Raw genomic sequence first — 57,671 nt, 5'->3', positions numbered from 1 at the left:
GCCCGAACCGGTCGTCGAGGTGCACGAGTTCCGGGCGCCGTCCATGCCGGTCGAGGAGATCGTCGCGTCGGTGTTCGGCGAGCTGCTCGGCGTCGATCGGGTCGGTCGCGACGACGACTTCTTCGCCCTCGGCGGCAACTCGTTGATCGCCACTCGCGCGGTCGCGCGGCTCGGCAAGGCCCTCGACACCACGGTGACCGTGCGGACGCTGTTCGAGGCGCCGTCGGTGTCGGCCCTGGCGGCACGGGTGCAGTTCGAGTCCGGAGTCCCACCGCGGCCACCCCTGGTCCGCCGCACGGCCGCCGACTCGGACGCGCTCGAGGACGCGCCGCCGTTGTCGTACGCGCAGCGCCGCATGTGGTTCCTCAACCGGTTCGATCCGACGTCGGCCGCCTACAACATCCCGTTCGCCGTCCGGTTGGTCGGCGATCTCGACGTGCCGGCGCTGCAGGTGGCGATGCTCGACGTGATCGATCGACACGAGTCGCTCCGCACGATGTATCCGGACACCCCGACAGGCCCCGTGCAGCTCGCGATGACGGCGGAGACGATCGTTCCGGACCTCACCCCTGTCGACGTCCACGAGAACGCGCTGCCGTCCGCGGTGGCCGCGCTCGCCGGTCGCGCGTTCGACGTGACGGAGGAGGTTCCCGTCGCGGCGACCCTGTTCCGGACCTCGTACGACACGCACGTGCTCGCCGTCGTCGTGCACCACATCTCTGCGGACGGCGCCTCGATGGCTCCGCTCGCCCGCGATCTCATGGCGGCCTACAGCGCCCGGGTGTCGTGGTTCGCACCGACCTGGGCGCCGCTTCCCGTCCAGTACGCCGACTTCTCGGTGTGGCAGCGCGACGCCCTGGGTGACGAGAACGATCCCGAGTCGGTCATCGCGCAGCAGGAGCGGTACTGGCTCACCGCGCTCGCCGACCTGCCGGACGAGCTGCCCTTCCCGGTCGACCGGTCGCGGCCCACCGAACCGACGTATGCCGGTGCGTCGCACACCTTCTCGATCGATCCGGAACTTCATGCGGCGCTCGTCGACGTGGCGCGCGCCAACAGTTCCACGCTGTTCATGGTCGTGCACTCGATCCTGGCAGTCGTGCTCGCACGCCACTCGGGCACGGACGACGTGACGGTGGGGACACCGGTCGCCGGCCGCGGCGACGCCGCCGTCGACGACATGATCGGCATGTTCGTCAACACCCTCGCGCTGCGTACCCGCGTCGACGCCGGCGCCGGATACCGCGACCTGCTCGCGCACATCCGCGAGCAGGATCTCGGTGCGTTCGCCCACGCCGACGTCCCGTTCGAGCGGCTCGTGGAGGTCATCGATCCGCCGCGCTCGCGTGCGCGGCACCCCATCTTCCAGGTGCTCCTGTCGTTCCAGAATCTCGGTCAGGCGCACTTCGAGCTGACCGACCTGCGCCTCGAGACCGTCGAGTTCGACCTGGGCGTGGCCAAGTTCGACCTCCAGTTCACCCTGGTGGACTCTCTGACACCGCTCGGAACTCCGGACGGTCTCGCCGCGACCATCGCGTACGCGACGGACCTGTTCGACCGGGAGACCATCGGGTCCCTCGCAGAGCGCTTCGTGGCCGTCGCCCGCGCGGTGGCGGCGGATCCCGATGTCGTCCTCGACGAGATCGACCTTCTCGGCGGAAGGGAACGCGAGCGCATCACGACGCCCGTACTGCCGGAGGGGACCACGGAGGCGGTCTCGCTGACCTCGCGGTTCCGTCGGCGTGCGGCCGAGAACCCCGACGCGACGGCACTCGTCGACGCCGCGGGTTCGCACACGTACGGAGACGTCGCAGCGCGCGTGAATCGCGTCGCCCGCTCCCTGGTCGAGCGTGGCGTCGGCCCGGAGGTCGCCGTCGTCGTCGCTCTCCCGCGCTCGGTCGACGCACTCGTCGCGGTGTACGCCGTGCTCGAGGCCGGTGGCGCGTACGTCCCCGTGGATCCGGAGCAGCCTGCGGCCCGCATCGATCAGATCGTCGCCGCCACCGCGGCGCGCTGCGTCGTCGTGGCCGAGCCCGACGCACTCCCGGTCGCGGGCGAGCGCGCCGTGTCACTGGCGGCGCTCGACGATCCGTCCGTCTCGTCCGCTCCGCTGACCGACGCCGACCGGACGGGCTCCGTGCGCGCCGGCACCACCGCCTACGTCATCTTCACGTCCGGCTCCACGGGTGTGCCGAAGGGTGTGTCCGTCCCGCACGGTGCCGTCACGCACCAGGTGGACTGGTTCGCACGCACCTACGCGCTCACCGAGAACGACGTGGTGCTCGCCAAGACCCCGATGACCTTCGACGTCTCGGTGTGGGAGATGTTCGCGACACTGGCGGTCGGGGGAACGCTCGCCGTCGCCGATCCCGACGGTCACCGTGATCCCGAGTACCTGATGCGGGCCATCTCGCGGTACGGCGTGACGGCCGTGTCGTTCGTCCCGTCGATGTTCGCCGTCTTCACCGAGGCCGCGGACGACTACGCCTGCCGGTCACTGCGTCTGGTGTTCCTGGCGGGAGAGGCCCTCGGTCGTGCCGCGGTGGACACGTTCCGCGAGAAGTGCGACATCGACGTGCACAACCTGTACGGGCCCACCGAGTTCGCGGTCCACGCGACGGCGCATCCGGTCGGGCGGGGCGAACCGCCGTCCGTGCCGATCGGTATCCCGGTCGACGGCACCGCCGCGCTCGTGCTCGACGGTCGCTTCCGGCCCGTGCCCGACGGTGTCGTGGGCGAGCTGTATCTGTGCGGTGTCCAGGCTGCGCGGGGGTATCACGGGCGTCCGGACCTGACGGCGGACCGGTTCGTCGCACTGCCCGGTCACGACGGTGCGCGCATGTACCGCACCGGTGACCTGGCCCGGTGGAACCACCACGGCCATCTGGAGTTCGCGGGGCGCGTCGACCATCAGGTCAAATTGCGCGGACTGCGCATCGAACTCGGCGAGGTGGAGGCAGCGGTCTCCGCGTCGTCGCGCGTCGCCCGTTCGGTCGCCATCGTCCGCGACGACACGCTCGTCGCCTACGTCGTGCCCGCGCCGGGAGCGACGGTCGACACCGACCTGCTCCGAGCGGACGCGGCGCGCATTCTGCCGGCGTACATGGTGCCGGTCGTGGTGGTCCTCGACGCGCTGCCCGTCAGCGCGAGCGGCAAGCTCGATCGCTCGGCGCTGCCCGACCCGGTGGTGGACGTGCAGCGATACCGCGCGCCGCACACGCAGGAGCAACGCGTCGTGGCCGAGGTCCTCGCCGAACTCCTGGACGTGGAGCGCGTCGGGCTCAACGACAACTTCTTCGCTCTCGGCGGGAACTCGCTGGTGGCGACCCGCGTCGCGGCCCGCATCGGAGACGAGCTGGGTGTGCGGGTGCCGCTGCGCGCCGTCTTCGACGCGGCCACGGTGGCCGACCTCGCGGACAGCCTCGACGCCGTCGTCACCACGAGCCGACACCTGACGTCGGCTCCGCGTCCCGAGGTGGTTCCTCTCGCTCCGGCGCAGCAACGGCTCTGGCTCGCCAACCGTGTCGATCCGACTGCGGCGACGTACAACCTGCCGATGGGCCTGCGGCTCACGGGACCACTCGATGTGGATGCCCTGCGCGTCGCGGTCGACGACGTCGTCGCCCGACACGAGACGTTGCGCACCGTCTACCCCGATGTCGACGGTCACGGGCGTCAGTCCGTGCTCGCAGCGGTCGCCCGACCTCTGACCCCGATCCCGGTGACGGAGGCCGAGCTCGCGGCGCGTGTGGTGGCGGTGGCGACCACGCCGTTCGACGTGACGACACAGGTACCGCTGCGCATCGAGTTGTTCCGCCTCGGCGACGAGGAGCACGTGCTCGTCGTGGTCGTGCACCACATCGCGGCCGACGGCTTCTCGATCGCGCCCCTCACCGTCGACGTCGTGACGGCATTCGCGTCGCGCACGGCGGGCGTGCTGCCGGCGTGGACGCCGCTCGAGGTCCAGTACGCGGACTACGCCCTGTGGCACCGCACGCTGCTCGGCGACCCGGCCGATCCCGAGTCGGTCTCGGCACGTCAGCTCGCCTACTGGCGCGAGACCCTGGCAGGGCTGCCCGGTGAGCTCTCCTTGCCGCAGGACCGTTCGCGTCCTCCGGCACCGTCCGGTGTCGGTGCCTCCGTGCGCTTCGAGATTCCGGCGCAGACGTACGAGCTGGTCCGCGATCTGGCGCGCGAGCGGCGCGCGACTCCGTTCATGGTCGTGCACGCGGCCCTGTCCGTCGCCCTGTCGCGCATCAGCGGGTCCCCCGACATCTGCGTCGGTACCGCGGTGGCGGGTCGAGGCAGCGCCGAACTCGATCCTCTCGTCGGCATGCTCGTGAACACCCTGGTGCTGCGCCTGGTGGTCGACGAGGATGCGTCCGTCGTCGATCTCGTCGACGATGCGCGGGGTGTCGCCCTCTCGGCGTTCGCCCACGCCGACGTGCCGTTCGACACCGTGGTCGAGGCGGTGGCGCCCGCGCGGTCGTCGTCGCTGTTCCGCGTGGCTCTGGCGTACCAGAACACCGAGCGTTCGGAGATCGATCTCGCGGGTCTGCACGTCGAGCAGTTGCAGAACCCGTTCGATCCCGCCCAGTTCGACCTCACGCTGACCATCGAGGACTCGCCTCACCGCGAGCACTCGGAGCCGGTGACGGGCATCGTCACCTATGCCACCGATCTGTTCGACGAGGCCACCGCGGCCACCTTCGCCACCGTCTTCTCGTCCGCGCTCGATGCGGTGGTGGCGGATCCGGGCCGTGCCGTCTCCTCGATCGCCCTGGCCTCGGGCACGCCGACCGACTCCGACGAGCCGGTGGCTGCGGCCGCGCCGACGAGTCGGCCGGAGTCCGTCAACCTGCCCGCGATGATCACCGCGTCCGTCGAAGCGGATCCGGGAGCTCCCGCGTACGCACGGGGCGAGTTCGAGATCAGCTGGGCCGAGATGGACGCCCGGTCCAATCGCATCGCCCGGGTCCTGCTGGCCGAGGGTGGCGGCCCCGGCCGAACGGTGACCCCGCTGGTCGAGGCACCCGAGGACAGGATCGCGGCGACCTGGGCCGCGGCGAAGATCGGCGCGACGCTGACGGACGCGGACACCGCGATCCGGGTGACGTCCGACGACCGTTTCACGCAGGGCCCGGTCGGACCGCTGTCCGCCGTGGACGGCATCGTGCCCGCCGGGCCGGGTGATCCGCTGGTCGCCCTGGGCGATGCCACGCTGACGCACGCGGCGCTCGCCTCGTGCATCACCGCGGACAGTCTGCAGGTGACGTACGAATCGCGGGTGGCGGTGGCCGCCGGGGCGCCGCTGGACCTCGAGGTGCTCGCCGTGGTGGTCGCTGCCGCGGCCGGGGCGACGACCGTGAGTCTCGACGCCTCCGACGATCTCGCCGACGCGCTCGCCGACGAGTGGGTCACCCATGTCGTGCTGTCCGAGTCCCAGCTCGCGTCCCTCGACACGCAGGCACTGGACGACCTCGAGGTCATCGTCGTGAGCGATGCCGATCAGGCACCCGCGGCGCCGCCGGACGTCACGGTGCTCACCGGGTCGGCGCTGCGGGGCTAGTCGGTGTCGACGCTCGCGGGAACCGCTGCACGTGCGGCGACGTCGTCGAACGTGGCCGCCGCGAGCGCGTCCACGGCGTCCCGGATCATCTCGCAGTAGCGGTCCGGCTCCGCCATCATGGTCGACTCGACCGTCACGGTGAGTGCCAGACGGTCGCCGAGCGACGTGACGTGGTGGATCAGGCCCATGCCGTCGACCGTGGGCATCGGCATGAACGCGGCCACGGCGCGGGCGCCCAGGAACCACAGGTCGTCGCGTCCGTGCGGCATGTTCGACACCACGGTGGTGGACGGCACAGTCGGACGGTCGTGAGGAGCCAGTGAGGACAGGGCGCCGATCGCTCGTAGGAGGAGGGGCGGGGCGATGTCGAAAGGACCGACCTCGTGCCGCGCCGTCAGATCCTGCACCCGCCTCTTGGCGTCAGCAGCCGAGGCGTGCACAGCCCGGAGACGCAGGAGCGGGTCGACGACAGTGGTGTGCAGGTCGACGTCCGCGAACGTGGTCTGATTCGCCGCCGCGGTGTCGTGGGTCGCGTGGATGTCGAGAGGCATGGTCGTGCTCAACGTGGCTCCGGGGTGTTCCCCTGCCTCGTCGAGGAACCGGCCGAGTGCCAGGGAGACGGCCGTGAGCAGCACGTCGTTCACGGTGATTCCGGGAACGGCTCGCGAGATCGCCCGGACGTGTGCGAGGTCCAGCCAGACGACCCGGACGCGGTGGTCGAGTGCGATCCGGGCGTTGAATCGGGTCGCGGGCCGCGGTGGCCGCGGCGTCGCGGGGGCGGTCCGGCGCACGGCCGCCATCGTCCGGACGAACAACGCCGCCCGGCGGGGCATCGTGGCGGCGTCCTTCCACAGCGGCGGAATCGGGCCCGGAACCGCGGTTCCGCGGCGCTCCGCGACACGTCCGTCGTGCGAGAGGTCGGGAGACGCGAACAGGGCCCGGACCACCGCCACCAGCCCCAACCCGTCCATCGACGCGTGATGGACCTTGATCACCACCGCGGTCGCGCCGTCCGGAAGGTGGGGCACGCCGTGAATGCCCGTCAGGACGTGCAGTTCCCACCCCGAGGACGCCAGTGTCATCGGAGCCACCATGACCCGAGCGATGTGGCGCTCGACGGGGTCCCATCCCGCTCGATCCATCGACGTGACGACCACATGGTCCTCGAGGTGCACGTCGCCGGTCACCCAGAACGGGTCACCGAGATCTCCGGCGCGCCGTCGGAGACGCCGGCGGAACACGGGGGACACGTCGAGACGTCCACGCATCCACGCGCACACCGTCGCGTGGGTCGGGGACGCTCCCATCGTGTCGGCGGCGTCGAACACCATCACGTCGACGAGGTTGGCGATCACCCGCTCGCTCTCCGCGAGGACGTTGATCGCGTCCCGGGGTGATACTCGAACGCCGATGAAGGGCTGTCGGAATCGTGTCACGTCGTCGGTCCTCGCGTTCGGCCACTGCGCCGACCAGCATCCGCGGGCCGCGCCTACAGCGACTACATTGCCGGAACCGAGCGTTCTGTTACGCCCTTTTCGTGCCGATCGGACGGCCATTGTGACCGGCCGGTCGCGGCAGCGTCAGAACGTCTCGGCGGCGCGACGGTACCCACGCACCGCAGGCCCCACGAACACCAGGAACAACCCGAACGACCAGGCCAGCGACTGCAGTAGCGGGGAGGTGACCGGGCCACCGAGCGTGAGGCCCTTCATCGAATCGACGGCACAGGAAATGGGGTTGTGCTCGACGAACGGTTGCAACCACGTCGGATAGGCCCGCGTCGGGACGAAACCGGAATTGAAGAACATGAGAATGGTGAACACCATTCCGACGGCCTCGACCAGAGGGAAGGTGGTGGTCACGATCGCGGCCGAGGTGACGAACACCGCGAACCCGAGGCCGAACGCCAGCGGCACGAGCATCGCCAGCACGCCGGGAACGGGCCCCTGCTCGAACCGGAATCCGAGCGTGAACCCGACGACGACGATGAGCAACGTCGTGGTGACGATGCGGGCGGTCTCGGCCAGGAGTCGACCCACCAGACCCGCGGCGCGGTGCACCGGCAGGGTCTGGAAGCGGGACACCAGACCGGCCGCACGCTCTCGGCGCAGACCCACCGCGCTCGCGAGCGACCCGGACATCGCGGCGACCATGGCGATCAGTGGGACGGTACCGAAGATGCTGTTCTCCCCGGTGGCCGCCGACACGGAGTTGCCGAGCACCGTGCGGAGCATGAGAAGGAAGACCACCGGGTACACGACGGCCTGGATGATGGTGAGCGGATCGCGAGCCCAGCGACGGAGCAGGCGGCCGCAGTGCAGCACGCTCTGCGACGCCAGCCCGGCGAGGCTGCGTTCGCTCACGAGGCGTTCCGGTTCGGGGAGCGCGCGCAGATCGAAGCGGGATTCGGACGTGGTGTCGGTCATGATCGCCTCGTGCTGGCCCAGACCGCGAGCGGCACGAGGACCACGATGAGGCCCACCGCCCAGGCGATCGCCGGCCACAGTGTCGCGGAGTTGACGCCCCCTTCGGCCATGTCACGCATGGCCTTGGAGAAGAGGGAGATGGGTTGGTTGCGGACGAACGGACGGATCCATTCGGGGAAACCTGTCTCGGGAACGAAGCCCGACGACAACATGCCGAGGATCAGCTGGGGAAGGGTCAGTGCCTGGCTGGTGGCCTCGGGGGACCGGGACAACGACCCGATCGCGTCGCCGCCCGTGGTCAGCGCCGCGCCGACGAGAAGTGCGAACAGCATGAAGATGACGGCGTCGTCGAGTCCTGCCTGGAATCTGAACCCGATGAGGGAGCCGTAGACCAGCGCGGCTATCAGGGAGAGGCTCGCGTGCACCAGATTGGCCGTCGCTCTCGACAGCAGCGGGACCCACGGGGTGACCGGCATCGTCTGCAGTCGGGTGGTCATCCCCGACTGACCCTCGATGGCCGCGCGCTGCGCTGCGGAGATGGCGGTGAACGCCATGGCCTGCAGGCAGATGATCGGCATGAGGAACTGGGCGTAGTCCAGACCCTGGAACTGCATGACGAGCCGGAGCGGCAGGTAGAAGCCGACCGTGTAGACGGCCGGTGCCACCACGGCGACCACGAGGCTGCCGGACCTGGCCATCGATCCCAGAGACCGTCCGGACAGGCTCGCCCACTGCTTGAACGCTGTGGGTTCCGGCGCTCGGTGCGAGACGCGTCCTGCGTCTCGAGTGGCCGTCACGAGGGTGCGCCCGAGCCGATGGCGGAATCGGCCGGAGCCGCATCACCCTGCGACTGACCGGTGAGGCTCAGGAACACGTCGTCGAGGGACGGGCGGCGCAGACCGATGTCGGACAGCTCGATGCCCGCGGCGTCGAGCCTCTTCAGAGCCTCGGCCAGCGTGCCGGGGCCGTCCGGTGCGGGAATGATGATGCTGTCGCCCTGCAGGTCGGCGGCACTGAAGGTCGGCGGCAGCAGACCGGCGAGAGCATCCGCGGCGCGGCGCAGTTCAGTGGGATCCAGCGGGCTGATGTGGCAGTAGTTGCCGCCCGTCATCGACTTCAACTCGTCGGCCGTGCCCTGCGCGATGACGCGACCGCGATCGATGACGATGATGCTGTCGCTGAGAACGTCGGCTTCCTCGAGGTACTGCGTGGTCAGCAGCGTCGTGATGCCCTGATCTCGCAGCGACGACACGAGTGACCACACCGCCTTACGGCTGCGCGGGTCGAGTCCGGTGGTCGGCTCGTCGAGGAACACGACCTTCGGACGCACCACGAGACCGCACGCGATGTCGATGCGTCGCCGCATACCGCCGGAGTAGCCGCGGACCTGTCGATCCCCGGCCTCGAGCAGATCGAAGTCGTGGAGAAGGTTCTCGGCGCGCACACGGGCAGACTTCTTCGTCAGCCCCATGAGACGACCGAAGAGGACGAGGTTCTCCCGGCCGGTCAGGGCGTCGTCGAGAGCGGCGTACTGGCCCGTCATGAGGATGGAACGCCGGACGGCCGCAGGATCCTGTGCCACGTCGTGGCCGGACACCACGGCGCGTCCGCGATCCGGTCGGACCAGCGTCGCGAGCACCTTGACGGTGGTGGTCTTACCGGCGCCGTTGGGCCCGAGAACACCGAGGATGGAGCCGGTGGGGACGCTGAAATCGATGCCGCGCAGTGCGTCAACCGTTCCGAAGGACTTGTGAACGTCCTCTACGAGTACGGCTGTGTCGTCTGATGGCATTGGTCTCCACTGTCGTCGGGTGCGGTGTCGTCAGTGCTCGTCGCTCGAGAGCGATCATGCCCGACCGAGTCGGTCGCGGAGCGACGTGTCGAGCGTGCGGCACTGTCGAAGTCATCCCGCGAACCCCGACCGATGTTACTTCTTCCACGTGGGAGCCGTGGTGGTGGATCGAGTCCCACCACGTCCGAGGACGCGGACCGACTCGTTCGACCGTGTGGTGGCACCAGAGTCAGGAGGCGACGTTCGCATGCTCCCGTGTGTGGCGAGAGAGTGTTCCGAGGCGTGAGAACTGGGCGGCGGCGGAGTTCTCCAGGCTTCGCAGCCCGTCCTCCACGTGGTGCAGAACAGTGGCGAGGTCGAGTGCGGGCACCGACGAGGAGAGCGTCACCACGGTGGCTGCCCCGACACGGCACACGGTGGCGGTGATGGAACGCGCGTCCTCCGCGATGTGCGGTCCGAAGGAAAGGAGGTCGGGCGTGTCGACCCCGGACGGCGGGACCGGCATGTCCGCGACGTGCAGAGCGGTGACGGGCACCGTCCCGGCCGGAACCGCGCGCTGCACGGCGGTCGAGACGACCGTCGACACCACGTCCGCGACGGTGGTCTGACCGAGTCCCGCGGAGATCTGCTCGAGCCGGACGGTGGAGAACTGCGCGACGAGCGAACGGGCGTCACCCAGTGGTGCCGGGCACGCCGGTGCGTCGGCGCCGTCGAACGGTCGGTACGCGTGGCGTGCCACGGGCCCTCCCGGACGAGCGGGACGGCCGGGAGCGAGGACGGTCTCGACGATGCGGGTGATCGTGCGCGACTCGACGGGCCCGCCTACGGCGCGGAACACCGCGACCGCCGAGCCGCTCGGCACCGCGTCGAAGCCCGCGACCTCGGTGAAGACGTCGAGGCACCACAGTGCGTCGGTCGACGGGTGCGCGGCGTCGAGAAGCGCGACGACGGAGCCGGCCGCGGTGCCCGGCGCATGGACGGTCACCCGGGCGTGCTCGTCGGTTCCGAGCAGACCTGCTTCGGTAGCGAGGTCGGTCAGGTGCCTCGACATCCGGTCCGGCGTGGAACTCTCGGCTCCCGGACGCACGACGAACACGTGACGGCGGAGAGACGTGGGGGCATACGTCCAGACGCCGACGGATGCGCGAGGGGTGTCCGTCGTGGTGACGGGAGTACGGCTGTGTCGGGGCGCCATGGCGTGTCCTTCGGTGTGCGTGTTCGGGCTGCGGAACGAGCGAGAGGACGTCACGGCGAGACCGTGATCGCCGTGGGGGTGACGGCGGCCCGCGCGGCCGGCGGACGGGCGTCGCTCGGAGTGACCGCCGCCTCCAGTCGGTCGAATGCGGTGCGGATGTGGCGGATGTATCGAGCGGTGTCCGGCATCACGTCCTCCACGGACGTGACCGACACGAACATCGACGCGCCGAAGGTGGCGACGGCGTGCGCCAGAGCCACCCCGGTGACGGTGGGGAGGGGCCCGAAGACGCCCACCATGGGTGATCCGGCGATCGTGACTCCGCCCACGCCGTAGGGCACGTTGGTGATCATCGTGTTGGTGGCGACCCGTGCCGGTGCAGCCGGTGACCTCATCGTCTTCGCCAGCAGCGCCATCAGCGGCGCAGGCATCACGGTGAGTGGATGCGCCGGCAGCCGGGTGGCGATGACGGTGGCGTCGTCCTTGGCCCGCGACGCCGACGCGTGCACGGCCCGCAGACGCACCACCGGATCGATCACGTCGGTGTGCAGCGACAGCTTCGCGATCGTGATCCGGTTGGCGTTGGTGCTCTCCCCCATGGCGCGCGTGCTCACCGGGATGGTGGTGCCCAACGAGTCCGTGGGCAGCTCACCGTCCTCCGCGAGGTACGCGGAGAGCGCGAGCGAGACGACCGTGACCATGACGTCGTTGAGGGTGACGCCTCCGGCCCTGTTCTTCAGTGCGCGGACGCGGCTCATCTCGAAGAACGTCATGTCGAAGACCATCGACGGGCGTACCCGACGGTTGAAGCGCGTGGCGGGGAAAGACCCGTGCGCTGCGGTGCCGGAGTCGGACGAGGCCGTCAGCGCTCGGGCCGCCGTTCGCCGCCGGAGCGCCGCTCCGGTGAGGGTGACGATGTCGCGCGGGAGTGCGCGTGCCGCTCGGACGGGACCCGGGACGTCCACCGCGGTGTCCGTGTCCACGCGAGGTGTCGGGTTCGCACCGAAGACGCGGTTCACCAGTTCGACCGACCCCATACCGTCGATCGCGCTGTGGTGGCTCCGGAAGATCACCACGGTGGCGCCCTCGGCCACTCCGTCGATGCCGGTGACGTCGAGGACGAAGTGGAACTCCCACGGCGGGCGTTCACGCGGCAGCGGTGTGGTCGTGAAGTCGGTGATCATCGACACGAGCAGGTCGCGGCTCCGCCCCGCCGGCGGTGTGTGCACGTACACGTGCTCGGTGACGTCGACCCGGGTCGGTACCCAGTGAGGGAACGCCAGGTCGGCGGGGACCGACACCAGCCGCCGGGTGAAGAGCGGGTCGAGCGCGAGGATGCCCCGCCCGAACTCGGCGGCATCGGCGACGGAGCGCACCGCCGCGCCGTCGGCCAGGACGTAGCAGTGCACCACGGCCGCGGACGTCAGCGGTGACTCGAAGAAGAGATTGAGCGCGTCGCGTGCGTGCATGGCGGTACCGCGTTCGGCCGTGCCCCGACGTGCCATGGTCATGTCTCGGCCCTTCAGCGATGTGATGAAGGGGAAAGTTACTCCGACCGACCGTTCTGTACAAGCTTCACGATTGTTTCCGCGCTGTAACGAGACTGTAGGCATGCTAAGCAACGGTGACGACGGACGCGCGCTCGCTGGTACCGGTCGCGACCGCGAGCATGTCGACCGCCGAGGCGAGCAGTGCCGTGTAGTGGTCGACGTCCGGCATCAGGGCGCGGTGGGACACCGCGGTCAGGCACATCCGACGGCCGGCCGACACGACGACGTGTGCGAGTTGGACCCCCTCCACCACGGGGAGGGGCGCGAACACCCCCGTCACGGGCGCGCCCGCCAACTCCATCCGGTCGTCGCCGTAGGCGATGTTGGAGATCATCGTGTTCGTGCCGGTCGTCGTCGGGGCAGCGGGGCGGCGTGGCACGAGTCGAGCGATCGCCGCGAGGAGCGGCGCCGGCGCGGAGTTCATGGGATGGGAGGGGAGGCTGCGGAGCCGCGTCGCGAGGTCGGACTTGCGCTCGCGTGCTGCCGCGGAGACCGCGCGCAGACGGTCGACCGGATCCGCGACGTCGGTGAACAGATCGACCACGGCGATCGCGAGCTGGTTCGCGGTCTCGCCCGTCGTGTCGACGGTGCGCACGTTGACGGGGAAGGACGCCCCGAGGCTCGTGGCGGGAAGTTCGCCGGCCAGGTAGTCCGACAGGGCGATCGACACCACTGTCATGACGACGTCGTTCACGGTCGTGCCAGGGACGGCGGACTTGATCGCGCGAACACGATCGAGGTCGAACCATGCCATTCCGAACGTCATGTCCGGCGCGAGATTTCGATTGAAACGCGTGGCCGGGTAGCGATGAGCGGTGGGTCGCTGCGCAGGCTCGAGCTGCCGGACCGCACGCCACCGGCGGAAGCCGCGGCCGGCGAAACCGGCGAACTCCCGGGGGAGCGAACGAAGAGCGGCGAACGGGGTCGGCACGGCGACGCTCTCGCGGTCGAAGACGTCGTTGCGGTGCGCCGAGACGTCCGCGGACGGCGGCGCCAGCATCCGGTGGACGAGCGACGTCGTGCCCATCCCGTCGATGGCGCTGTGGTGCACCTTGAGGAGGAGCACGCTGCCGCCCTCGGGAACGCCCGGTACCCCGCGCAGGCCTGTCACGAGATGGATCTGCCACGCGGGGACGTCGAAGTCGAACGGTGTGCTCGAGGCGTCCATCACCAGTCGACGCAGGAAGTGGTCCGGGTGCTCGTCGGCATCGGTTGCATCGTGGACGAACACGTGTGCGGGGACGTCGACGTCGCACTCGACCCACACGGGAAAGGCGAGGTGGGCGATCGTCGTCCGCAGACGACGCCGGAACAGGGGGTGCAGGTCGAGCACGCTCCGCGCGAAGCGCTCGACATCCGCGCGCGTGCGCAGCGATCCGTTCGACCGCGCGGCGTCCACGACGATGCCGTGCACGATGGTGCCCGGCGTGCGCTCACTCTCGAAGTAGTAGTTCAGCGCGTCCCGCGGTGCCATCGGCTCACCCACCGCGGAGGTATGTCGTCGTGTCGCCATCGGAAGTACCGCCTTCGTCTCGGTCGGGGCCGGAACACTGTCACCGGGCCGCAGCCTCGTTCGGCCGCCTGTAACCGATGATCGCCCCGTTTTCGGCCGGCGTTACCGGAATGACGAATCTTCTTCCTCGTGCACGGTCGCACGCCCGTCTGTGAGGTCGCCTAGAGTGCGAGGCAATGGGGCGCATGACACTGCTGTGACGGCAGTGCACTGTCGCCGGGAGTGCAGTGCGAGAGGGATACGACGATGACGTGGACACGACGGCCGATCACCGCTCTGGTCGCCGCTGCGGTGGTCGGTGCGCTCATGACGGCCACGCCCTCTGTCGCTCGTGCGGACGACGCACCGATCGCCGCGGTCGAGACCGCCTCGGGTGCGCGGGTGGAGAGTGTGGAGTTCGTCGGCGGGCAGCAGTACCTCGTCACCGTGTACTCGCCGTCGATGGATCGGTCGGTTCCGCTGCAGGTGTTCCGGCCGGCCGACACCTCGGCCCCGCGCCCGACGTACTACCTGCTCAACGGGGCGAGTGGCGGCGAGGATCCGTCGAGCAACTGGCCCGATCAGGCGGATGTCTCCACGTTCTTCGCGGACAAGAATGTCAACGTGGTCGTGCCGAAGGCCGGCGCGTTCAGTTACTACACCGACTGGGTCGCGGACGACCCGGAGCTCGGCCGCAACAAGTGGGAGACCTTCCTGCTCGACGAGCTGCCCCCGCTCATGAACCAGTCTCTCGTCACCACGGGTACACAGGCCGTCGGCGGCATCTCGATGGCGGCGAGCGCGGTCCTGATGTTGGCCGCCGATCGACCCGGCTTCTACTCGTCGGTCGCGTCCTTCAGCGGCTGTGCCGGTACGTCGGACGACCTGGGTCGTGCCTTCGTCAAGCTCGTGGTCGAGGCGCGCGGCGGGGGCGACACGGAGAACATGTGGGGACCCGACGACGGTCCGGAGTGGGCGGCCAACGACGCGTTGCTCAACGCGGACAAGCTGCGCGGCACTCCTCTGTACGTCACCACGGGAAGTGGGCTCCCGGGCTTCGACGAGACTCTGCAGAGTGCCCGTATCGCAGGGGACGTCCCCGCACTGATCAATCGGGTCGTCGTGGGCGGCGGCATCGAGTCGATCACCAACACCTGCACGCGGACGTTCGCGGAGCGACTGGCGCAACTCGGCATTCCGGCCACGGTCAAGTTCCGCGACAATGGAACGCATTCCTGGGCCTACTGGCAGGAGGACCTGCACGAATCCTGGCCCATGGTGGCGGCGTCGCTCGGAGTGTGATTCCGCCGCTGTGCGCCACGGCCGCGGCCGTGTCGAATTTCGCGGCGCGTCCCCTTATTGTCGACGGTGGAAAGGGGGTCGCCGATCATGACAATGCAGGGAACTGTCACTAGTCTCGTCATTCCTGTCCTCGACGAGGAGGACTACATCGCAGCGTGTCTCGATCACGTGTTGCCGCAGATCGACGAGTTGTCCGAGGTCATCGTCGTGGACAACGGGTCGATGGACGACACGGTGCAGATCGTGAAGGAGTACGCGGCACGCGAGCCGAAGATTCGTCTCGTCCACGAACCGCGAAAAGGATTGTTCTTCTCCCGTAACACGGGTTTCCGGGAAGCGAAGTCGGACATCGTCGGACGCATCGACGCGGACACCCGAATTGGTGCCGGATGGGTGTCCGCCGTGAAGCGGACATTCCGGGACGCGGATTCCGATCTCAATCTCGGTGGTATCACGGGATTGAGCGCGCCGTACGATTCGCCGTTCAGCAGGTCGAAGAAGTGGCTCGTCGACGCCCTCGTCCGGGCGAAGGTCCTGGGCAACGGAATGAAGATCGACAACATGCACGGCGCCAACATGGCGGTGCGGCTGGAGGCATGGGACGCAGTTCAGGACAAGCTGACGTCCCGATCCGACGTGCACGAGGACATCGACTTCGCGCTGTGCCTCATCGAGGCCGGATACTCCATCGTCCAGCCCACCGAGATGTGGGCCGACATCTCGCCGCGGCGAGCGTTGACACCGCCGCTGCAGTACACGTCGTTCGTCAAGGCCGGCATCACCAGTTTCGAGATCCACGGTCGCTCGAACTGGTCGCTGCGGTGGCTCGTCGCTCCGGTCACCTGGTTGTCGCACGCGGTGTTCTGGTTCCCGTACCGCGCCTACGACCCCGTTCGCCGATCCTTCTCGCCGAGACGACTGCTCACCGAGCGCACCTTCCGGCCGGCAGCGCTGTCGGAAGCACCCCCCGGGAGCTGACCGACAGCAGAGCACCGGACATCACCGCGGGTAGGCCGGCGGCCGGTCGGATGTCACCGCGGGTAGGCCGGAGGCCGGTCGGATGTCACCGCGGGTAGGCCGGAGGCCGGTCGGATGTCACCGCGGGCTGACCCACACGGTGATGTCGGCGTGGACGACCTCGGTGCCGCCGGTGTCGCGCAAGCCGACCGGGATCACGAGTTCCACGCCGCTGGTCACCGAGTCCCAGTCCGGCCGGTCCTCGAGCAGCGCGGTGGCGGTGAGCCCGGATCTGCCCGGGGCCAGGTACTGGACGTTCATGCCTTTCGGGATCCACCGGTGGGTGGTGGGGATCGTCGCCTCGGCGAGCATCCCCATCGCCACCTCGGCCAGATTGCAGGCCGCGATGGCGTGGAAGGTGCCCAGGTGGTTGTGCACTCCGAACCACGTCGGCCCGGAGACCACGCACCGTCCGGGGGCGAGCTCCCGCACGCGGGGGAGGACTGTGGCGAAGAAGGGCACGCGGACACACATCCCCGCGGAGAACGCCAGGGAGCGGGTGATCCCGCCGGGAAGTCGCTGCCAGAGCGCGTACGTTCTGGTGACCGTGGCCATGGCTGCACCTTACTCGGCGGTAAGTTGTCGGGCGAGTGGCCCGATCGAGCGGGTGCTGCTCGTCCCGCAGTCGGTGCGCACCGGCGGCGGTACCGCCTCGATTTGAACTCGACCCCCGGCGTGGGTCATACTGTTCGGGTTGCCTTGACCGAGGTGGTTGTTGTCGTGCGTGTTGCGACATGATCTCACGGTCGAGGTATGCGACGAGAACGACATGCAGTGATTGCGCCGGCACGATGGGCGCATCCGGTCCGCGTTCTCCCGCCGGTCGAGTTCGGGCCGAGGGGAGAATCATGTGCGGGAATGCGACACGCCCGACCGCGTGGACCGGAGAACCATGACAGATGAACAGCGGCAACGGATTCCTCCTGGCCACGCGTGTGCGTGGATGCGAGAGTCCGCCACGTTCGTCCTCATGGATGCGCCTCGCGCTCGGCTTCATGCCGGCGTCGGGTCAGCACACTGCCGGGTTCTCCGGATCGACATCCGGAGACGAGAGACCTGACCAACGGTTAACCAGGGCAAGGAAGAGGACATAAGCGTGGCGGGACAAAAGATCCGCATCAGGCTCAAGGCCTACGACCACGAGGCGATCGACGCGTCCGCGCGCAAGATCGTCGAGACCGTGACCCGCACCGGGGCACGTGTGGTCGGACCTGTGCCGTTGCCCACCGAGAAGAACGTGTACTGCGTCATCCGTTCGCCGCACAAGTACAAGGACTCTCGCGAGCACTTCGAGATGCGCACGCACAAGCGACTCATCGACATTCTCGACCCGACGCCGAAGACGGTCGACGCGCTCATGCGCATCGACCTGCCGGCAAGCGTCGACGTCAACATTCAGTGAGCGCGGAGACAACCATGACTGACAACATCAAGCGTCCGGCCAAGGGCATTCTGGGCACCAAGCTCGGCATGACCCAGGTCTTCGACGAGAACAACCGCGTCGTTCCGGTCACCGTCATCAAGGCCGACCCGAACGTCGTGACCGCGATCCGTACCGAGGAGCGCGACGGCTACAGCGCCGTCCAGGTCGCCTTCGGTGCCATCGATCCCCGCAAGGTGAACAAGCCGGTCACCGGCCAGTTCACCAAGGCAGGCGTCACGCCTCGCCGTCATCTCGCGGAGCTGCGCGTCGCCGACGCCGCGGGCTACGAGATCGGCCAGGAGCTCACCGCTGCCGAGTTCGAGGACGGCGCCTTCGTCGACGTCACCGGAGTCAGCAAGGGCAAGGGCTTCGCGGGAACGATGAAGCGCCACGGCTTCAAGGGCCAGGGCGCGAGCCACGGTGCGCAGGCTGTCCACCGCCGCCCCGGTTCCATCGGTGGCTGCGCGACCCCCGGCCGTGTCTTCAAGGGCATGCGCATGTCGGGCCGCATGGGTAGCGACCGCATCACCACGCAGAACCTCTCGGTGCACAAGGTCGATGCCGAGAACGGTCTGCTGCTGATCAAGGGTGCGATCCCGGGCCGCAAGGGCGGCGTCGTGATCGTCAAGAGCGCAGTGAAGGGTGGTGCGCGAGCATGACCAGTCTCGAGAAGAAGACCGAAGCCAACCTGACGCTCGACGTCAAGGAGCTCGGTGGCAAGACCAACGGCACCGTCGATCTCCCCGCCGAGATCTTCGACCGCACCGCGAACATCGCGCTGATGCACCAGGTCGTCGTCGCGCAGCTCGCTGCGGCACGTCAGGGAACGCACTCGACGAAGACGCGTGGCGAGGTCCGCGGTGGCGGCAAGAAGCCGTACCGCCAGAAGGGCACCGGCCGCGCCCGTCAGGGCTCGACCCGTGCACCGCAGTTCGTCGGCGGTGGCACCGTCCACGGCCCGCAGCCGCGCGACTACAGCCAGCGCACCCCCAAGAAGATGATCGCCGCAGCTCTGCGCGGTGCTCTCTCCGACCGGGCGCGCAGCGAGCGCATCCACGTGATCACCGAGCTCGTCGCGGGACAGGTGCCCTCCACCAAGGGTGCTCGCACGTTCCTCGCGGAGCTCACCGATCGCAAGAAGGTCCTGCTGGTCATCGGCCGCGCAGACCTGGCCGCATGGAAGTCCGTCCAGAACCTCGACGGCGTTCACCCCATCGCGCCCGATCAGCTCAACACCTACGACGTCCTCGAGGCAGACGACGTGATCTTCAGTGTCGAGGCACTGAACACGTTCATCGCAGGACCGGCCAAGGCAGCAACGGATTCACAGGAGGAGGACAAGTGAGCACCATTGCCGATCCCCGCGACATCCTGCTGGCCCCGGTCATCTCGGAGAAGTCGTACGGGCTCATCGAGCAGGGGACCTACACGTTCATCGTGCACCCCGACTCGAACAAGACGCAGATCAAGATCGCTGTCGAGAAGGTTTTCGGCGTGACTGTGACCAGCGTGAACACCGCCAACCGGCAGGGCAAGCGCAAGCGGACCCGATTCGGCTACGGCACGCGTAAGAGCACCAAGCGCGCGCTCGTGACCCTCTCGGCCGACAGCAAGCCCATCGAGATCTTCGGAGGCCCGGTCGCGTAAGCGGCCGGAGCTCAGAGGGTCCTCGAGGATCAAGGGACGAGACAAACATGGCAATTCGTAAGTACAAGCCGACCACTCCCGGTCGTCGTGGCGCGAGTGTCTCCGATTTCGCGGAGATCACGCGCTCGACACCGGAGAAGTCGCTCATCCGCCCGCTGCACGGCCGCGGTGGCCGCAACGCACACGGCCGCATCACCACCCGTCACAAGGGTGGCGGTCACAAGCGCGCCTACCGGCTCATCGACTTCCGCCGCAACGACAAGGACGGCGTGCCGGCCAAGGTCGCTCACATCGAGTACGACCCCAACCGCACCGCCAACATCGCGCTGCTGCACTTCGCAGACGGTGAGAAGCGCTACATCATCGCGCCGAAGGGCATCTCGCAGGGTTCGCCCATCGAGTCGGGTGCCACGGCCGACATCAAGCCCGGCAACAACCTGCCGCTCCGCAACATCCCGACGGGTACCACCATCCACGCGGTGGAGCTTCGTCCGGGTGGCGGCGCCAAGATGGTCCGCTCCGCCGGCGCCGGTGCTCAGCTCCTCGGCAAGGAAGGCGCCTACGCCACGCTGCGTATGCCGTCCGGTGAGATCCGTCGAGTCGACGTGCGCTGCCGCGCCACCGTCGGCGAGGTGGGCAACGCCGAGCAGTCCAACATCAACTGGGGCAAGGCCGGCCGCATGCGCTGGAAGGGCAAGCGCCCGACCGTCCGTGGTGTCGTCATGAACCCGGTCGACCACCCGCACGGTGGTGGCGAGGGCAAGACCTCCGGTGGTCGCCACCCGGTCAGCCCCTGGGGACAGCCGGAAGGCCGTACCCGCAAGAACAAGCCGAGCGATCAGCTCATCGTCCGCCGCCGCCGCACCGGCAAGAACAAGCGATAATCAGGAGGGAGTAGCAGATGCCACGCAGTCTGAAGAAGGGCCCGTTCGTCGACGACCACCTCCTGAAAAAGGTGGACGTTCAGAACGACAAGGGCACGAAGCAGGTCATCAAGACCTGGTCACGCCGCTCGACCATCACCCCCGACTTCATCGGTCACACCTTCGCCGTCCACGACGGTCGCAAGCATGTCCCGGTGTTCGTCTCGGATGCCATGGTCGGACACAAGCTCGGTGAATTCGCGCCGACGAGGACCTTCAAGGGTCACATCAAGGACGACCGGAAGGCGAAGCGGCGATGACCAACTTCACCCCCACCGACAACCCGATCGCCCGGGCCACGGCCAAGCACGTTCGCGTGACGCCGATGAAGGCCCGTCGCGTCGTGGACCTGGTCCGCGGTAAGAGCGTCGAGGATGCCCTGAACATCCTCAAGTTCGCACCGCAGGCCGCCAGCGAGCCCGTCGCCAAGGTCGTTGCCTCGGCAGCGGCCAACGCGGAGAACAACCTGGATCTCGATCCGAGCACGTTGATCGTCTCGGCTGCATTCGTCGACGAGGGCGCGACCCTCAAGCGTTTCCAGCCTCGTGCCCAGGGTCGTGCGTTCCGCATTCGTAAGCGCACATCTCACATCACGGTCATCGTGGAGAGCCTGCCCAAGACCGGCGGCTCGACACGTGGTCGCCGGAAGGGAGCTCAGTAGTGGGCCAGAAGATCAACCCGCACGGCTTCCGCCTCGGCATCACGACCGACTGGAAGTCCCGCTGGTACGCAGACAAGCAGTACGCGGAGTACGTCAAGGAAGACGTGCAGATCCGCAAGCTCCTCGCCACGGGCATGGAGCGCGCCGGCATCGCCAAGGTGGAGATCGAGCGCACCCGTGATCGGGTTCGCGTCGACATCCACACCGCGCGTCCGGGCATCGTCATCGGTCGCCGCGGCGCCGAGGCGGATCGCATCCGTTCCGAGCTCGAGAAGCTGACCGGCAAGCAGGTCCAGCTGAACATCCTCGAGGTCAAGAACGCCGAGTCCGAGGCGCAGCTCGTCGCACAGGGTGTGGCCGAGCAGCTCTCGAACCGTGTCGCGTTCCGTCGTGCGATGCGCAAGGCCATCCAGTCGGCCATGCGTCAGCCGAACGTCAAGGGCATCCGCGTTCAGTGCTCCGGTCGCCTCGGCGGCGCGGAGATGAGCCGTTCCGAGTTCTACCGCGAAGGTCGCGTTCCGCTGCACACGCTGCGTGCGGACATCGACTACGGCCTCTACGAGGCGAAGACCACCTTCGGTCGCATCGGCGTGAAGGTCTGGATCTACAAGGGCGACATCGTCGGTGGCAAGCGTGAAGCTGTCGCCGCCGCTGCTCCGGCAGGCGATCGTCCCCGTCGTGAGCGTCCGTCTCGTCCGCGTCGCAGCGGTGCCTCGGGCACCACGGCGACCAGCACCGAGGCCGGCCGCGCAGCGACCGCAACCGCTGATGCACCCGCTACGACCGAGCAGAAGGAGGGCTGACGCATGTTGATCCCCCGTCGGGTCAAGCACCGCAAGCAGCACCACCCCAAGCGTTCGGGTGCCGCCAAGGGCGGAACTCAGGTGACCTTCGGTGAATACGGCATCCAGGCTCTCGAGCCCGCCTACATCACCAACCGTCAGATCGAGGCAGCCCGTATCGCCGTCACCCGCCACATCAAGCGTGGTGGCAAGGTCTGGATCAACATCTACCCGGACCGTCCGCTCACGAAGAAGCCTGCCGAGACCCGCATGGGTTCCGGTAAGGGTTCGCCGGAGTGGTGGGTCGCCAACGTCAAGCCCGGCCGCGTGCTCTTCGAGCTCAGCTACCCGGACGAGCAGATCGCTCGTGAAGCACTGACGCGCGCGATTCACAAGCTGCCGATCAAGGCACGCATCATCACGAGGGAGGTTCAGTTCTGATGGCTACCGGTACCCCGGCTGCCGAGCTCCGCGAGCTCGGCGACGAAGAACTGATCACCCGCCTTCGTGAGTCGAAGGAGGAGCTGTTCAACCTCCGCTTCCAGATGGCCACCGGCCAGCTGGACAACAACCGTCGGCTGCGCGTCGTCCGCCACGAGATCGCGCGCATCTACACCGTGATGCGCGAGCGTGAGCTCGGGCTCGCCGCAGGTCCTTCCGAGGACACGGCAGGTGACGCAGCATGAGCGAGGAAACAGTGACCACTGAAGAAGCACGCAACAGCCGGAAGACACGTATCGGTTACGTCGTCTCCGACAAGATGCAGAAGACGATCGTCGTCGAGCTCGAGGACCGTGTGAAGCACGCCCTCTACGGCAAGATCATCCGACGCACCACCAAGGTCAAGGCCCATGACGAGAACGGAGTCGCCGGCGTCGGCGACCGCGTTCAGCTCATGGAGACCCGCCCCCTGTCCGCCACGAAGCACTGGCGACTGGTCGAGGTCCTCGAGAAGGCCAAGTAACACCTGCTGCACCCATGGACGACCCCGCACTCCTCGTGAGTGCGGGGTCGTTCTGCGTCCGGCACCGTCGCTACGATGGCCGGACGAGAGGGGATGCGCATGGATGCTGTGGTGCAGTTCGCCGGCCAGTACTGGTGGCTGTGGTTCGTCTTCGGCGGGTCCATCGCGGGGGCGGCCAAGGCGGTCGGCGCCGCGAACGAGCGCCGTGCGGATCGTCGCCTCGAGCGGTACCGCATCAAGCAGGAGGCCAAGGTCGCGGCGCTCGAACTGACCAAGGCCTCGAAGCAGGATGCGGACGCGCAACGTCGGTCCGTCGAGAAGGCGCTCGCGGAGCACGACGACGTGAACGCTCGGTGGTTCGCCTACGAGACCGACGTCATCAACCTGCTCGAGTTCCCGATGATGACGAACATGCGCGACCCGATGACGGTGGCCTTCCATCGCGCCAAGCTCGAGGCCGATTCCCTCCGGCCGTCGGCGGCGGACGAGCTGGTCGACGATCCGGAGGCGCAGCGGCTCTACCGCTCGGCCGTGCACGACTACGCCGTGGCGTTCACCGCCGCCGAGTCCGAGGCCAAGCGTCGTCGACGCGGGAACTTCAGCGAGGCGGAGCAGAACCGTCTCACCCGCGCACAGTCGCTGCTGCGCATGGCCTTGGACGGCGCCTCGACCCCCGCCGAACGACAGGCGGCGTACCGCAAGGCGCGCACCGAGCTCGAGGGCCTGGTGACGCTGCCGACGACCGCGTACGCGCAGATCGAGCAGCGGATCGCGGGGGCGTTGGAGGCATAGGTCAGCGCGTGACGTCCACGTCGTCGACCGCCACCGTCTCACCCCGGCGATGCGCCATGTAGTCGCGCAACTCCCGCCTCACCACGGGAAGCAGCAGGTACAGGCCGATGATGTTGACGAAGGCCAGCGCGAACAGCGCCGCGTCCGCGAAGTCGAGTACGGATCCCAGCGACAGCACCGTGCCGACGACGGTGAACAGGCAGAAGGTCACGTTGAAGCTGTGCTTGGCGAGGGCGCTCCGGCCGAAGAGGGACGTCCACGCCTGCGACCCGTAGTACGCCCACGTGATCGCGGTGGACAGCGCGAAGAGGGCGACCGCGACGGTCAAGATGTACGGGAACCAGGGGAGGACCGTCTCGAAGGCGTCGGAGGTCAGCGTGACGCCACCGGCGGGCAGTTCACCGGTCTCGGCGACGACTGCGCGCTGGTCCTGCCATGTCTGCGTGTTGGCGATGACGATGGTGAGGGCGGTGGCCGTGCAGATGACGACCGTGTCGATGAACGGCTCGAGCATGGCCACGAATCCCTCGGTGACCGGGTGGCGCGTCTTGACGGCCGAGTGGGCGATGGACGCCGATCCGAGTCCTGCCTCGTTCGAGAACGCAGCGCGCTGGATTCCGATGATCATGACGCCGAGGACGCCTCCGGTGACACCGGAGGGAGAGAAGGCACCTTCGAAGATTGCCGTGAAGGCCCCGGGGACCTGCTCGACGTTCACGCCGATGACGATGGCGCAGGCGACGATGTAGATGATCGCCATCGAGGGGACGAGCTTCGCCGTCACGGCCGAGATCGACTTCATGCCGCCGATGATGACGAGACCGATGACCACCGCAACCACGAGTCCGAACGCGAACTTGGCACCGTCCGAGCCGAGAAAGCCGTCGTCGCCGCCGGTGACGCTACGAACCTGGGCGTAGGTCTGGTTCGCCTGGAACATGTTGCCGCCGGAGATGCCGAAGAAGATGATGATGACGGCGTAGACAGTCGCCATGATCTTGCCGAGTCGGCTCATGCCGCGTTCTGCGAGGCCCTTGGTCAGATATTTCATCGGGCCGCCGGAGACGGTGCCGTCCTCGTGGACGTCGCGGTACTTCACGCCCAGGGTGCATTCGACGAACTTGGTGGCCATGCCGAGGAACCCGGCGAGGATCATCCACAGCGTGGCGCCGGGGCCGCCCAGCGTGACCGCGACCGCCACGCCGGCGATATTGCCCAGTCCGACGGTGCCGGACACGGCGGCCGTCAACGCGCGGAAGTGACTCACCTCGCCGGGCGCGTCCGGGTCGTCGAACTTGCCGCTGACCAGTTCCACCGCGTGTTTGGCGCCACGGATCTGCAGGAACTTGAACGTCGCGGTGAAAATGAGTGCAGCTGCGAGCAGCCACAGCACCACGAGCGGGACCGACGCGCCGGCGATGTTCACCGAGTAGAAGACGACACCGGACACCGCCTCGGTGATCGGTTCGAACGCCGAGTTGATCGCATTCTCGATGGAACTCAGGGTGCCGCCATCGGCTGCAAGGATCCGGGGTACGGAAGTCATGTCTCATTCGACCCCGGCATCCCGGATCCTGCACGCCTTCAGGCGTGTCTGACCGATCCTTTACCTGATCTTGACCTCAGACCAGACGCTTCTCGGGACTCACCGTCTTCGAGGGGTCCTTCTCGACGATGTCACCGAGTGCCTCGTCGATCTTCGCGAGCACGTCGGCGTCGAGGGTGACGTCCTGCGCCTTGACGTTGTCGGCGATCTGCTCGGGACGGGAAGCTCCGACGAGAGCGGCCGCGATGTTGTCGTTGGCCAGCACCCAGGCGATGGCGAGCTGGGACATCGTGATGCCCAGGTCGTCGGCGATCGGCTTCAGCTTCTGCACGCGCGTCAGCGTCTCGTCGTTCATGTAGCGCGAGATCATGTCCGCGCCGCCCTTGTCGTCGGTCGCGCGCGAGCCCTCGGGAAGCGGCTGTCCGGGAACGTACTTGCCCGTGAGGACGCCTTGAGCCAGCGGCGACCAGACGATCTGCGAGATGCCGAGTTCCTTGGACGCCGGGACCACGTCGGACTCGATGACGCGCCAGAGTGCCGAGTACTGAGGCTGATTGGAGACGATGGAGAATCCGCGCTGCCGGGCGAGTGTCTGCGCTTCGCGCAGCTGGTCCGCGGTCCACTCGGACACGCCGATGTACAACGCCTTGCCCTGCTGGACGACGTCACCGAAGGCGGCGATGGTCTCCTCGAGCGGCGTCTCGTGGTCGTAGCGGTGTGCCTGGTACAGGTCGACGTAGTCGGTGCCGAGGCGTCGGAGCGAGTTCTCGATGCCCTCGAAGATGTGTTTGCGCGAGAGCCCCGTGTCGTTCGGGCCCTTCTCGCCGACCGGGAAGTACACCTTGGTGAAGATCTCGAGACCTTCACGACGTTCGCCCGCCACCGCCTTGCCCAGCACCGTCTCGGCCGCGCCGTTGGCGTAGACGTCCGCGGTGTCGAACGTCGTGATGCCGGCGTCGAGAGCTGCCTTCACGCAGGCGGTCGCGACGTCGTTCTCCACCTGCGACCCGTGGGTGAGCCAGTTGCCGTAGGTGATCTCGGAAACCTTGAGTCCGCTGTTGCCCAGAAATCTGTAAGCCATGCGAACAACGCTACTCGCGGGCCGGCGCGCGGACCTCCTCCCTCACTCGCGAGCCAGCGCGAGGACCTCTTCCTCGGTCGGCGGGCTCTTCGGGTGGAAGGTGAGGCACAGCGGAGTGGCCGTGCGCCGGAACTCCGAACCCTCGACCGCCGCGTAGAACTGACCTGCGGGCAGACGTCCGACGTCGGGCACGGAGCCGCCCTTGGCGCGCGCCATCTCCTGCGCCGCCTGGATCTGGGCGGGACTGTTCAGCAAGCCGTAGAACTGCGTGGCCGCGTTTCCGGCGATGCGGTTGTGCAGCCCCTTGGGTGCCTGCGTCGCGAAGACGAGCCCCAGGCCGTACTTCCGGGCCTGCGACGCGAGTGCGAGCGTGCTGTGCGTGGCCGGTGTCGCCTTGTCCGAGGGCGCATAGTTCTGCGCCTCGTCCATGACGAAGAGTCCGCCGAGCGGTCGATCACCGGCCGGATTCTTCTTGATCCAGGCGAACAGACCCATCTGCAGCTGATTGACGAAGCTCTGCTTCTGCTCCTCGGTGGTGAGCCCCGAGAGGTTGATGACGGACACACGCGCCTTCTTCCCCTCGGTCGGGGTGAGCAGCACACCCGGATCGACGGGTGTGCCGGACCCGGCGAACATCGGGTCGTTCGTCATCGCGGCCTTGAGGTTCTCGGCGAGATCGGCCGCGATGCGCACGGCGTCACGCAGATCACTGGCGTCGGCGGGGAGATTCTCCAGCAGGTCGACGAAGTCCGACATGTCGCCGGCCGCGCGCCGCCCGAACCCGTCGAGTGCCGCGCGCAGCACCGCCTGGCGGTGCTTCGCCTTCTCCGTGGTGCCCGTCGCCAGTGCGGCGGGAGCCAGCGCCGCGAGGCCGGACTCGACGGACGCGTCGAACTCGTCCTTGTCGTTGACGACGCTGGCGAAGTCGGGGAGCGGCTGGAAACTGAGCGGCCGACCCGACGACTTGCGCGGAGTCCAGATGACGACGTCCGTGTCCCGTAGGTAGGCAGCAGCTTTCGCCTCGTCGCCCGGCGGCCACGTGCGCTCGTCCTCCGGCCACGGTGTCCCGAGGCGGGCGAGGTCGTTGTTGATGTCCAGCACGATCGACGAGACACCGTGCAGGGCACACTCCTCGACCAGCCGGCGGATGAGGACGGTCTTGCCGCTGCCCGATCCGGCGAAGATCGCCGTGTGCTTGCGCAGCGCCTCGAGCGGGATGCGGACCTCGGCGTTGGTACTGAGCTCCGTCCCCATCTCGATCTGCTCCCGGCGCGGAGTGGATGCGGGAGCCTGCGACACCTCGGGTTCGATGAGTGCCTGATCGTCGTCGACGACGCTCGCGTCGGGCAGCACCTCGCGGAACAGCGCGATCTCGTGCGCCGGCTTGCGAGCGAGCAGCCACGACGTGAGGGCCGGCGAGTTCTCCGACCGAAGAGTGCCCAGGGCGTGCAGGGAGCGGCGATCGTCCTCGCTCAGCGGTACCTCGACACCACCGGCGCGGTGCAGCGCCGCCACGGTCTGTTCCGTCTTCGCACCCTTGGGCCAGGGCGCGTTGCGGATGAGGATCAATCGACGGCGCGGCATGTCGATGTGCAGACCCGCCGCGGTGACGGCCCGCTCGATACGAGCCAGTGCCGCACGGGCATTGGTGGAGGAGACGGCGCGGAAGCACCAGTGTTCCTCGTCGTCGGTGTCGCTGTCGACGGTGTGGCGCAGCCGTGCGTGCAGTGCCGGGCGGCCGCTCGGCGGAGGATCCTGCGCGAGGCTGTCGTCGGACGACTGGTGCTCGTGGATCCAGGCGTCGAGGCCGGCGGAGAGCAGTGCCGGGACGAGGCTGTCCTCGGTGCCGGGCTCGAGGGGCGTCGACACGTCCGCGGCGCTGCGCAACTGGCTGTAGCGCTCGTCGAGAGCCTCGAGCTCGGAACGCTTGGCCGTCGGCAGCGACGGTGCGTCCGATCCGCCTCCGCTGGAGGCGAAGTCGGTCAATTCCGTCGCCACGCCGGTCTCGAGGCAGTGACGGATGTGCTTGTCGACGGCGATGAGCAGCTGGCGGGGAGTGAAGTCCGGCGCCTTGTCGAACGCGTCGACGGCCACCGGCCACGTCGGGTGCGGGGTGGCGAAGCCGACCTCGCGGAAGCACGCCTCGAGGCGACGCTCGAGCAGCAGGCGGCCGACGTCCGACGACGGGATCGGCTTGAGCCGCTGCGTCACCCGGAACCGGTCACGCATCGGTGCGACCCCGCGAGCGGCGATCAGATCCCACGCGCTCGACAGCGCGGACAACACGGAAGCGGTGCGCGGCAACGTCTCGCGGAGAGTCATCAGACCGTGGGCGAGCTGCTCGACCACCTTGTCCTCCTGCTCGTCCGCGTAGTCCTTGTCGGCGCCGGTGCGCGCCTGCGCGACGAGGGTGTCGATCTGGTCGATGGCGAGGATGGTCGGGCCCGTGATCGCGAGCAGTCGGGAGATGTTCTCCGCGATGCCCTGGTGTCCGAGCTCCGCGCGGCGGATGCCCCACGACTCGAACTCGTCGGCATCGACGTCGTCGATCGACTGCAGGTAGGCGTCGCCGATGTCCTGCACGGCCGCGTCGGGTGCGATCGAGAGGACCAGGGCACGCAGGGTGTGCTGGGAGGTCCGACGATGGCGGGGATGGGCCTTGTAGACCCCGGTGACGAACTCGTTCAGCGTGTCGGCGTCGATCATGGTCTCGCCCATGACCTGTCGCCGCTGGTCCTCGCTTGCGCCGGCGATCTCGCAGAGCCGTCGCAGGACCAGGCGGAGCTGGCTGTCGTCATCGCGACCCGACGGGCGGTTCAGGTCGTCCAGCATGCCCATCAGCGTCGAGCGCCAGAAACCCGCGGCGTCGAGGAGCCGGATGAGGAAGAAGTAGCCGCCGCGCGACTGCACCTCCTCGCGGACCTGTCCGAGAAGATGCGTCTTGCCGGAACCCGCGGGGCCCTGCACGACGACACCGAGCGGACTGGCGTCGTCCGAGTTCTCGGCGTCGGTGTAGGCACTCATGACCTCGGTGAACACCCGCTCGTGCATCCCGGGCACGTGGACGTCCGACTGGGACCGCCACACGTCGTCGGGTGTGGGGGCCCAGCTCAGCCGCACCGACTCGAGAGCGCGGATCTGTTCGGACTTCGTGGTCGTCATCGTGGAGCCGCCCATCACTGTTCGATCGCCAAGAGGTGGTTCTGCTGGTTGCCGACGTCGACGGCCGCGGCGCGGTCCTCGTCGGTCAGGGTCTTCTGGTTCTCCTCGGGGATGAGGGAGACGTCGGGGGCGCGCCGCAGCCGGGCGAGGGCCTCGTCGAGATCCGCGCGCGAGATGTCGGACAGGGCGGGCCGCAGACGCGACAGCCGCACCCAGGCTCCGGGCTCGCGAGCGAGGTCCGCGTACGTCGACCGGATCCGCTGCTCGACGTCCGCGGCGGACAGTTCACTGCGGACCGCAGGGGCGACGATGGCGTTGGGTGGGGTCGGCGGCGCCGTGATCGACGTCGGGGTGTCGCGCGGGAAGAAGACCTCGGCGGGGCGGACGTCGTCGCGATGGAACCATCGACCGAGGCCGGCCATGACGGTGAAGAGGGCCTTGCCGGGGCCGGCCGCACCTTTCGGCGCCTGCGTGCCCATCAGGTCGGAGCAGTGCTTCCAGCCCTTGTCGGTGAGCTCGACGGTCATCGTTCGACCCTGCTTGCCCACCTCGATCAGGCCGAGCGACACGAGGTGGTCCCGGTGGGGCTTCTTCAACTCGGGCCCGAGCGTCGACAGTTCGGGGTTGCGCACTGCGCGTGCCTCGGCCATCAGCACCATCAGCACGGACACCTCGGTGCCGGTCAACTCGTTCGCGCTCACGTGGGAGTCCCCTTCGATCGTCGTCGGTGCAGTGCCTGTTCGATCATCGTCATCACGCTCTCGTGATCCGCCAGCACGTCCTCGTTGGTGAACCGCAACACGATCCAGCCGTGCGTCTGCAGCAGGTTGTCGCGTGATCGGTCGTCGGCGAACTGCGCACGCGCACGATGCTCGTGGCCGTCGATCTCGATGGCGACCTTCTCATCGACCCACGACACGTCCAACGTGAACGGTCTGCTCAACGTCGTCGGCCGGACGGAGCGGTTGTGGCGTCGGCCCGCCGCCCACTCGCGGGTGGAGAGGACGCGATCGAGCAGGATCTCCGCCGCGCTGGCCGCGTGCGGACGCCCCTCGACGGGTGGGTAGCTCAGCGGGCGGAAGCGGTCGACGATGGTGTCCACGTCGTCCGGGGTCGACGGGGTGCGCACGGTCAGCACCGAGAACCTGTCCACAGCGGGTGCACCGGCGCCGGTCAGCCAGACTCCCGTCCCGGTGCTGCACAACCATTCCGCGGCGGTCGCCACCGCTGCCGGGTCGCTGTCGGCGGGGACGTCCACGACGAGGACGGCGCGCTCTCGCCCGTGGACGTCGGCGATCACGCGGACGGCACCGGCGGCGCGGGTCTCGCGAGCGAAGGAGTCGACACGCAGGGGACGGCCTGACGTCGACGCGCCCGCGAGATGGGCGAGGTACGGACCGAAGTGTTCGCTCGTCGACGCCCACTGCCGCGCTCGGGTCCGCGCCGCATCGTGCGCCAGCGACGAGCGGTCGCCGACGTCGCCGGGCAGCAGGAAGGGGACGAGGTCGAGTGCGGCCTGCTCGATCGCGCCGACGACGGCGTCCACCATCTCCGACGCGGAGCCGTTCGACAGGGTGAAGAAGAGTGCGGCCGGAGCATCGGACGGCAGCGGGTCCACCGACTCGGCGAGATCGCGCATCGCGGCGCCGGACAGTCGCACGACCCGGTCGAGCGGGGCGTCGTGCCACCAGGGCACCGCGGTGTCGACGCGTGTGGTCACGTCATCACCCCCGCCCTGGTATCGAGATCGACCGGACCGGCCACCGCCCCGCGGCCGATTTCGACCGACTTCAGGCCTGCCCTGTCGGTTACCATCCCCGAAACCGTACCCGGGGACGGGAACCCGTGTCGCGCGGGTCACCGTCCGAGCAGGCCACCCAGCGCGCCGCCGACACCGGCCTGCTGCCCGCCGCCCGTGCCGCCGACGAACCCGCCGGGCGGCTGCTCCGACGGCTGTACGACGACGAATCCCTGCCCGGAGAACTGCAGGGTGAAGCGTTCGCCGGTGCTGCGGCCGATGAGGGTGCCGAAGTTGAGCTGATCGTTGCTCTTGACCGAGGTCTGCAGGCTCGACGACCACGCGACCGCGGCCTGCGGATCCGCGAAGGTGGGCTGGTCGACGTTCAGGACGACGGGTTGCCCGTCGGTGGTGATGGCGATGCGCCCCTGTCCGGTGAAGATGCAGTTGAACAGGCCCGCGTTGCTGCTGGCGGCCGCACCCTGGACCCGGCCGATGCGGTACGACAGCGACGAGTCGAACGCGAGCACGTTGGCGCCGTTGATGGTGAGACCGTCGCTGCCGTCGAGGTCGATGATGTGCACGTCCTGGGCGGCGTTCGCGAGGAAGAGGTCGCCGCGACCGGACACCTTCATCAGCGGCACACCCTCGCCCGTCACCGTGCGACGGATCATGTTGCCGATGCCGCCGGATCCCTGCGCCTCGAACTTCAGGTCGCCCTGGTAGGCCACCATCGATCCCGAGCGCGCCATGATCTCGCCGTTCATCGCGACGCGGGCCATCTTGCTGCCCTGCTTCTGGATGCCGACTCCCTGGACCTCGGCGTTGGTGGGGGCGAACAGTTCACTTCTCACGGCCAGTGCTCCCTGCGTCGGTACGGGTGGTGGTGGTGGTGCTGTGGTGGGGACGACGGTCGGTGCCGGTGCCGGTGCCGGTGCCGGTGCCGGTGCCGGTGCCGGTGCCGGTGCCGGTGTCGGGGTGGTGGTCGGCGCGGGCTCGTCGTCGACGGTGATGCCGAAATTCGTCGCGATGCCCGCGAGTCCGTCGTCGAAGCCCTGGCCCACGGCGCGGACCTTCCAGGCGTCGCCGCGTCGGTAGATCTCGACGCACACGACGGCGGTCTCGCTCGTGAGTCCGCTCATCCGGAACGACAGGTCGGGCCCGATGGAGATGGTCGGCTCCAGGCCGCCGAACGTGGTGGGTCCCGATCCGTCCAGGCTGGCGGTGACGGCCACGGTGTCGACGTCGCGGGGCACCGCGCGGGTGTCCACGCGGATTCCGCCGCTGCCGTACGTCACGCCGGGGCCGACCGGGTTGTTGAAGAAGACGAGGTCCGCGTCCGATCGAACCCGGCCCGCGGAGTTCAGCAGTAGCGCCGAGACGTCCACGGCGGCGCCGGACACGGAGATGTCGAGGCTGTCCGAGGGTGCGGGGCGGTTCTCCCCCCGTGCGAGGCTGTCCACGGACCTCAGTGTGCCACCGGCGCCTGACAGAGTCCTGTGCCGTCGTCGCGGTGAAGGATTTGGATCCCGTCCGCGTGTTCCCTACACTAGAGCGGTTGCCCGTGGTAGACGCATGCGTCGGCCAGGGCCACAGACCGCGCGCGTCGGGTCGGTATCCGCCGCGTACGTACATCCAGGTCACTAGGAGACCCATGATTCAGCAGGAGTCGCGGCTTCGCGTCGCCGACAACACGGGTGCCAAGGAAATCTTGTGCATTCGCGTTCTCGGTGGCTCGTCACGCCGTTACGCCGGGATCGGCGACGTCATCGTCGCCACCGTCAAGGACGCGATCCCCGGTGGAAACATCAAGAAGGGCGAGGTCGTCAAGGCCGTCATCGTCCGCACCACGAAGGAGCGTCGCCGCGCCGACGGTTCGTACATCAAGTTCGACGAGAACGCTGCCGTTCTCATCAAGCCTGACAACGACCCCCGCGGTACCCGCATCTTCGGCCCGGTCGGCCGCGAGCTGCGTGAGAAGAAGTTCATGCGCATCGTGTCGCTGGCTCCGGAGGTGTTGTGAGATGAAGGTGCACAAGGGCGACACGGTTCTCGTCATCTCCGGTAAGGACAAGGGAGCGAAGGGCAAGGTCATCACGGCCTACCCCGAGACCTCCAAGGTCCTCGTCGAGGGCGTCAACCGCATCAAGAAGCACACCGCTGTCTCGGCCAACGAGCGCGGCGCCTCCTCGGGCGGCATCGTCACGCAGGAAGCCCCCATTCACGTTTCCAACGTCGCGGTCATCGACTCGGACGGCAACCCCACCCGCGTGGGCTACCGCACCGACGACAACGGCAAGCGCGTTCGGATTTCCCGTAAGAACGGGAAGGACATCTGATGACGACCACCGAGAACAAGATCGTTCCGCGCCTGAAGACTCGCTACCGCGAGGAGATCAAGGACGCGCTGAACACCGAGTTCGAGTACGCCAACGTCATGCAGATCCCCGGCATCGTCAAGGTCGTCGTCAACATGGGTGTCGGCGACGCCGCCCGTGACGCGAAGCTGATCAACGGTGCGGTCGCAGACCTCGCCGCGATCACCGGCCAGAAGCCCGAGATCCGCAAGGCTCGTAAGTCCATCGCGCAGTTCAAGCTCCGCGAGGGCATGCCCATCGGCGCGCGCGTCACGCTGCGCGGCGACCGTATGTGGGAGTTCCTGGACCGTCTCGTGTCCATCGCGCTTCCCCGCATCAGGGACTTCCGTGGCCTCTCGGGCACGCAGTTCGACGGCAACGGCAACTACACGTTCGGCCTGAACGAGCAGTCGATGTTCCACGAGATCGACGTCGACAAGATCGATCGCCCTCGAGGCATGGACATCACCGTCGTCACGACGGCCACCAACAACGACGAAGGCCGCGCGCTGCTCAAGCACCTCGGCTTCCCGTTCAAGGAGAACTGAGCGTATGGCTAAGAAGGCACTGGTCAACAAGGCCAACAAGAAGCCGAAGTTCGCGGTTCGTGCGTACACCCGCTGCCAGCGTTGCGGCCGTCCGCACTCCGTGTTCCGCAAGTTCGGCCTCTGCCGTATCTGCGTGCGCGAGATGGCGCACCGCGGCGAGCTCCCCGGAGTGCACAAGTCTTCCTGGTGAGACAAGCCTCCTGGTGATCTGATCACCTGATCCATCCCGACAGGCCCGAGCCATCACGGCTCGGGCCTGTCGGCGTTCACGAGCGCAGTGCGTCGAGGATCTTCGCGAGTCGTGCGGACCGTGTCTCCGGCTTCTTCGCACCGGTCAAGCCGAGAGCCGCCTGATTCTGCTTCGTGTACGACCATGCCTTCCACGCCGCAGCGGCGCCGGCGTCGGCCGCGAGCGCGTCCGCGAGATCCGGCGGGACGTCGACGGCACGAACAGCGTCGTCGAGGTCGATGTCGAGGTCGTACTCCCTGCCTGGTTCGATTCCGGCGTCGCGGCGACGATCCTGGCTCATCCCCAGCCAGTACTCGTCACCCATCCGCGTGATCGACGAGCGATACGTGAATCCGGAGACGGTCACCGTCACCTTGGGCCGCTTCCCGCCGCCGAGTGCGTCCACCGTCTCGTCGGGGATTCTGAATCCCGCGGTGGCACCGCCGGTCGCCACCAGGTCTGCTCGTACCTTCATGGTCTGTTCCTCTCCGCGTGTCTCCCGCTGTATGCCTCGCGCCGGCGCCTCACCGGGCCTAGTGTTGCGCGACGGGGGAGCGAGCGGAGGAATCATGACTCAGACCGCGGAGACCGAGACCTCGGCCACGCCGGAACTCAAGCGGGTCCTCGGACCCGGGCTGCTGTTGCTCTTCATCGTCGGCGACATCCTGGGCGCCGGCGTCTATGCCGTGACAGGCGACATGATCGCCAATGTCGGCGGAATGGCATGGCTGCCGTTCATCCTCGCCTTCGTCGTGGCGACACTGACCGCGTTCTCCTATCTGGAGCTGGTGTGCAAGTACCCGCAGGCCGCTGGTGCCGCGCTGTACACGCACAAGGCCTTCGGCATCCACTTCGCGACGTTCCTCGTCGCGTTCGCCGTCATCTGCTCCGGCATCACCAGCGCCTCGACGTCCTCGAACGTGGTGGCGGGCAACCTGTTGGCCGGGCTGCACGAGACCTTCAGTACCGAGGACGGCATCGGGTGGTTCGACGTACCCACCGGTGACACAGCGCAATTGGTGGTCGCACTGGCCTTCATGCTGCTGCTCGCGGCGATCAATCTGCGCGGCGTCGGCGAGTCGGTCAAGTTCAACGTGATCCTGACGATCATCGAGATGGCGGCACTGGCCATCGTCATCGCGATCGGCTTCGTCGCGGTGGGAAGTGGCAGCGCCGAGGGCGACATCGCCAATCTCGTCGTGTTCGACGACGCCAACGAGAAGGGCTGGTTCCTCGCCGTCACCATCGCGACCACCATCGCGTTCTTCGCGATGGTCGGCTTCGAGGACTCGGTGAACATGGTCGAGGAGACCAAGGAGCCCGAGAAGATCTTCCCGAAGATGATGCTCTCCGGACTCGGTATCGCCTGCCTCATCTACGTTCTCGTCGTCGTCGCCGTGATCGCGGTCCTGCCGCTGGACTACGACTCCGGCAGCGAGGGCATCCTGCTCCACGTCGTGCGTCTCGGCGCTCCGGGACTGCCGATCGACGAGATCTTCCCGTACCTGACGGTGTTCGCCGTCGCCAACACCGCGCTCATCAACATGCTGATGGCGAGTCGGTTGATCTACGGTCTCGGGCGTCAGCGCATCCTGCCGAAGTCGCTGAGCGCGGTTCTGCCGACGCGTCGCTCGCCGTGGGCGGCCATCATGTTCTCCACCGTCATGGCACTGGTGCTGATCGTGGTGGTCAACCAGCTGCAGGGGAACTCGGTCGTCAGCGCCCTGTCCGGAACCACCGGGCTCCTGCTGCTCTGTGTGTTCGCGGTGGTCAACGTCGCCAACCTGGTGCTCAAGCGCAAGAAGGAGACGACGGGCTTCAGCGCGCCGCTGTGGGTTCCGGTGACGGGCGGCACGCTCTGCCTGTTCCTCGTCGGACCGTGGGCGCGGACGGATGCGCAGATGATCCAGTACCGCATCGCCGGCGCGATGCTGCTCCTCGGTGTGGCGCTCTGGGTGGTGACGTTCTTCGTCAACCGTGCCACGCAGGGCAAGTCGCGCTTCATCGACGTGGACGCGCTCGACCGCGACGAGAAGGCGAACCTCGGTGACCGGGTGCGCGATCGGGGAGACGGCACGGACTGAGCTCGTGGCGCACGCTCACGCCGCCGAGCGCACACCCTTTCGGTGGAGCGCACACCCTCTACTGCCGACTGCAGAGGGTGTGCGCTCGGGGGAAAAGGTGTGCACACCCCGTGCAGCTCAGGAATGCGCTGCGCCGGCGAACTGCTCACCGTTGTCGCGATGCGCACACCCGGTGCAGCGCTGCACTACGGTGTCGCGCCACCGAGCGCACACCCTTTCGGTGGAGCGCACACCGTCTGCTGCCGACTGCGGAGGGTGTGCGCTCGGGGGAAGATGTGTGCACACCTCGTGCAGCTCAGGAATGCGCTGCGCCGGCGAACTGCTGACTGTTTTCGCGTAGCGCACACCCGGTGCAGCGGCATCGCGCCACCGAGCGCACACCCTTTCGGTGAAGCGCACACCCTCTACTGCCGACTGCAGAGGGTGTGCGCTCACCTGAAGAGGTGTGCACACCCCGTGCAGCTGAGGACATGCGCCGCGCGACCAGGCGACACCCCGTGCAGCTCTGCACCACGCCCCGCGACGAACCGCACACCCTCCTCGTGAAGCGCACACCCCCTACCGCCGACTGCAGAGGGTGCGCGCTCACCACAATGGGTGTGCACACGCCCAGCAGCACCGGCACCACCCGCCCTACCTGCACCGATTTGGTTCCCGCAGGTCACTCCCTTACACTTGACCGGTTGCCCGGGTACCGTCATGCCTGCATACGACCCGAGCTACTCAGGTTTCTTGCCATGATGCTCGAAACACCCGCCAGTGCTCACGTCTGCACTGGCAGGAGCGCAACCCCTGACCGGCAACAGTCGGTCAGGACAGAACACTTCGCTGTAGGCCCACGACGGGACGAGTCAGGCCCTGCTACCAGGGCACCAGCTCGCGCGTGCTGCATGGGAACCGCTGCGAGAAAGGGCCATGAACTCTGTCATGACCATGACCGACCCGATCGCAGACTTCTTGACGCGTCTGCGCAACGCCAACTCGGCGTACCACGATCAGGTGAAGCTGCCTCACTCGAAGATCAAGGCGAACATCGCCGAGATCCTCAAGCGTGAGGGCTACATCTCCGAGTACCGCACCGAGGACGCCGAGGTGGGCAAGACCCTCATCGTCGACCTCAAGTACGGTCCCAGCCGCGAGCGCAGCCTCGCCGGTGTGCGACGGGTGTCCAAGCCCGGACTGCGTGTGTACGCAAAATCCACCAATCTGCCCAAGGTGCTCGGCGGCCTCGGCGTGGCGATCATCTCCACGTCCACCGGCTTGCTGACCGATCGCCAGGCGGCCAATCAGGGCGTCGGCGGCGAAGTCCTCGCGTACGTCTGGTAAGGGAGGCCACCACTATGTCGCGTATCGGAAAGCTTCCTGTGACAGTTCCCGCCGGAGTCGATGTCACCATCGCCGGCCAGGACGTCACCGTCAAGGGACCCAAGGGCACCTTGAGTCTCACCATCGCCGAGCCGATCTCCATCGCCAAGAACGATGACGGATCCCTCTCGGTCAACCGGCCGGACGACGAGCGTCGTAGCCGCTCGCTCCACGGCCTCTCGCGCACTCTCGTCGCGAACCTCATCACGGGTGTGACCACCGGTTACACCACGAAGATGGAGATTCACGGCGTCGGTTACCGCGTGGCACTGAAGGGCAGCGACCTCGAGTTCGCTCTCGGCTACAGCCACCCGGTGCCGATCACGGCGCCCGACGGCATCACCTTCGCGGTCGAGACGCCCACCCGATTCTCGGTCTCGGGTATCGACAAGCAGAAGGTCGGCCAGATCTCTGCCAACATCCGTCGTCTCCGTCGTCCCGACCCGTACAAGGGCAAGGGCGTTCGGTACGAGGGTGAGCAGATCCGCCGCAAGGTCGGAAAGACAGGTAAGTGATGAGCAACTCCGCAGCAACGAAGGGTTCCGACGCGAACCCGAAGCGCATCCCGCTGGGCAAGGACGCTTCCACGCGTCGTCGCCTGTCCAAGACGCGCCGCCACTTCCGTCTTCGCAAGAAGGTCTCCGGAACCGCCGAGCGTCCCCGTCTGGTCGTCAACCGTTCCTCGCGTCACCTGCACGCACAGCTGATCGACGATCTGACCGGCCGCACTCTCGCGTCCGCGTCCAGCATCGAGGCCGATGTGCGCGCGACCGAGGGCGACAAGAAGGCCCGTGGCGCGAAGGTGGGCGCTCTCATCGCCGAGCGTGCCAAGGCGGCCGGCATCGAGGCAGTGGTCTTCGACCGCGGTGGCCACGGTTACGCCGGACGCATCGCGGCACTCGCCGATGCAGCTCGCGAAGGCGGGTTGAAGTTCTGATGACCAACGCAGCGAAGATTCAGCTCATCAACGGAAGGACAGCCTGATGCCGGGACGTCAACGGCGTGACGGCGGCAGCGGACCCGCCGGAGCCAACAGTGGACCCAACGCGGCCGGAGGTGACAACCGTGGCGGTGGAGACAACCGCGGCGGCGGTCGCGGCGGTCGCGACCAGCGTGGCGGAAACGCCCCGGAGAAGAACAACCTCGAGCGCGTAGTCGCGATCAACCGCGTCTCCAAGGTCGTGAAGGGTGGTCGTCGCTTCAGCTTCACCGCCCTCGTGATCGTCGGAGACGGCAACGGACTGGTCGGCGTCGGCTACGGCAAGGCCAAGGAAGTACCCGCAGCCATTCAGAAGGGTGTCGAGGAGGCTCGCAAGAGCTTCTTCCGCGTCCCGCTGATCGGTAGCACGATCACACACCCCGTCCAGGGTGAGGCTGCGGCCGGTGTGGTCATGCTGCGCCCGGCAAGCCCCGGTACCGGTGTCATCGCCGGTGGCGCGGTGCGTGCCGTGCTCGAGTGTGCAGGTGTCCACGACATCCTCGCCAAGTCGCTGGGTAGCGACAACGCGATCAACGTCGTGCACGCCACCGTTGCGGCTCTCAAGAGCCTGCAGCGTCCGGAAGAGGTCGCGGCACGTCGTGGTCTGCCGATCGAGGACGTCGCTCCCGCCGGCATGCTGCGCGCTCGCGCCCAGGCAGCAGCAGGAGCAGCTCATGGCTGACCTCAGAGTGACCCAGATCAAGAGCACCATCGGTCAGAAGAAGAACCAGCGTGACAGCATTCGCACGCTGGGCCTCAAGAAGATCCGCCAGTCGGTGATTCGCGAGGACACCCCGCAGACCCGCGGGCTGATCAACGTGGTGCGTCACCTCGTCGTCGTTGAGGAGGTCACCAAGTGACCATCAAATTGCATCATCTTCGCCCCGCACCGGGTTCGAAGAGCGCCAAGATCCGCGTCGGTCGTGGTGAAGGCGGAAAGCGCGGCAAGACCGCAGGTCGTGGCACCAAGGGCACGGGCGCTCGCAAGAATGTCCCGGCCGGCTTCGAAGGTGGCCAGATGCCGATCCACATGCGGCTGCCGAAGCTCAAGGGCTTCACCAACCGCAACCGGGTCGAGTACCAGGTCGTGAACCTGGTCGACATCGAGCGACTGTTCCCCGAGGGTGGCGAGATCTCCAAGGACGATCTGGTCGCCAAGGGTGCGGTGCGCAAGAACCGTCTCGTCAAGATCCTGGGCGACGGCGACCTGTCGGTGAAGGTGTCCATCACCGCCGACAAGTTCACCGGCAGTGCCAAGGAAAAGATCAACGCAGCCGGCGGATCCGTCACCGAGTTGTGAGTCGGGCGGTCCGCCCGCTCCACGAGCGGGCGGACTTCCGGCAGTACGGACCGATGGCCGTGGTACGACTTTCGTGCTGCGGCCATCGGCCGTTCGGCGCCGTGGTGCGTCCTGTCCGGCTGGGCAGGGCTGCGCACTCCGCGGCGCTGTTAGAGTTCGACGGGGTGCCCGTGCGCCCCGACCATCTCCCTCGTTAGTCACCCCGTCCAGGAGGATCGTTGCTTTCCGCCTTTGTGTCGGCCCTCAGGACACCTGACCTGAGACGGAAGATCCTCTTCACTCTCGGCCTCATCGCTCTGTACCGCTTCGGCGCGACGCTGCCGTCGCCCGGTGTCGACTACGGCAACGTCCGTCAGTGCATCGACCAGGTGTCGGGCGGCGACTCCGCCGGTATCTACTCGCTGATCAACCTGTTCTCGGGCGGCGCGCTCCTGCAGCTGTCCGTGTTCGCGATCGGCATCATGCCCTTCATCACCGCGAGCATCATCGTCCAGCTCCTCACCGTGGTCATCCCTCGGTTCGAGGAACTCCGCAAGGAGGGCCAGGCCGGCCAGGCGAAGATGACGCAGTACACGCGCTATCTCTCCATCGCGCTGGCGATTCTGCAGGCCACGGGTCTCGTCGCTCTCGCTTCGCGCGGGCAGCTGCTGCAGGGCTGCAACCTCGACATCATCGCGGACTCGTCCATCTTCGGACTGATCACCATCGTGCTCGTCATGACCGCGGGTGCTGCCCTGGTCATGTGGTTCGGTGAGCTCATCACCGAGCGCGGCGTCGGCAACGGCATGTCGCTGCTCATCTTCGCCGGCATCGCGTCGCGCATCCCGTCCGAGGGCAAGTCGATTCTCGACAGCCGCGGCGGCATCGTCTTCGCGCTCGTCTGCCTCGCCGCTCTCGCCATCATCATCGGCGTCGTCTTCGTCGAGCAGGGCCAGCGGCGCATCCCGGTGCAGTACGCCAAGCGCATGGTCGGCCGCCGCATGTACGGCGGCTCGTCCACCTACCTGCCGCTGAAGGTCAACCAGGCCGGTGTCATCCCGGTGATCTTCGCGTCGTCGCTGCTGTACCTCCCCAATCTCATCGCCCAGCTGACCAATGCCAGCACGGCGGCGGATCCGAGTTGGTGGCAACGCGCCATCAACACGTATCTGGTGAACCCGGCGAACCCGGTGTACATCGCGATCTACTTCGGCCTCATCGTCTTCTTCACCTACTTCTACGTCGCCATCACGTTCAACCCCGAGGAACGTGCCGACGAGATGAAGAAGTACGGCGGATTCATCCCGGGCATCAGGCCGGGACGTCCGACGGCCGACTACCTCAATTTCGTTCTCAGCCGCATCACGCTGCCCGGTGCCATCTACCTCGGCACCATCGCTGTGCTTCCCAACCTGTTCCTCGACATCGGTAACTCCGGTGGCGCCCAGAACCTGCCCTTCGGCGGAACCGCGGTGCTCATCATGGTGAGCGTGGGACTCGACACGGTGAAGCAGATCGAAAGCCAACTGATGCAGCGCAACTACGAAGGGTTCCTCAAGTGAGACTCGTCCTCCTCGGTCCTCCCGGAGCAGGCAAAGGTACGCAGGCGACGCTGCTGTCGGAGAAGCTGGGAATTCCCCACGTCTCGACGGGCGATCTCTTCCGCGCGAACATCGGACAGAAGACGCCCCTGGGCATCGAGGCCAAGAAGTACCTCGACGCCGGCGACCTGGTCCCCAGTGCGCTGACCGTGGACATGGTGCGCGACCGTCTGGCCGAGCCCGACGCCACCAACGGCTTCATCCTCGACGGCTTCCCCCGATCGACCGATCAGGCCGACTCCCTCGCCTCCATCCTCGAGGACGCGGGCACGACGCTGGACGCCGTCGTCTCCTTCGTCATCGACGAGGACGTCGTGGTCGAGCGAATGCTCGCCCGTGGGCGCGAGGACGACAAGGAGAGCGTCATCCGGAACCGGATGAAGGTCTACCGCGACGAGACGGCTCCGCTGCTCGAGTACTACAAGGGCCACGGCCGCCTCGTGACGGTCGACGCTGTCGGCGAGGTCGAGGACGTCAACAAGAAGGTCATCGACGCGATCCAGGGCGACGACTGACCCATGGCTTTCGGACGTAAGCGCAAGGTGGTCCCGTTCCGCAGCGCCGGTGAGCTCGATGCCATGGCTGCGGCCGGGGCCGTCGTGGGCGCCGCTCTCGTCGCGGTGCGCGACGCGGCGAAGCCCGGCGTGTCCACTCTCGAGCTCGACGCGGTGGCCGAGGCGGTGATCCGGGACGCGGGCGCTGTCCCGTCGTTCCTCGGGTACCACGGCTTCACGGGCAGCATCTGCAGCTCGATCAACGACCGCGTCGTGCACGGCATCCCGAACTCGTCCGACGTGCTCGCCGAGGGCGACCTCATCTCGATCGACTGTGGCGCCATTCTCGACGGCTGGCACGGCGACTCCGCCTGGACGTTCGGTGTCGGTGCCGTCATCGAGGCCGACGAGCAGCTGAGCGAGGCCACTCGCTTGTCCATGGAGGCCGGTATCGCCGCGATGCTCCCGGGCAACCGCCTGACCGACGTCTCGCACGCCATCGAGCAGGGCACGCTGGCCGCGTCGGCGGTGCACGGTCGTACCTACGGCATCGTCGACGGCTACGGCGGCCACGGCATCGGCCGCGAGATGCACATGGAGCCGTTCCTCGCCAACGAGGGTGCGCCGGGCAAGGGCCCCGAGCTGGTGGTGGGTTCGACGCTCGCCATCGAGCCGATGCTGACACTGGGAACCCACGAGACCCGCGTTCTGGACGACGACTGGACCGTGGTCACCACCGACGGGTCGCGTTCCGCGCACTGGGAGCACACGGTCGCCGTCACCGAGGACGGGCCGAGGATTCTCACTCTGCGTCCCTGACGCAGATCCTCCCGACCCGTCCGGAGCGTCAGGCCCAGTGCTCGGCCGGAACCGTCTCCGACTCCTTCGGCGGCGGCGGGGGAGTGCCGTCACCGAACGGCCTGCCGCCCAACGCTTCCCGGCCGTGCGGGCTCAACCAACTCGACAGGTCCGGCCCCTTGGGCACGATTCCGGTCGGATTGATGTCGGTGTGCACCTCGTAGTAGTGCGACTTGATGTGCACGAAGTCCGTGGTGTCGCCGAACCCCGGGGTCTGGAACAGGTCTCGCGCGTAGGCCCACAGCACCGGCATCTCGGAGAGCTTGCTCCGGTTGCACTTGAAATGGCCGTGGTAGACGGGATCGAACCGCGCCAGCGTCGTGAACAGGCGTACGTCGGCCTCGGTGATGGTGTCGCCCACCAGGAACCGCTGGTTCTCGAGGCGGTCGCTCAGCCAGTCCAGTCGCGCGAAGAGAGCGTCGTACGCCTTCTCGTATGCGCTCTGCGATCCGGCGAAACCGCACTTGTAGACGCCGTTGTTGACGTCGTGGAAGATCAGCTCCGCCACTTCGTCGATCTCGCCGCGCAACGCTTCCGGATACAGGTCGGGTGCGCCTTCACGGTGGTATCGCGTCCACTCCGTCGAGAAGTCCAGCGTCATCTGCGGGTAGTCGTTGGTGACCACCTCGCCCGTCGACACCTCCACCATGGCCGGCACGGTGATCCCGCGTGGGTAGTCCGGGAAGCGCGCGAGAAACGCGTCCTGCAGACGCGGGATCTTCAGGACCGGATCGAGGCCGTCGGGGTCGAGATCGAAGGTCCAGCTCCGCTTGTCGTGGGTCGGTCCGCACACTCCCATCGAGATGGCGTCCTCGAGACCCAGGAGACGGCGCACGATGATGGCGCGGTTGGCCCACGGGCAGGCGCGGGCCACGACGAGGCGGTAACGACCGGGCTCCACCGGGTAGCGCGACGACGGATCGTCGGTGATGCGGTCCTCGATGTAGTTCGTGTCGCGGTCGAAGCCGCCTTTCTCCACGTAGGACGGGGTACCGCTGTCGGTGCTCATGCTCGTAACTTACCCGGGGTCGGTCAATTCCATCGCGATGTGCACTCCCAGTTCGGTGAAGCCGAGCGAGAGGCCGAACAGTCGGGCGGTCGCATTGTCCATCGGCACCGACCACTGCGGGACGAGTCCCGCGTCGATGGCCTCGTTCGTGGCCAGCCGCGCGGCGGTCGAGCCGTACCCCCGTCGGCGGCGTGACGGCACGGTGACCGCGACGGTGTCGGCGAGGAAGCCGCGCCATTCGACGTACCCGGCTGCGGCCGCGGGGAGAGCGTCGTCCTCACCGTCGGCGTCGTCGAACACCGTGAACCACGAGTCGACGCCGACCGCGCGGATCCCGGTGGCGTCGTCGGGAGGCACCAGCGCGAGGACGCGGTCCACATCGTGCCCGTCGTGGGAGATCAGCGGGTGTTCGACGCGGACGTCGTCGCGACTGTCGTCGAGGAAGGCGAGGACCCGTGGTCCACCGCAACGGCCGCGGCGCTGTCCCGCGAGCTCGGCGAGACCGTCCCGCGTCGCGAGCACGTCGTTGCCCACTGCCTCGGCGCGGTCGAGGATGTCGCCGGGCCCGACCAGCACGGCGTGGCCGTCCAGGACGACGAACGTGAGGCGGGTGGAGTCGTCGTCGACCACGTGCAACCGCTCCGCGTCGTCGAGCGAGGCGTCGTCGGGAAGGCCCAGTTCTCGCGCCCAGGCGAGACGGACGATGTCGATCTGGTGGGAGTTCATCGCCGTCCACGCTAGCGCCGCTTGCAGCGACCATGTTCGGCGCCGTATATTCCGAGCGGAATATTTGTGGAGAGGGATCGGTATGGAACGCGTGACACCGCTGGCCATCGCCGTGCTCGCCTGCCTGTTCGAGCGGCCGATGCACCCGTACGAGATGTATCAGCTCCTGCTCGAGCGCAAGGACGACCGACTCCTCAAGGTGCGTCCGGGATCGCTGTATCACGCGGTCGACCGCCTGGCGGAGCGTGAGCTGATCGTCGCGGTCGGCACCGAGCGGGAGGGCAATCGGCCCGAGCGCACCACCTACGCGGTGACCGACTCGGGTCGGGCGGCTCTGTCGGACACCCTGCGTACTCTCCTGGCGGAACCGACGACCGAGTACCCGCAGTTCACTCTCGCCCTGTCCGAGTCGCACAACCTCCCCGGACCGGAGGTCGCGACCCTCGTCCGTACCCGTATCGCTCTGCTGGAGAAGGATCTCGACGAGATGCGCGTCATCGATGCGATGGCCGCCGATCGCCACGTTCCGCGTCTCTTCTCCGTGGGCCTCGACTACACCCTCGCTCTGCGCGAGGCCGAGCTGACCTGGCTCCGGGCCTTCGTCGACGACATCGAGTCCGGACGTCTCCCCTGGCTGGACAGCATCCTCACCGAACGACAGGACCACCGATGACCAGCACCACCAGCCCGGCCGTGAAGGAGGCGTCCCCCTGGATCGCGCTCTGGACCCTGTGCCTGGGCTTCTTCATGATTCTCGTGGACACCACCATCGTCGCCGTCGCGCAGCCGGCGATCCTCGAGGGTCTGCAGACCGACATCTCGAACGTCATCTGGGTGACCAGTGCATACCTGCTCGCGTATGCGGTACCGCTCCTCGTGACCGGCCGTCTGGGCGACCGGTTCGGACCGAAGAACCTCTACATCGGCGGTCTCGTCGTCTTCACTCTCGCCTCGCTGTGGTGTGGCGTCTCGGGGTCGATCGAGATGCTCATCGCCGCGCGCGCCGTGCAGGGCCTGGGCGCCGCGATGATCACGCCGCAGACCATGGCCGTCATCACCCGTATCTTCCCCAAGGACAAGCGCGGTGCCGCGATGGGTGCCTGGGGCGCGGTCGCCGGTGTCGCCACCCTGGTCGGCCCGCTGCTCGGCGGCGTGCTGGTCGACGCGTTCGGGTGGGAGTGGATCTTCTTCATCAACCTCCCCGTCGGTGTCGTCGCCATCGCACTGGCCGTGAAGTTCGTGCCGACGCTCCCCACCAACGACCACAAGTTCGACATCCTCGGCGTCGTGCTGTCCGCCGCCGGCCTGTTCTTCATCGTCTTCGGTCTGCAGGAGGGCCAGAAGTACGACTGGAACGGGTGGATCTGGACTTCCATCGCCGTCGGTGTGGTCGTCTTCGCCGCGTTCATCGTGTGGCAGTCGCGCAACCGCAACGAGCCTCTGGTGCCGCTCGGGTTGTTCCGCGACCGGAACTTCTCGCTCAGCAACATCGGCATCGCGGCCATGGGCTTCGCGATGACGGGCATGATGCTGCCGATCATGTTCTACGCGCAGAGCGTCACCGGACTGACGCCCACGCGCTCGGCCCTGCTCTTCGTGCCCATGGCCGTGCTCACCGGCGTGCTCGCACCCAACGTCGGCCGTCTGGTGGACCGCGTGCACCCGCGCTACATCGCCGGCACCGGCCTGACCCTGCTCACCGTCGCCCTCGTCTGGCTCGCGATGGAGATGACACCGACCACGGCCATCGTCCGGCTCCTCCTGCCCATCGCCCTGATGGGTGTGGCCAACGCACTCATCTGGTCTCCGCTCGGTGCCACGGCCACCCGCAACCTGCCGATGTCGCAGGCCGGCGCGGGCAGCGGCGTCTACAACACCACCCGCATGATCGGGTCCGTGCTGGGCAGCGCCGGTATCGGCGTGCTGATGCAGTCCCGCATCTCCGCCGAGGTGCCGTTCGCCGGTGCGGCCGGCGCGTCGGGCGAGCTGTCCACGGGCCGGGTGCCGGCACAGGTGGCGGAACCCTTCGCCACCGCGCTCGCGCAGTCGCTGTACCTCCCGGCCGCGGTCCTCCTGGTCGGAGCGATCGCGACGCTCTTCTACGCGCGCCCCAACTTCGGCGGGCACGGGGCTGCGGTTCCGGATCCGTCGGTCGAGGCGAGTGTTCCGGCGGGGACGACCCCCGTGCGCTAGGCGGGCAGGCCGGAGGCCGGTCGGGAATAGGCGGGCAGGCCGGAGGCCGGTCGGGAATAGGCGGGCAGGCCGGAGGCCGGAAACCACGGGTAAATGCGGACCTGGCATGCTCCGGTCCATGAGTGAGAAGCCCACCCGTCTCGAGCGCACCACCACCGACGCGGGCGCCGAGGTCGCGATCCTCACGTTCGCCCACGGCGCCCTGAACCTGTTCGACCAGGCCATGTTCGATGCCGTGACGGCCGACGTCGCCGAGCTGGTGGCCGCTCCTCCGCGTGCACTGCTGCTGCGCGCGGAGGGCAAGGTGGTCTCGGGTGGGGTCGACGTGCACGTCTTCGAGGGGCTGTCGGAGGCCGAGGGAACGGCGTTGTGGGAGGGGCTCTTCGCGGCCATCGCCCACCCGCTCGAGGCGCTGCCCTGCCCGGTGGTGTTCGCCGCGCACGGTCTGACGCTGACGGCCGCGTTGGAGATCGCCCTGGCGTGCGACATCATCCTCGCGTCCCCGAAGGCGAAGTTCGGTCTGGTGGAGACAGTGGTGGGTCTGACACCGTCGATGGGTGGCCCGCAGCGGATGGCGGAGCGTGCGGGCAGCGGCCGGGCACGCGAGTTCGTCATGACGGGCGACCTGTACACGGCGGAGACCCTGCGCGAATGGGGAGTCGTCAACCAGATCCACGAGGACGTCGACGCCGCCGCCAGGGCTCTCGTCGCACGGCTCGCGGACGGACCGACTCGCGCCCATGCGGCCACGAAGGAGATCATCGGTGCGTGGCGCTCCGGCGGTGTGCGCCATGCGGATTCGGTGACGTCGGCGGTGTCGGGCGCCCTGTTCGAGACCGAGGATCTGCAGGGCGCGGTGCGCAGCTTCCTCGATGTGGGGCCGGGTAAGGCGACCTACACCGGGCGCTGATCAGCGCTGGGGGTCCACCAGCGCACGTCGCAGTCCCGTGAGGGCGTCGTGGTCGAGGCCGAGCCAGTCCAGGTAACCGTCGAAGGAGCCGTGCGCCGTGGCCATCGCCTCGAGCCCGGCCCGGTAGTACTCCTCCCGCACGCCCAGCAGGTCGTCGTCGAGGTCGGCGGGGGCCACGTCGTCGTGATCGAGAATGTGGCGCCGGAGTGGGGCGACGGCGGCGTTGCTGCGCAGGTAGTCCGCGACGATGTCCTCCTCGACGACGCCGGCGGCGCGTAGCACGGTGGCGACGGTCCACCCCGCGCGGTCCTTGCCGGCGGCACAGTGCACCAGCGACGAGGTACCGGACGACAGGGCCTCGACCACCGACCTGATGGCCACGCGCGCGCCGGGCAGCGTCGGAAAGGCGCGGTAGGCGTCGTCGAGGTAGCCCCGGGCGGTGGTGGCAGGCACGGCGCGCTCGTGCGGCGCGTCGCGTTCCGCGGCGATGTAGGGGACACGATGCACGGTGACCGTCTCCGGGGCCCGGTCCGAGCCCCACCGCGTCACCTCGGCGTCGCCGCGCAGGTCGAACACGTCGCTGACCCCGAGACCGGTGAGCGTGTCCCGGCCCTCGTCGGTGAGGTGCGTGAGTGCCGACGCGCGGTAGAGCAGTCCGCTGCGGGTGCGTCCGCCGTCGGACGTGCGCAGGCCGCCGGTGTCGCGGAAGTTCCATGCGCCGTGCAGGTGGAACTGGCCGGGTTCGGAACCATCCGTACTGCGTTCACTCACCCGTCGACAGTAACGACGCGGTCTCCACTCGTCCGAGCCACCGTCCCACCAGGGGACCGACGTCCGCCACGGCGTCGCTCGACAGCAGTTCGCCGTGTCGCCACGGCACCGATGCCACCTCGGCCGGTCCGGTGCAGTACTGCGACCAGAAGTCCGACATGCGTCCGAGTTCGACGGCCGTGACGTCGGAGTCGATCATCAGGACGGCGCCGCCGTAGGTCGGCGGCACGTGCTCGTCGACGAGGGCGAACAGCGTGAGCATCGCCTTGGTGATCTGTCGCGCCTGGATGTCGGAGACCGGCAGCTGGTCGCCGCCCATCGCCGACCACACCGACCACAACGCGTCCGGCGTCATGTCCGCCAGGTCGTCGGTCAGGTGTCGGTACGCGCCGAACATGGCGTCCGCCTGCGCCTTCTTGACCGCACCGCCCGGCACGATGCTGTGCACCGGGTCGAGAAGCGACAGCGACGCGACGGTGAGGCCGCGCGCCTCCATCCGCGCCGCGACGGCATGGGCCAGCACACCGCCGACCGACCATCCGACGAGGTGGTACGGGCCGACGGGATCCACGCGCCGGATCTCCTCGACGTAGCGCTCGACGACGTCGTCCATGGACCGTGGTGCGAAGTCGGGGTCCGCCACCGCCGGCGTCTGCACGCCGTACAGGGGGCGGCCGCTCTCGAGGTGGCGGCCGAGCTCGAAGTACGGCCAGGCCAGCCCCATCATCGGGTGGATGCAGAACACCGGGGCGAGCTCGTCTCCGCCGCCCAGTCGGAGAACGGGACCGACAGCGTCGGACGAGGCGATCGAGTCGTCGTCGTCCTCGCGGTCGAGGTGCTCGGCGACGGCGCCGACGGTGCCGTGCGAGAACAGGAGTCGGAGCACGCGGTCGACCCCGGCGGCGCGACCGAGGTGTGCGGCCACCCTGGTGGCGGTCAGCGAGGTTCCGCCGAGGGCGAAGAAGTCGTCGTCGAGTCCGACGTCGCCGACGCCCAGCACGAGGGCGACGGCGTCCGCGACCATGTGTTCCGTCGAGGTCGTCGGCGCGCGGTACACCGTCGGTGCGAACGTCGGTGGGGGAAGGGCTGTCCGATCCACTTTGCCCGCGGCGGTGCGCGGCACCGCGTCCAGAGCGATGACGCGCGACGGCACCATGTACTGCGGAACCCGTTCCGCCACCGCCTCTCTGACAGACGCGACGTCGATCCCGTCGCCGGCGACGTAGGCGACGAGATGATCCGATCCGGTTCCGGCGTCGCGGTGGAGAAGGACCACCGCCTGCGTCACCGCGGGATGGGCGAGTGCGGCGTTCTCGATCTCGCCTGGCTCGATGCGCAGTCCGCGAAGCGTGATCTGGAAGTCGCTGCGTCCCAGGTACGCCAGCTCTCCGGCCGAGTTCCACCGCACCAGGTCGCCGGTGCGGTACAGGCGTGCGCCCGGCGGTCCGTACGGCGCGGCCACGAACCGGCTCGCCGTCAGCCCGGTCTGCCCGACGTACCCGCGCGCGAGATGTGGTCCGGACAGGTACAACTCACCGACGGCGCCGAGAGGTACCGGTCGCAGTCGGCCGTCGAGCACCACCGCGTCGACACCGCGGACCGGAAGGCCGATGCCGACGGGTCGGTCCGGCGTGATCGGCCCGTGCGCGGTGGCCCAGACGGTCGTCTCGGTGGGGCCGTAGTCGTCGTACATCGCGCGTCCGGCGGACCACGTCGCCGCGAGGTGATCCGGGAGGGCCTCACCGCCCACGACGAGGACACGCACGCAGTCGAGGTCGGTGGGGGTCAGGGAGTCGAGGACCCGGGGCGTGATGATCGTGTGCGTGACCCTCTCGTCGCGAATCAGCGCGCTGACCGCGTCTCCGCTGTGCACGTGCGCGAGCGCGAGAACGAGAGTGCCGCAGTGCGCCAACGCCATCAGCATCTCGGCGATCGAGGCGTCGAAGGTCGGCGAGGCCACCGCGAGCACACGCACGTCCGGCACGTCGCCGCGCCGGGAACGTTGGTCCGCCAGCGCATCCGTCAGCCCCGCGTGGGTCACGGCGACACCCTTGGGCCGGCCCGTGGAGCCGGACGTGTAGATGACGTACGCGATCGAGCTCGGGTGCAGCCCCGGGTGACGCTCCGACGCGAGCACCGTGCGCGCCGAGTGACGGTCGAGCGCCGACACCACGTCCGGATCGTCGAGCACGATGCGCGGAATCCACGGCGCCGCGGTCGAGGTGGTCTGCTCGGACCGGGACTCGGTGATCACGACGACGGCGCCGGAGTCCTGGAGAATGTGTGCGATGCGCTCGGCGGGTTGCCCGGGATCGACCGACAAGAACGCGGCCCCGGCCGCGGCGACGGCCCACACGGACAGGACGTGCTCGATCGAGCGCGGCATCGCCAGCGCGACCACGACGTCGGGTCCTGCGCCGCACGCGATCAGTTCCCGCGCGAGACGATTCGCGCGCACGGACAGCTCCGCGTAGCTCAGGTCGATACCGTTCGCGCGCACCGCGATCGCGTCGGGTCGGGCCGCCACCGCATCGGCCACGAGGCGGTCGAGGGTTCGTGGCGCCAGCGTCGGGGCGCCGCTGCGGGGAAGCATCGCGGCACGCTCCGGGGGCTCCACCGTCTCGAGGTCCCCGATCCTGACGGAGGTGTCCCGTGCCATCGACCGCAGTGTCCACACCAGTCGGCGAGAGACCCGCTCGATGGTGCTCCGCTCGAACAGATCCGTCGCGTAGGACAGCTCGATCAGCAGGCGCCCCTGATCCTCGCGCAGCGTCACGGCGAGATCGAACTGCACGGGAGCGCCGCCGAGATCGAGCACCTCGACGGCCGGTGTGGTGGCGGGGAATCGCGGCGGCGCGGTGTTCTGCAGGGTCAGCATCACCTGCACCACAGGGTGACTCGCGGTCGATCGTACGGGGTCGAGTGCTGTCACCAGGGTCTCGAACGGCAGAGCGGCATGCGCGAAGGCGTCCAGGGTGGACTCGCGCGCCGCGGCGAGATGGTCCGCGACGGTGCCGTCCGCGTCGATCGTGGACCGCAGGACCACCGTGTCCACGAACATGCCGACCACGTCGTCGAGCACCGGATCGGTGCGACCCGCGACGGCCGTCCCGATGAGGAGATCGCGCGTTCCCGCCCACTGGGCGAGCACGATCGACAGCGCGGTGTGCACGACCATGAAGAGGGTGACGTCGTGGGCCTGCGCGACGGATCGGAGTGCGCCGAGCGCGTCCGTGCCGAGGACGGTCCGCACCCGATCACCCTGCTGCGACGGGGTTCTCGGCCGGGGACGATCGGTCGGCAGCGCGAGATCCAGGGGTGCGCCGGCCACACGCTCCCGCCAGTGCTCGAGGTGTCGCGACAACGCCGAGCCGGGATCGTCGAGCGATCCGAGCGCCGCGCGCTGCGCGAGGGCATGGTCGGCGTACTGCACCGGCAGCGGTGGTAGGTCGAGTGGCCGTCCCTCCGCGCGGGCGGTGTACGCCGTGACGACGTCGCGCGTGAGCGGCGCCATCGACCACCCGTCCGCGGCGATGTGGTGCACGAGGATCACCAGCACGTGGTCGGTCGGCGACACGACGAGAAGAGTGGCGCGCAGGGGAGTCTCGGTGGTGACGTCGATCCGAGCCGCCGCGGCCGTGCGTACAGCCGCGGGTACGTCTGCGGCACTGGTGCGCACGATGTCGAGGGGAACGTCGACCGTGGGCAGCACCACCTGGTGCGGCACACCGTCGAGGGCGGGATGGACCGTCCGCAGGATCTCGTGCCGAAGGGTCACGTCGTCGAGGGCGGAGCGGAGCGCCTCGACGTCCAGCGGCCCGGTCAACCTCAGCGCGAGCGGGATCAGCTGCCCACCGCGGTCGGCGTCGACGCGTCCGAGGAACCACATCCGGTGCTGGGCGAAGGAGAGCGGCACCCTGTCCGGTCGCGGCGCCGCCGTCAGGGGCGTGCGCTCCGCGGTCGGCGCCGTGACCAGCGCTGCGGCGAGGGCACCCACGGTGGGGTGGTCGAACACCGCGCGTACCGACACCTCGCGCTCCGTCGCCGCCGACACCCGCGCGGCCACCCGGGTCGCGGACAGCGAGTGGCCTCCGAGAGCGAAGAAGTCGTCGTCCAGCCCCGGTAGCTCCGGCAACTCGAGCACGGTGGCGAACGCCTCGGCGACGGCGCGCTCGGCCGGGCCCACCGCCTCGCGATGCGGAACCGTCGCCATGTCCGCGGGAAGGCCGGAGGCCGGTCGGCGAGGGACCGCCGGCAGTGCGCGACGGTCGAGCTTGCCCGACGCCGTCAACGGGATCGCGTCGACGGTGACGACGTGCGCGGGCACCATGTACTGCGGCAGGCGGCGCGCCACGTCGCGTCGGAGGTCGGCGGGGTCGACGGCACTCGTGCCGGACGGCACCACGTACGCGACGAGGTGGTCGTCCTGAACCGTCACCACGGCGCGGTCGACCGACGGGTGCGCGGCGAGTGCCGCCTCGATCTCGCCGGGCTCGATGCGCAACCCGCGCAGCTTGATCTGGACGTCGGTGCGGCCCAGATACTCCAGATCTCCGCCGCTGGTCCAGCGCACGCGGTCGCCGGTGCGGTAGAGCCGCGTGCCCTGAGCCGAGGCGACGAACCGCTCGGCCGTCGCGGTGGGGCGGCCCACGTACCCGCGCGCGAGGTGGGTGCCGTCGAGGTAGAGCTCGCCGAACACCCCGATCGGCACCGGCCGCAGGAACGTGTCGAGCACCCGCGCGCCGACTCCGCGGACGGGCCGCCCGATGGTCACCGCGTCGTCCGCCCGGAGTGGGCCGCTGCTCGTGGCCCAGATGGTGGTCTCGGTGGGACCGTAGTCGTTGAACAGGCGTCGACCGGGGGCCCACCGGGCGGCCAGTGCCGGTGGGCACGCCTCACCGGCGGTGACCAGGACGTGGAGTGACGGAACGTCCTCGGGGGTCAGTGAGTCGAGGACTCGCGGCGTGAGGAGAGCGTGGGTCACCGCGGACTCCGCCACCAGGCGACCCAGTGCGGGTCCGCCGAACACGTCCGGTGGTGCGACCACCAGGGGAGCGGACAGGGCCACGGCGATGAGCAGTTCGGCGATGGACGCGTCGAATGTGGGGGACGCGACCGCGAGCACACGCGCCTCCGCAGCACCGCGCAGTCGCTGGTCCCACAGCGCGTCCACGAGGCCGCGGTGCGTGACGCCCACGCCCTTGGGGGTTCCGGTGGACCCCGAGGTGTGGATGACATAGGCGAGGGTGTCGGGACGGATGGCGCCGAGCCGGTCCGCGGGCGTCACGTCGGCCTCGGACTCCGAGCCCGTGTCGAGGACTGCCGGTGACACCGTGGCGAGACGTGCCAGTGCGGCGGGAACCGTCACGGCGGTGACGGCGACGGCGGCGCGCGTCTCGGTGAGCATGTGCCGCAGTCGGTCCGGTGGTCCGTCGGGGTCGATCGGCAGGAACGCCGCGCCCGTCTTCGCCACGGCCCACACCGCGGTGATCTGGTCCACCGAGCGCGGCAGCGCGACGGCGACGACGGTGTCGGGCGCGGCGCCGAGGTCGATCAGTGCCCGTGCCCAGCGGTTGGAGCGGCGGTCCAGCTCGGTGTAGGTGAGCGTGCGCTCCCCGATCAGGGCGGGACCGTCCGGGTTGCCGGCCACCGCGTCGGCCAGCAGACGTGGCAGCACGCGCGGCGGTAGTCCGGCGCTGCCGTGCTGGGAGAGCAGCAGCGCCCGCTCCGACGGGTGCAGGATCTCGAGGGCACCGACCCGGTCGAAGGGCCTGCGCGCCACCGCGTCGAGGACGCGGAGCAGGACGTCGACGATTCCGGCCGCGGTCCGCCGGTCGAGGAGGTCGACCGCGTAGGTGAGTGCGCCGCTGAGTCCGTCCCCGGTCTCCGTGAGATCCAGGGTCAGGTCCACCGGCGCGGTGACGGGACCCGAGTCCAGGACGTCGATCTCCAGCCCGGCGGCCACGAGAGTGGGCGCAGTCTGGTTCTGGAACGCGAACATGACCTGCACGACGGGGTGGTGCGCGGCGGTGCGCACCGGATCGAGAGCGTCGACGATCGACTCGAACGGTACGTCGGCATGGTCGAGGGCAGCCACGGTGTCGTCGCGGACCTGATCGATCAGAGCCGCGACGGTGCCGGTACCGGTGACGAACGCGCGGAGCACGACGGTGTCGACGAACATGCCGACCAGCTCGTCGAGATCCTCGTGGCCGCGGCCTGCCACCGGTGTTCCGACGGCGATGTCCTCGCTCCCCGTCACGCGAGCGAGAGTGACGGCCCAGGCCGCCTGCAGGACCATGACGAGCGTCGCGTGGTGCGCGGTGGCGAGCGTACGCAGTGCCGCGGTCGTGTGGTCCGGCACTGTGACGCGGACACGCGCCCCGCGGTGCGAGGCCACCGGCGGCCGCGGTCGATCGGTCGGCAACGGAAGGACGTCCGGGAGACCGGCGAGGCGATCCGTCCAGAACGCGACTCGACCACGGATGTCGTCCGCGTGATCCTGTTGCCACACGGCGTGATCCGCGTACTGCATCGGCAGGGGGTCGACGGTCCACTCTCGACCGGACCGCCGCGCCGCGTAGGACGCCGTGAGATCGCGGGTGAGCGGTGCCAGGGACCAGCCGTCCGCGGCGATGTGGTGCAGCACGAGAAGCAGGACGTGATGCTCCTCGGCCACCGCGACGACGGAGGCGCGCAGCGGGAGATCCGTTGCCAGGTCGAACGGTGCCGACGCCATCCGCTCGAGCACGGCGTCCGGTGTTCCGGACTCCTGGTCGATCGCGATCCGCGCATGATCGAGAACGTGTTGCCGTGGAACACCGTTCGCGACGGGATAGACGGTGCGGAGGATCTCGTGGCGGTCCACGACGTCGGCGAGTGCGCCCTGGAGCGCGCCGTGGTCGAGGACACCGCGCAGAGCGAGTGCGAACGGGATGACGTAGCCGCTGTCGTGGGAGACCGTGTTCAGGAACCACATGCGCTGTTGGGCGAACGACAGGGGCACCACCTCGGGCCGTGGCCGCGGCCGCCGCGGTGCGGGAGTACCGCGAGGCGCGGCGTCGATCTGAGCGGCCAGTGCGTGCACCATCGGTGCCTCGAACACGGTACGGACCGGAACCTGCAGTCGAGCAGCGACTCTGGTGGCACTGAGCGAGTGGCCACCGAGGGCGAAGAAGTCGTCGTCGAGACCGACGGGATCAGCGAGTTCCAGGACAGTCGCGAAGACGGACGCGACGGCGACCTGCGCGGCGGTGGACGGAGCGCGGAACTCGGCCGTGTCGAGGGCCGGGCGGGGCAGCCGCGCGCGGTCGAGTTTGCCCGACGGCGTCATCGGCAGAGCGTCCATCACGACCACCGCGGCAGGAACCAGGTATCGCGGTAGTGCCGCCGCGGCGGCGGCCGACACCTCTGCGGCGTCGACGCTGTGCCCGTCGGCGGCGACCACGTAGCCGACGAGGCGCTCGTCGATCACCCCGGCCGCGGCGGCGCCGACGCCCTCGGCGCCGACGAGTGCGGTCTCGACGTCGCCGAGCTCGATCCGCAGGCCGCGGACCGTGATCTGATGATCGGACCGTCCGAGGTACAGCAGGTCGCCGACGGCGTTGCGGCGCATCAGGTCTCCGGTACGGTACGTCCGCTGTCCGTCGGGAGCCGCGACGAACCGGGACGCGGTGAGGCCCGGCTTGCCGAGGTACCCGCGAGCGAGGTGGTCGCCTGCGACGTACAGCTCTCCGACCACACCGTCCGGCACCGCGTGCAGACGGGCGTCGCGAAGGGAGACCTCGACGCCGAGAGTCGGGGACCCGACGGTCACGGGGTCCCCGGCCGACAAGAGCGCCGTCGTCGACCAGATGGTCGCCTCGGTGGGTCCGTAGACGTTGGTCATCGTCCGACCGGGCGCCCACGTGTCGACCAGACTCGGCGGGCACGCCTCGCCGGCGCTCATGACGACGCGGAGGTGATCGCCGGGATCGGGTGTCGCGTCGAGCGCGCGGGGTGTCATCAGCGTGTGGGTGACCCGGTGCCGCCGCATCAGGTCGCGGAGTTCGACACCGGCATAGACCTCGGGTGGGGCGACCACGAGCGCGGCATCCAGCGCGAGAGCGATGACCAGTTCGCCGACGGACGCGTCGAACGTCGTCGACGACACAGCGAGCACCCGGGCATCGGATACCGGTGCGTGCCGGGCACGTTGATCCTGCACGGCGTTGTGGAGTCCGCGATGGGTGACGGCGACGCCCTTGGGCCGTCCGGTGGATCCCGAGGTGTAGAGGACGTAGGCGAGGTGGTCGGGTCGCAGAGTCGAGCGGCGGTCGCGATCGGTGATCGGTGCGTCCGACAGCGCCGCGACCTCGGCGAGCGTGTCCGGATCGTCGACCGCGATCCGGACGACGTCGGCCGGGAACGGCGCCGCCGTGTCCGTGAGCACCAGGGTGGGCGCCGCCTCGGTGAGGATGTCCGCGAGCCGAGACGGCGGCTGCTCGGGATCGAGCGGGAGGAACGCGGCTCCCGCGCGGCTGATCGCCGCGACGAGCACGAGGTACCGCGCCGACCTGGCGACGGCGACCGCGACGATGGTCTCGGGACCGGCACCGAGCGCGATCAGACGGCGCGCCCACCGGTTCGACGCTCCTGCCCACTCGTCCCGCGTGAGAACGGTGTCGCCCTCGATCACCGCGACCGCGGAGCCGTCCGTGTGGGCGTCGAGCAGGGCGGGGAGCGTCGTCGGGGTCGTGCGGGCGTCGGGATGCGTCCACGTGTCGGGCTCGTCCGTTCCCCGGACGGCGATGTCGCCCACCGCGGTCTCGGAACCCCGTGCCGCCGCGCGCAGCACGTGCTCGAGTACGGACGAGATGCGTTCCGCGGTCCCGTGATCGAACAGGTCGCACGCGTAGGTGAGGACGACCGCGAGGCCGGCGCCGACGGGGCGGACGTCGACGGTGAGATCGAAGATCGCGGGTGCCGACCCGACGTCGAGCACCTCGATGTGGGGACTGCCCGGGAGCGGATCCACGTCCTGGAAGGCGAGCACGACCTGGAAGACCGGGTGATGCGCCGACGTGCGAGCAGCACCGAGGGTGTCGACCACGTGATCGAACGGGACGTGCGCGTGCGCGAAGGCGTCCACCGTCTCGTCGCGGGTGCGGGCGAGCAACTCGGTGAACGACTCGGACGGATCCACGCTGGTGCGCAGCACGACGGTG

General features: G+C 68.5%; 51 protein-coding genes (2 of these 51 cut by a window edge). 32 read left to right on the top strand and 19 right to left on the bottom strand.

Features of this window, described 5'->3' with window-relative positions:
• Positions 1-5,569: the 3' portion of a non-ribosomal peptide synthetase gene (locus tag JOE30_RS00460; RefSeq protein ID WP_204868946.1), read on the top strand. Its footprint begins 2,927 nt before the window's first position; only the last 5,569 of its 8,496 coding nucleotides appear in the window; its start codon lies off the left edge, out of view; the stop codon is at positions 5,567-5,569.
• On the opposite strand, the gene JOE30_RS00455 is transcribed toward JOE30_RS00460, so the two are convergent.
• The 7 genes from JOE30_RS00455 to JOE30_RS00425 all read right to left on the bottom strand — a co-directional run bounded on the left by JOE30_RS00455 (position 5,566) and on the right by JOE30_RS00425 (position 14,006).
• Positions 5,566-7,005 (bottom strand): WS/DGAT domain-containing protein, encoded by a 1,440-nt coding sequence (locus tag JOE30_RS00455; protein WP_204868945.1) that lies wholly within the window; start codon positions 7,003-7,005, stop codon positions 5,566-5,568. The genes JOE30_RS00460 and JOE30_RS00455 overlap by 4 nt on opposite strands.
• Before the next feature lie 144 nt (positions 7,006-7,149).
• A complete protein-coding gene (locus tag JOE30_RS00450; protein ID WP_204868944.1) occupies positions 7,150-7,995 on the bottom strand; it encodes an ABC transporter permease in 846 nt (281 codons plus the stop codon).
• The gene (locus tag JOE30_RS00445; RefSeq protein ID WP_204868943.1) at positions 7,992-8,792 is read right to left on the bottom strand and encodes an ABC transporter permease; all 801 of its coding nucleotides are present in this window, start codon (positions 8,790-8,792) and stop codon (positions 7,992-7,994) included. Before JOE30_RS00445 ends, JOE30_RS00450 begins: the two co-directional genes overlap by 4 nt.
• Positions 8,789-9,787 (bottom strand): ATP-binding cassette domain-containing protein, encoded by a 999-nt coding sequence (locus JOE30_RS00440; protein WP_204868942.1) that lies wholly within the window; start codon positions 9,785-9,787, stop codon positions 8,789-8,791. Before JOE30_RS00440 ends, JOE30_RS00445 begins: the two co-directional genes overlap by 4 nt.
• A gap of 229 nt (positions 9,788-10,016) precedes the next feature.
• Positions 10,017-11,036, bottom strand: coding sequence for a hypothetical protein (locus JOE30_RS00435; RefSeq protein WP_204868941.1), 1,020 nt, complete (start codon positions 11,034-11,036; stop codon positions 10,017-10,019).
• A complete protein-coding gene (locus tag JOE30_RS00430; RefSeq protein WP_204868940.1) occupies positions 11,033-12,493 on the bottom strand; it encodes a wax ester/triacylglycerol synthase domain-containing protein in 1,461 nt (486 codons plus the stop codon). The genes JOE30_RS00435 and JOE30_RS00430 overlap by 4 nt, the downstream gene beginning before the upstream one ends.
• A 103-nt stretch (positions 12,494-12,596) precedes the next feature.
• Positions 12,597-14,006, bottom strand: a complete 1,410-nt coding sequence (locus tag JOE30_RS00425; RefSeq protein ID WP_204868939.1) for a wax ester/triacylglycerol synthase domain-containing protein — start codon at positions 14,004-14,006, stop codon at positions 12,597-12,599.
• Positions 14,007-14,291: 285 nt separating this feature from the next.
• Here JOE30_RS00425 and JOE30_RS00420 point away from each other — a divergent pair, with 285 nt between their 5' ends.
• Positions 14,292-15,326, top strand: coding sequence for an alpha/beta hydrolase family protein (locus JOE30_RS00420; protein WP_204868938.1), 1,035 nt, complete (start codon positions 14,292-14,294; stop codon positions 15,324-15,326).
• A gap of 87 nt (positions 15,327-15,413) precedes the next feature.
• Positions 15,414-16,304: a glycosyltransferase gene (locus JOE30_RS00415; RefSeq protein ID WP_204868937.1), complete on the top strand. Its 891-nt coding sequence runs from the start codon at positions 15,414-15,416 to the stop codon at positions 16,302-16,304.
• Positions 16,305-16,421: 117 nt separating this feature from the next.
• Here the strand turns inward: JOE30_RS00415 and JOE30_RS00410 are convergent, their stop codons facing one another.
• Positions 16,422-16,898 carry a hotdog fold domain-containing protein gene (locus JOE30_RS00410; protein WP_204868936.1) on the bottom strand — a complete coding sequence of 159 codons (477 nt, stop codon included), beginning with the start codon at positions 16,896-16,898 and terminating at the stop codon, positions 16,422-16,424.
• Positions 16,899-17,439: 541 nt separating this feature from the next.
• On the opposite strand from JOE30_RS00410, the gene rpsJ reads away from it, so the two are divergent.
• The 12 genes from rpsJ to JOE30_RS00350 all read left to right on the top strand — a co-directional run bounded on the left by rpsJ (position 17,440) and on the right by JOE30_RS00350 (position 23,535).
• Positions 17,440-17,745, top strand: a complete 306-nt coding sequence (gene rpsJ, locus JOE30_RS00405) for a 30S ribosomal protein S10 (RefSeq protein WP_003938093.1) — start codon at positions 17,440-17,442, stop codon at positions 17,743-17,745.
• Between the two features lie 14 nt (positions 17,746-17,759).
• On the top strand, positions 17,760-18,425 hold the full coding sequence (rplC, locus tag JOE30_RS00400; protein WP_204868935.1) for a 50S ribosomal protein L3: 666 nt from the start codon (positions 17,760-17,762) through the stop codon (positions 18,423-18,425).
• The gene (gene rplD / locus JOE30_RS00395; RefSeq protein ID WP_027504647.1) at positions 18,422-19,111 is read left to right on the top strand and encodes a 50S ribosomal protein L4; all 690 of its coding nucleotides are present in this window, start codon (positions 18,422-18,424) and stop codon (positions 19,109-19,111) included. The genes rplC and rplD overlap by 4 nt, the downstream gene beginning before the upstream one ends.
• Positions 19,108-19,413, top strand: coding sequence for a 50S ribosomal protein L23 (rplW, locus tag JOE30_RS00390; protein ID WP_027504648.1), 306 nt, complete (start codon positions 19,108-19,110; stop codon positions 19,411-19,413). The genes rplD and rplW overlap by 4 nt, the downstream gene beginning before the upstream one ends.
• A gap of 47 nt (positions 19,414-19,460) precedes the next feature.
• A complete protein-coding gene (gene rplB, locus JOE30_RS00385; protein ID WP_027504649.1) occupies positions 19,461-20,297 on the top strand; it encodes a 50S ribosomal protein L2 in 837 nt (278 codons plus the stop codon).
• 17 nt (positions 20,298-20,314) lie between these two features.
• Complete coding sequence (gene rpsS, locus JOE30_RS00380; protein WP_027504650.1) at positions 20,315-20,596, top strand: 30S ribosomal protein S19; 282 nt, start codon at positions 20,315-20,317, stop codon at positions 20,594-20,596.
• Positions 20,593-20,997, top strand: a complete 405-nt coding sequence (gene rplV, locus JOE30_RS00375; RefSeq protein WP_027504651.1) for a 50S ribosomal protein L22 — start codon at positions 20,593-20,595, stop codon at positions 20,995-20,997. Before rpsS ends, rplV begins: the two co-directional genes overlap by 4 nt.
• The gene (gene rpsC / locus JOE30_RS00370) at positions 20,997-21,800 is read left to right on the top strand and encodes a 30S ribosomal protein S3 (protein ID WP_027504652.1); all 804 of its coding nucleotides are present in this window, start codon (positions 20,997-20,999) and stop codon (positions 21,798-21,800) included. The genes rplV and rpsC overlap by 1 nt, the downstream gene beginning before the upstream one ends.
• A gap of 3 nt (positions 21,801-21,803) precedes the next feature.
• The gene (gene rplP, locus JOE30_RS00365; protein ID WP_027504653.1) at positions 21,804-22,220 is read left to right on the top strand and encodes a 50S ribosomal protein L16; all 417 of its coding nucleotides are present in this window, start codon (positions 21,804-21,806) and stop codon (positions 22,218-22,220) included.
• On the top strand, positions 22,220-22,465 hold the full coding sequence (gene rpmC, locus JOE30_RS00360) for a 50S ribosomal protein L29 (RefSeq protein ID WP_027504654.1): 246 nt from the start codon (positions 22,220-22,222) through the stop codon (positions 22,463-22,465). The genes rplP and rpmC overlap by 1 nt, the downstream gene beginning before the upstream one ends.
• On the top strand, positions 22,462-22,743 hold the full coding sequence (gene rpsQ / locus JOE30_RS00355) for a 30S ribosomal protein S17 (RefSeq protein WP_042575434.1): 282 nt from the start codon (positions 22,462-22,464) through the stop codon (positions 22,741-22,743). Before rpmC ends, rpsQ begins: the two co-directional genes overlap by 4 nt.
• Positions 22,744-22,842: 99 nt before the next feature.
• Complete coding sequence (locus tag JOE30_RS00350) at positions 22,843-23,535, top strand: hypothetical protein (RefSeq protein WP_204870642.1); 693 nt, start codon at positions 22,843-22,845, stop codon at positions 23,533-23,535.
• A 1-nt stretch (position 23,536) separates the two neighbouring features.
• Here JOE30_RS00350 and JOE30_RS00345 read toward each other — a convergent pair whose 3' ends face one another.
• The 6 genes from JOE30_RS00345 to JOE30_RS00320 all read right to left on the bottom strand — a co-directional run bounded on the left by JOE30_RS00345 (position 23,537) and on the right by JOE30_RS00320 (position 32,534).
• On the bottom strand, positions 23,537-25,081 hold the full coding sequence (locus JOE30_RS00345; RefSeq protein ID WP_239532450.1) for a sodium:alanine symporter family protein: 1,545 nt from the start codon (positions 25,079-25,081) through the stop codon (positions 23,537-23,539).
• Positions 25,082-25,157: 76 nt separating this feature from the next.
• Positions 25,158-26,162, bottom strand: a complete 1,005-nt coding sequence (locus JOE30_RS00340; RefSeq protein ID WP_204868934.1) for an aldo/keto reductase family protein — start codon at positions 26,160-26,162, stop codon at positions 25,158-25,160.
• Between the two features lie 42 nt (positions 26,163-26,204).
• Positions 26,205-29,324, bottom strand: coding sequence for a helicase HerA domain-containing protein (locus tag JOE30_RS00335; RefSeq protein ID WP_204868933.1), 3,120 nt, complete (start codon positions 29,322-29,324; stop codon positions 26,205-26,207).
• 14 nt (positions 29,325-29,338) lie between these two features.
• A complete protein-coding gene (locus JOE30_RS00330; RefSeq protein ID WP_204868932.1) occupies positions 29,339-30,025 on the bottom strand; it encodes a hypothetical protein in 687 nt (228 codons plus the stop codon).
• Complete coding sequence (locus JOE30_RS00325; RefSeq protein WP_307806007.1) at positions 30,022-31,044, bottom strand: DUF559 domain-containing protein; 1,023 nt, start codon at positions 31,042-31,044, stop codon at positions 30,022-30,024. Before JOE30_RS00325 ends, JOE30_RS00330 begins: the two co-directional genes overlap by 4 nt.
• A 137-nt stretch (positions 31,045-31,181) precedes the next feature.
• Positions 31,182-32,534: an AIM24 family protein gene (locus tag JOE30_RS00320; protein WP_204870636.1), complete on the bottom strand. Its 1,353-nt coding sequence runs from the start codon at positions 32,532-32,534 to the stop codon at positions 31,182-31,184.
• 182 nt (positions 32,535-32,716) lie between these two features.
• Here JOE30_RS00320 and rplN point away from each other — a divergent pair, with 182 nt between their 5' ends.
• Genes rplN through JOE30_RS00300 form a run of 4 tightly spaced genes read left to right on the top strand, consistent with a single transcriptional unit; the run spans position 32,717 to position 34,157 of the window.
• Positions 32,717-33,085 carry a 50S ribosomal protein L14 gene (rplN, locus tag JOE30_RS00315; RefSeq protein WP_027504662.1) on the top strand — a complete coding sequence of 123 codons (369 nt, stop codon included), beginning with the start codon at positions 32,717-32,719 and terminating at the stop codon, positions 33,083-33,085.
• Position 33,086: 1 nt separating this feature from the next.
• A complete protein-coding gene (rplX, locus tag JOE30_RS00310) occupies positions 33,087-33,401 on the top strand; it encodes a 50S ribosomal protein L24 (RefSeq protein ID WP_027504663.1) in 315 nt (104 codons plus the stop codon).
• Positions 33,401-33,967, top strand: a complete 567-nt coding sequence (rplE, locus tag JOE30_RS00305; protein WP_027504664.1) for a 50S ribosomal protein L5 — start codon at positions 33,401-33,403, stop codon at positions 33,965-33,967. Before rplX ends, rplE begins: the two co-directional genes overlap by 1 nt.
• Positions 33,968-33,971: 4 nt before the next feature.
• Positions 33,972-34,157 carry a type Z 30S ribosomal protein S14 gene (locus JOE30_RS00300; protein ID WP_027504665.1) on the top strand — a complete coding sequence of 62 codons (186 nt, stop codon included), beginning with the start codon at positions 33,972-33,974 and terminating at the stop codon, positions 34,155-34,157.
• 76 nt (positions 34,158-34,233) lie between these two features.
• Here the strand turns inward: JOE30_RS00300 and JOE30_RS00295 are convergent, their stop codons facing one another.
• The gene (locus JOE30_RS00295; protein WP_204868931.1) at positions 34,234-34,671 is read right to left on the bottom strand and encodes a YdeI/OmpD-associated family protein; all 438 of its coding nucleotides are present in this window, start codon (positions 34,669-34,671) and stop codon (positions 34,234-34,236) included.
• 94 nt (positions 34,672-34,765) lie between these two features.
• On the opposite strand from JOE30_RS00295, the gene JOE30_RS00290 reads away from it, so the two are divergent.
• From JOE30_RS00290 to map, 10 genes are all read left to right on the top strand, one after another.
• Positions 34,766-36,280 carry an APC family permease gene (locus JOE30_RS00290; protein ID WP_204868930.1) on the top strand — a complete coding sequence of 505 codons (1,515 nt, stop codon included), beginning with the start codon at positions 34,766-34,768 and terminating at the stop codon, positions 36,278-36,280.
• A gap of 927 nt (positions 36,281-37,207) precedes the next feature.
• Entirely contained in the window at positions 37,208-37,606 is a 399-nt protein-coding gene (gene rpsH / locus JOE30_RS00285; RefSeq protein ID WP_027504667.1) for a 30S ribosomal protein S8, read from the top strand.
• 14 nt (positions 37,607-37,620) lie between these two features.
• Positions 37,621-38,160: a 50S ribosomal protein L6 gene (rplF, locus tag JOE30_RS00280; protein WP_204868929.1), complete on the top strand. Its 540-nt coding sequence runs from the start codon at positions 37,621-37,623 to the stop codon at positions 38,158-38,160.
• Positions 38,160-38,582, top strand: a complete 423-nt coding sequence (rplR, locus tag JOE30_RS00275) for a 50S ribosomal protein L18 (protein ID WP_204870634.1) — start codon at positions 38,160-38,162, stop codon at positions 38,580-38,582. The genes rplF and rplR overlap by 1 nt, the downstream gene beginning before the upstream one ends.
• Positions 38,583-38,628: 46 nt before the next feature.
• Complete coding sequence (gene rpsE, locus JOE30_RS00270; RefSeq protein ID WP_204868928.1) at positions 38,629-39,306, top strand: 30S ribosomal protein S5; 678 nt, start codon at positions 38,629-38,631, stop codon at positions 39,304-39,306.
• Positions 39,299-39,484 (top strand): 50S ribosomal protein L30, encoded by a 186-nt coding sequence (rpmD, locus tag JOE30_RS00265; RefSeq protein ID WP_027504671.1) that lies wholly within the window; start codon positions 39,299-39,301, stop codon positions 39,482-39,484. Before rpsE ends, rpmD begins: the two co-directional genes overlap by 8 nt.
• Complete coding sequence (gene rplO / locus JOE30_RS00260; RefSeq protein WP_027504672.1) at positions 39,481-39,924, top strand: 50S ribosomal protein L15; 444 nt, start codon at positions 39,481-39,483, stop codon at positions 39,922-39,924. Before rpmD ends, rplO begins: the two co-directional genes overlap by 4 nt.
• Positions 39,925-40,142: 218 nt before the next feature.
• Positions 40,143-41,465 carry a preprotein translocase subunit SecY gene (gene secY, locus JOE30_RS00255; protein ID WP_204868927.1) on the top strand — a complete coding sequence of 441 codons (1,323 nt, stop codon included), beginning with the start codon at positions 40,143-40,145 and terminating at the stop codon, positions 41,463-41,465.
• A complete protein-coding gene (locus JOE30_RS00250) occupies positions 41,462-42,019 on the top strand; it encodes an adenylate kinase (protein WP_204868926.1) in 558 nt (185 codons plus the stop codon). The genes secY and JOE30_RS00250 overlap by 4 nt, the downstream gene beginning before the upstream one ends.
• Before the next feature lie 3 nt (positions 42,020-42,022).
• The gene (gene map / locus JOE30_RS00245) at positions 42,023-42,817 is read left to right on the top strand and encodes a type I methionyl aminopeptidase (protein ID WP_204868925.1); all 795 of its coding nucleotides are present in this window, start codon (positions 42,023-42,025) and stop codon (positions 42,815-42,817) included.
• A gap of 28 nt (positions 42,818-42,845) precedes the next feature.
• Here map and JOE30_RS00240 read toward each other — a convergent pair whose 3' ends face one another.
• Positions 42,846-43,865: a glutathione S-transferase family protein gene (locus tag JOE30_RS00240; protein WP_204868924.1), complete on the bottom strand. Its 1,020-nt coding sequence runs from the start codon at positions 43,863-43,865 to the stop codon at positions 42,846-42,848.
• A gap of 9 nt (positions 43,866-43,874) precedes the next feature.
• Positions 43,875-44,591 (bottom strand): GNAT family N-acetyltransferase, encoded by a 717-nt coding sequence (locus JOE30_RS00235; RefSeq protein WP_204868923.1) that lies wholly within the window; start codon positions 44,589-44,591, stop codon positions 43,875-43,877.
• Positions 44,592-44,673: 82 nt separating this feature from the next.
• Here JOE30_RS00235 and JOE30_RS00230 point away from each other — a divergent pair, with 82 nt between their 5' ends.
• The 3 genes from JOE30_RS00230 to JOE30_RS00220 all read left to right on the top strand — a co-directional run bounded on the left by JOE30_RS00230 (position 44,674) and on the right by JOE30_RS00220 (position 47,694).
• Positions 44,674-45,264, top strand: a complete 591-nt coding sequence (locus JOE30_RS00230) for a PadR family transcriptional regulator (protein ID WP_204868922.1) — start codon at positions 44,674-44,676, stop codon at positions 45,262-45,264.
• Positions 45,261-46,784, top strand: a complete 1,524-nt coding sequence (locus JOE30_RS00225; RefSeq protein ID WP_204868921.1) for a DHA2 family efflux MFS transporter permease subunit — start codon at positions 45,261-45,263, stop codon at positions 46,782-46,784. The genes JOE30_RS00230 and JOE30_RS00225 overlap by 4 nt, the downstream gene beginning before the upstream one ends.
• 118 nt (positions 46,785-46,902) lie before the next feature.
• A complete protein-coding gene (locus tag JOE30_RS00220) occupies positions 46,903-47,694 on the top strand; it encodes an enoyl-CoA hydratase/isomerase family protein (RefSeq protein WP_204868920.1) in 792 nt (263 codons plus the stop codon).
• Here JOE30_RS00220 and JOE30_RS00215 read toward each other — a convergent pair whose 3' ends face one another.
• Entirely contained in the window at positions 47,695-48,465 is a 771-nt protein-coding gene (locus JOE30_RS00215; RefSeq protein ID WP_204868919.1) for a tyrosine-protein phosphatase, read from the bottom strand.
• Positions 48,458-57,671, bottom strand: the 3' portion of a protein-coding gene (locus tag JOE30_RS00210) for an amino acid adenylation domain-containing protein (RefSeq protein WP_204868918.1). The gene runs 8,393 nt beyond the window's last position; only the last 9,214 of its 17,607 coding nucleotides appear in the window; the start codon falls outside the window, past its right edge; the stop codon is at positions 48,458-48,460. Before JOE30_RS00210 ends, JOE30_RS00215 begins: the two co-directional genes overlap by 8 nt.

The sequence above is a fragment of the Rhodococcus sp. PvP016 genome, assembly GCF_017832185.1.
GTDB lineage: Bacteria > Actinomycetota > Actinomycetes > Mycobacteriales > Mycobacteriaceae > Rhodococcoides.
The sequence above is the reverse complement of the archived record's forward strand: the minus strand, read 5'-3'. Positions and strand labels throughout refer to the sequence as shown.

Bases quoted from the DNA above. Each gene is read 5' to 3' on its own strand.
- JOE30_RS00450 (WP_204868944.1), bottom strand. From the start codon at position 7,995: ATGACCGACACCACGTCCGAATCCCGCTTCGATCTGCGCGCGCTCCCC.
- JOE30_RS00440 (WP_204868942.1), bottom strand. From the start codon at position 9,787: ATGCCATCAGACGACACAGCCGTACTCGTAGAGGACGTTCACAAGTCC.
- JOE30_RS00430 (WP_204868940.1), bottom strand. From the start codon at position 12,493: ATGACCATGGCACGTCGGGGCACGGCCGAACGCGGTACCGCCATGCAC.
- JOE30_RS00425 (WP_204868939.1), bottom strand. From the start codon at position 14,006: ATGGCACCGCGGGACGCGCTGAACTACTACTTCGAGAGTGAGCGCACG.
- JOE30_RS00420 (WP_204868938.1), top strand. From the start codon at position 14,292: ATGACGTGGACACGACGGCCGATCACCGCTCTGGTCGCCGCTGCGGTG.
- JOE30_RS00415 (WP_204868937.1), top strand. From the start codon at position 15,414: ATGACAATGCAGGGAACTGTCACTAGTCTCGTCATTCCTGTCCTCGAC.
- JOE30_RS00410 (WP_204868936.1), bottom strand. From the start codon at position 16,898: ATGGCCACGGTCACCAGAACGTACGCGCTCTGGCAGCGACTTCCCGGC.
- rplC (WP_204868935.1), top strand. From the start codon at position 17,760: ATGACTGACAACATCAAGCGTCCGGCCAAGGGCATTCTGGGCACCAAG.
- rplD (WP_027504647.1), top strand. From the start codon at position 18,422: ATGACCAGTCTCGAGAAGAAGACCGAAGCCAACCTGACGCTCGACGTC.
- rplB (WP_027504649.1), top strand. From the start codon at position 19,461: ATGGCAATTCGTAAGTACAAGCCGACCACTCCCGGTCGTCGTGGCGCG.
- rpsS (WP_027504650.1), top strand. From the start codon at position 20,315: ATGCCACGCAGTCTGAAGAAGGGCCCGTTCGTCGACGACCACCTCCTG.
- rplV (WP_027504651.1), top strand. From the start codon at position 20,593: ATGACCAACTTCACCCCCACCGACAACCCGATCGCCCGGGCCACGGCC.
- rplP (WP_027504653.1), top strand. From the start codon at position 21,804: ATGTTGATCCCCCGTCGGGTCAAGCACCGCAAGCAGCACCACCCCAAG.
- rpmC (WP_027504654.1), top strand. From the start codon at position 22,220: ATGGCTACCGGTACCCCGGCTGCCGAGCTCCGCGAGCTCGGCGACGAA.
- rpsQ (WP_042575434.1), top strand. From the start codon at position 22,462: ATGAGCGAGGAAACAGTGACCACTGAAGAAGCACGCAACAGCCGGAAG.
- JOE30_RS00350 (WP_204870642.1), top strand. From the start codon at position 22,843: ATGGATGCTGTGGTGCAGTTCGCCGGCCAGTACTGGTGGCTGTGGTTC.
- JOE30_RS00345 (WP_239532450.1), bottom strand. From the start codon at position 25,081: ATGACTTCCGTACCCCGGATCCTTGCAGCCGATGGCGGCACCCTGAGT.
- JOE30_RS00340 (WP_204868934.1), bottom strand. From the start codon at position 26,162: ATGGCTTACAGATTTCTGGGCAACAGCGGACTCAAGGTTTCCGAGATC.
- JOE30_RS00335 (WP_204868933.1), bottom strand. From the start codon at position 29,324: ATGACGACCACGAAGTCCGAACAGATCCGCGCTCTCGAGTCGGTGCGG.
- rplN (WP_027504662.1), top strand. From the start codon at position 32,717: ATGATTCAGCAGGAGTCGCGGCTTCGCGTCGCCGACAACACGGGTGCC.
- rplX (WP_027504663.1), top strand. From the start codon at position 33,087: ATGAAGGTGCACAAGGGCGACACGGTTCTCGTCATCTCCGGTAAGGAC.
- rplE (WP_027504664.1), top strand. From the start codon at position 33,401: ATGACGACCACCGAGAACAAGATCGTTCCGCGCCTGAAGACTCGCTAC.
- JOE30_RS00300 (WP_027504665.1), top strand. From the start codon at position 33,972: ATGGCTAAGAAGGCACTGGTCAACAAGGCCAACAAGAAGCCGAAGTTC.
- JOE30_RS00295 (WP_204868931.1), bottom strand. From the start codon at position 34,671: ATGAAGGTACGAGCAGACCTGGTGGCGACCGGCGGTGCCACCGCGGGA.
- JOE30_RS00290 (WP_204868930.1), top strand. From the start codon at position 34,766: ATGACTCAGACCGCGGAGACCGAGACCTCGGCCACGCCGGAACTCAAG.
- rpsH (WP_027504667.1), top strand. From the start codon at position 37,208: ATGACCATGACCGACCCGATCGCAGACTTCTTGACGCGTCTGCGCAAC.
- rplF (WP_204868929.1), top strand. From the start codon at position 37,621: ATGTCGCGTATCGGAAAGCTTCCTGTGACAGTTCCCGCCGGAGTCGAT.
- rplR (WP_204870634.1), top strand. From the start codon at position 38,160: ATGAGCAACTCCGCAGCAACGAAGGGTTCCGACGCGAACCCGAAGCGC.
- rpsE (WP_204868928.1), top strand. From the start codon at position 38,629: ATGCCGGGACGTCAACGGCGTGACGGCGGCAGCGGACCCGCCGGAGCC.
- rpmD (WP_027504671.1), top strand. From the start codon at position 39,299: ATGGCTGACCTCAGAGTGACCCAGATCAAGAGCACCATCGGTCAGAAG.
- map (WP_204868925.1), top strand. From the start codon at position 42,023: ATGGCTTTCGGACGTAAGCGCAAGGTGGTCCCGTTCCGCAGCGCCGGT.
- JOE30_RS00240 (WP_204868924.1), bottom strand. From the start codon at position 43,865: ATGAGCACCGACAGCGGTACCCCGTCCTACGTGGAGAAAGGCGGCTTC.
- JOE30_RS00235 (WP_204868923.1), bottom strand. From the start codon at position 44,591: ATGAACTCCCACCAGATCGACATCGTCCGTCTCGCCTGGGCGCGAGAA.
- JOE30_RS00230 (WP_204868922.1), top strand. From the start codon at position 44,674: ATGGAACGCGTGACACCGCTGGCCATCGCCGTGCTCGCCTGCCTGTTC.
- JOE30_RS00225 (WP_204868921.1), top strand. From the start codon at position 45,261: ATGACCAGCACCACCAGCCCGGCCGTGAAGGAGGCGTCCCCCTGGATC.
- JOE30_RS00220 (WP_204868920.1), top strand. From the start codon at position 46,903: ATGAGTGAGAAGCCCACCCGTCTCGAGCGCACCACCACCGACGCGGGC.